We start from the raw sequence: 54,759 nt of genomic DNA on the forward strand, positions 1-54,759 counted from the left end.
TGGCTGACCTTCAGCCGCCGGGTCCGATGACCGCGTGCGGCAAGCTGCGCGGCGACCTCCTCGACAACCTCGCCGGTGCCACTGATGACCGTGGCACGGGGCCCGTTGACCGCGGCAACCGAGGCATGCCCCTCGTGCCCGGCCAGCAGCGGCAGGACCTCGTCCTCGGGTGCCTCGACGGCCACCATGGCCCCACCGGACGGCAGTTCCTGCATGAGGCGTCCCCGCGCGGCCACGACAGCGCACGCGTCGGCCAGGCTCCACAGCCCTGCGGCGTGGGCGGCGGCCAGCTCGCCGATGGAGTGCCCGGTGACGGCATCGGGCCGGATGCCCCACGACTCCAGCAGCCGGAACAGAGCGACTTCAAGCGCGAACAGCGCAGGCTGGGTGTAAGCAGTCCGGTCCAACACCCCATGCTCGTCGGCCTCGGCGAACATCACCTCACGCAGAGGCCGTTCCAGCAGAGGATCGAAGTGCGCGCAGATCTCATCAAGGGCGGCAGCGAACACAGGGAAGGCGGCGTACAGCTCACGCCCCATCCCGGCCCGCTGGCTGCCCTGCCCCGAGAACAGAAACGCCAACCGCCCCTGTGCCACAGCCCCACGGCTCCGTACGACCCGAGACGCAGGCTCTCCCGAGGCCAGCGCGGTAAGCCCGTTCAGCAAGGTCTCCCGGTCCCCGCCGAGGACGACCGCCCGGTTCTCGTGAGAGTCGCGTGATGTCACCAGCGACAGCGCTACCGTGTCCGCGTCCAGCTCGGACCGGTCCGCCACGAACGTCCGCAGCCGCTCGGCCTGCGCGCGCAGGGCGTCCTCTCCGCGGCCGGAGACCAGCCACGGCACTACCGCACCGACCGGCTCTTGCGCACCCCTGCCACCGGACGCGGACCCAGGCTCGGTCGCCGGCATCCCCTGAAGGACCATGTGGCAGTTGGTGCCGCCCATCCCGAACGAGCTGACGCCCGCGAGTGCGGGCCCGGACTCCGGCCAGTCCGCCAGCGACTGTTGGACGCGCAGGTTGAGTTCGTCCAGCGGGATGCGCGGGTTCGGCGTCTCGTAGTGGAGGCTGGCCGGGATCTTGCGCATATGGAGGGACAGGGCGGTCTTGAGGAGGCCGACCATTCCGGCGGCACCCTCCAGGTGCCCCACGTTCGTCTTGGCCGAGCCGACCGTCAGCGGCAGTCGGCGGCCGGTGGCCGTGCCCAGGACGTCGCCCAGGGCGGATGCCTCGATGGGGTCGCCCAGGGCGGTGCCTGTGCCGTGCAGTTCGACGTACTGGACGTCCGCGGGGTCGATGCCAGCCCGCTCGTACGCCAGCCGCAGTACCTCGCTCTGCGCGGCCGCACTCGGCACGGTGAGGCCGTCGGTCGCGCCGTCGTTGTTGAGCGCGCCGCCGCGGATCACGCAGTAGACGCAGTCGCGGTCGGCGAGCGCCCTTGCGAGGGGCTTGAGGAGTACGGCCCCGCCGCCCTCGCCACGGACGTAGCCGTTGGCCCGGGCGTCGAAGGTGTAGCAGCGGCCGTCCGGTGACAGCCCGCCGAACCGGTCGGCGGCTATGGCGCTTTCGGGCACGATGTTGAGGTTGACGCCTCCTGCGACGGCGAGTTCGCAGCTGCCCGAGCGCAGGCTCTCGCAGGCCTGGTGGACGGCGACCAGACCGGAGGACTGCGCGGTGTCCACGGTGAGACTGGGGCCGCGCAGCCCGAGGGTGTACGACACCCGGTTGGCGATGATGGCGCGCTGTGTCCCGGTCAGCGAGTGCTGGGTGACGGCCGACAGCCCCTGACGGTTCAGCAGCACCGAGTAGTCGTTGGCGATCGCGCCGACGAAGACACCCGTGCGGCTGCCCCGCACCTGCCACAGAGGGATGCCGGCGTCTTCGAAGGCCTCCCAGGACAGTTCCAGCATGAGCCGCTGCTGGGGGTCCATCATCGAGGCTTCACGCGGGGATATGCCGAAGAATCCGGGGTCGAACTCGTCCACCCGGTCGAGAAATGCTCCGTGCCGTGCGGCGGGGGGAAGTTCTTCGGAATTCCAGCGGTCTTCGGGAACTTCGCTGATTGCATGCCGTGCGTCTCTCAGCAGTTTCCAGAACGCGCTTTTGTCGGCGGCCTCAGGGAGCCGGCAGGACAGCCCCACGATGGCGATTGCGTCGTCCGGTATCCCGACCTCGGTGAAGCCGTCGCGGAATTGAGGCATGCGACCGTTATCCCCCATTAAGTGAAATACATGAGACAGCACCCTGCGGCACATGCAAAGGCAGTTGCCGACTTTAATCAAATGATGGTCGGCCCCTACACCCCTATCGATCCCCTAGTGGTCGCTGAAAGGCGCGGGGAGCAGGGGCGGAAGCGCCGAGGGGTACGGGTCTCTGCGCGGGAAACCCGTACCCCTCGGCGTCACTTCAGGCGGATGGAGCTTGCACGGAGAGTGAGTGCCGGAACACGTTCCGCGGGTCCCAGCGCGCCTTGACCGCCTGCAGCCGCGGATAGGCGTCCTTGTAGTACAGCTCGGACCACGGCACCCCGGAAGTGTTCCACTCCGCGTCCGCGAGGTCGGCGTCCGGGTAGTTGACGTACGCGCCATCGGCCGACCCGCCGGGCACCGGTACGCCGCCGGTGTCCGCGTACACGTCCCGGTACAGCTCGCGGAGCCACCGCTCATGGACCGGGTCCTGCGCGGGGTCCTCCCAGGTCGTCACGTACACGATCTTGAGGACGGAGTCCCGCTGCGCCACCGCGGTCCGGTCCGCAGGAGCGGCGTTGACCTTGCCGCCGTAGGCGATCAGCGCGACAACCCCCGCCGGATTGTCGTAGTCCGTGCCGGTCAGGTGTGCGTACAGGGTGCCGATCTGCCGGTCGTCGAAGCTCCGGCGCGCGTACGCCGCCTTGATCTTGGCCCTGCCGGTCATGTCGCCGTCCCCGGCGATCCCGGGCCAGCGGGTCGAGTGCAGCCACGGCAGCCGCCGGGTGTCGCCGTACGGCTGCACGCCCACGCCCTCGGACACGGCAGCCAGGTACGTCTGCAGCCTCTTCTCTGCGTCCGGGCCGGTCGCGTCGAGCTGCGTGGTCATCGCGAGGGCGTCGGACTGGCTGTGGGTCAGGGCCAGCACACTGTAGAGGTCGCACCAGGGGGAGTCGGGGCCGCTGTTCTGCTCGAACCACCTGCCGTGATTGCGGACCAACCGCGCGAAGTCCGCCCCGTCCAGCCCCTCCCACGGCCACGCCGTGGTGTTCAGGAGCACCTCGGACGGCGGCTGCGGCAACAGTCGGCCGGGCTCCGGCGGTACGTCCGCGTCGGCGGTGCGCAGCCAGTACCTGACGACCACGCCGAAGTTGCCGCCGCCGCCCCCGGTGTGTGCCCACCACAGATCATGGTGGGGATCGTCGGGCTCGCGCGTCGCGATCACGGTCCGCGCGTCGCCCGACTCGTCGACCACGACGACCTCGACCGCGTGCAGATAGTCGACGATCGAGCCGTGCATCCGCGACAGCGGGCCGTAGCCCCCGCCGAGGATGTGCCCGCCCGCACCCACATCGGGGCACGCCCCGCCGGGCAGCGTCACGCCCCACACCCGGAACAGCGTCTTGTAGACCGCGCCCAGCGTGGCACCGGCCTCGACGACGAACGCGCCGCGCTCTTCGTCGAATCCGACCGCCGACAGCCGCGACATGTCGATCACTACACGCACATCGGGATGCGCCACGAAGTCCTCGTAGCAGTGCCCTCCACTGCGCACCGCGACTCGCTTCCCCGCCCGTACGGCCCGGGAAAGGACCCGCTCTATTTCAGCGGCCGAACCCACCAGATGTATCTCGTCCGGCTCGCCGACGAAGCGCAGGTTCTCACCCCGTCGTAAGTCCTCGTACCTGATATCGCCGGGGGTCACGGGATTGATGTGCTTCACCGTGCTTCTCCTGCCTTCCGAAACGGACGTCAAACCGTCCTGTTGCGGTCGGATACTAATCCACCGGTCCTGCAGGGTAATTGGTGAGATCCGGGGAGAAGGGAAGTGGCGCGATGTGCGCGACGGCGGTGATGGCCGGGCCCAGGCCCGGTGCCGGTGGTGGCGCGGGCGGCGTCGGCCCGGATGAAGCGGTCGAAGGCGGTCGGGAGGAAGCCGGCCGGGAAGCCGGGACCGTGGTCGCGGACCTCGATGCGGATCTGTCCGTTGTCGTGGAGGCCGGCCACGGCTATGGGGCCGTGGCCGTGCTGCTGGGCGCTGTGGATCAGGTTCGTGACGGCTCTCTCCAGCCGGTCCTCGGGGAGTGCGGCGGCACGGCCGGCGGGGCAGTCGACGTGGGTGTTCTGCCTGGGCTCGAGCCGGTGCAGGACGTTCACCGTCTTCCGAAGGCGCCGCATGGGCGAACCGGACCGCCCGACCTGCTGTTCCCAGAGGCGTGGGGCGGTGTGGTGCGGACCGACTCCGATCACCCCGAGCCGGGCTTCGTCGTCACGCTTGCCCTGACAGGGCCTGTTCGTGCGCCGGAGCAGCAGGCGGTCCAGCTCTGGAGCCTGTTCCGCCACCAGAGCGCGGTCATGGGCGGTGGCCTCCAAAGCCAGGGTGATCAGGTGTCCAGGTGAGTCGGCGCCGAAGTCGGTGATGTCCCTGGTCTCGACGTGCCGGCCAGCGCCTCGACGGCGCTTTTCCAGTTCCGTCCGGTAGACCGGGAAGTCACCCTCGCCCGAGTCGGGGGTGGCCCGAGGACCAGGCGGCTCGGACACGGTGGTTGCGTTGAGCCCGTGATCGGCCACCAACAAGACGGCAAGAGCGACTGCCTCCATGCGGTTTGGGAAGAGGCGTTCCCAGGTGGCTGCGGTGTTGCCGGCGCCCGTCGCTCGGAGGCAGCGCGAAACGATCCTGGTGCGGCTTCCGTCGGATCCGACTGGATCCCCGAGGGTTCCGGCAGTGTCGGCGGTGTCGCGCCGCGAGGGTCAAGAGCCGCCGGGTTGCCCCGGCCGTGTGAGATCTCGTGATACGTGAGAGGGTCTGGTGGGTGAGCGAGACACCACCGAACACCCTGCAATACCGCTTTGACGGGCCAGAAGACGCTCTGGTCCTGATCCTGGGCCCTTCCCTCGGCACCACCTGGCCCAGGTTGTAGAGACCGTCCAGGGGCGTCTGCGCCAGTCCACTGCGGGCATGAAATTGCAGGTCGGAGCCTCTTGGTCCGAGAGCATCCGCCCAGTTGGTGATGGCTGTGTGATACGCGGGTGATATGGCGAGGCCCCGCCGAGGTCCGTCCTGGCGGGGTCTCTGCGCGGATCCGTGAGACGGAGAAGCCGCACCGGAGCGCTCCGGTGCGGCTTCTCCGTGAGGTTGAACGCGCTGGCGCGCACGATGCGGTCGGTGCCGCTAAGGAGTCCGAGTGCCTGTATCCCTCTCGGGTGCCTGATTTGCGATCGCACCCGCTTATCCGTCCGTACTGGGGTGCATTTCCCTCCCAGCGCGACCGGGACGCGTGAGTGCGGGAGCGGTTAAGGGCAAGTAGAGTGCCGAGGGGTACGTTGCATCGCGTCAACAACCGTCCCTGGTCATGGACGTGGCTGCTTTGCACCGGCTGATCGGCCGTTACCGCGAACTGCTGGGCATTCGGATGACCGATCCGTCACCGGCTACGACGAGGCAGGCCGACTGCTCGGACTGCCTCGCGGGCCGTTCACCCGCTGCGGCGGCGCGCCCTGTGCCGGCTGCGGGGGCTGCTCTCCCGGCCCGTCCGGTGAGTGAGTCCGCTGCGTCCTTATCACCACCAACGCGATCTGTCACCGAATATGAGGAGAAGCACTTCCCCAATGAACACCGTTTCGGAGATGAAGAAGATTCTCAGCATCAAGGGCTCAGTGGAGGTCGGGCAGGCAGGCAAGGTCCTCGACGACAACATGACGGACGTCTTCGGGTTGGGCTCCCCGGGCTTCGTCGAGCTGCGCAGTCGGGGCGAGGCCGTGTTCGGCATCGCCGTCCGTGGCGGCGAATCCACCATGAGCAGGACGATCGTCTGCACCGGCGCACGACAGGAGCCGTCGCATGCGGTCACCGGCTGAGTCGAGCGCATTCGTGATCGGCAGCGCCATCGTGCTGCCACCCGCGGTGGAGTCCGTCGCCGAGGCTGTGCGTTCGGGGAGGATCACCGAGGAGGAGCGTGAGCGGCTGGGGGTGACGAGCGTGCACGTCGGCGCGGAGCCGGCGCCGGTGCTTGCTGCGGCCGCGGCTCGTGCCGCTGCCGACGAGGCGGGGATCGAGCCCGAACAGGTTGGTCACCTGCTGCACGGACACACCTATTACCAGGGGCACGACTTCTGGTCACCCGCGCATTTCATCGCGCACGAAGCCGGCTTCGATCAGTGCGTTCCGATGTCCGTTGGGCAGATGTGCAACAGTGGCGCCGCGGCGCTGGGTATCGGCGTCGAGCGTGTTCGGCACACGGCCTCCGGCGAGCCGGTCCTGAGTGTGGTGACCACGGCGGACACGTTCGGCGGCAACGGCTTCGACCGGTGGGGCAGCGACTACGACACCGTGTACGGCGACGGCGCCACCTGCGTGATCCTGTCCCCGGAGGCCGGTGTCACGAGTGCGCCCGCCCTGCGTGTCGTCGCGCTGGACTCGCGTGCTCGGCCGCAGTTCGAGGCCATGTTCCGCGAGGGCGACACATTCGGCACCGTCCCTCACGAGTTGCGGGCGACCATCGACGTGAAGTCCACCAAACGCGCCTTCTTCGAACGTTCCGCCGGGACCTCCGAATTCCGCGACGCCGCGGTCAAGACGGTCGGCGAACTCGTCGACGGGGTGCTCGACACGGCCGGTGTGGATGTCGCCGACGTGGCGGCGACGATGCTCCCCCGGCTCAGCCCCAAGGTGCTCGAACTCATGTATGCCGAGGCGATCGATCCTCGGCTGGCGTCGACGCTGCACAGTGAGCGCGACGTGACCGGGCATCTGGGTGCGGGCGACTTCCTCGCGAACCTGGATCACCTGCGGCGCACCGACCTCGTCGCCGACGGGCAGTACGCGCTCCTCATAGGTGCCGGCGGCGGGTTCACTTGGTCGGTCGCGCTCGTGCAGAAGGTGTGCCCCGCGATCCCGCGCACCTGATCGCTCACCCGCGTGTTCCGCAACGCACCCACACCCTGAAGTGCCCGACGACATCTGGATTGGCAAGCGGAAACGGGGCTTTGGCCCGGAACCGGGCGTGGGCCAGGATGCCCCCACGAGCTGCCCCGAGTTTCGTAGAGTCCGATCTTGATTGGTTCAGGCGGACTGCGGGGTTTGTTCCTGGCTGCGCCAGAGGGCTTCCTCGTACTCGGCCGGCGGCACGTAGCCGAGCGCGGAGTGAAGGCGTTCTTCGTTGTACCAGGTGATCCACTGGAAGATCGCCCGCTCGACCTGGTCGACGCTCTTCCAGGGACCCTGCATCTCGATCAGCTCGGCCTTGAAGGTCCCGTTCAGCGCCTCGGCCATCGCGTTGTCATACGAGTCCGCGACGGAGCCGACGGAGGCGGAGGCGCCGATGTCGGCGAGCCGGTCGGTATACCGAATTGATACGTATTGCGACCCGCGATCGCTGTGGTGTATCAGTCCGGAGTCCTTCTTGATCCGGCGCCGTCAGAGCGCCATCTCCAGGGCGTCCAGGGGGAGTTCGGTCCGCATGTGGTTCGCGACCTGCCAGCCGACGATCATCCGCGAGTACACGTCCAGGACGAACGCCACATACGCCCATCCCGACCAGGTGCGGACATACGTCATGTCCGCGACCCACAGCTGATCGGGCCGGGAGGCGGTGAAGTCGCGGTCGACCAGGTCCGGCGGACGCGGCGCCGACGGTTCCGGAATCGTGGTCCGACGCCGCCGGCCACGGATGACGCCCTCCAGGCCCAGCTCGGCCATCAGCCTCTCGACGGTGCAGCGGGCCACCCCGTGGCCCTTGCGCCGAAGCGCGCGGGTGATCCGGCGGGCGCCATAGGCGCCGCCCGACTCCGCGTGGACCTCCTCGAGCAGCGGCATGAGCTGCTCGTCCCGGAGCCGACGGGCCGACTTCGGCCGCTTCTTGCGGGCGAAGTACGTCGACGGTGACAGCTCCAGCACCCGGCAGACGGGATCGACCCCAAGGCCCCTCTCGCGCAGGTGGTCGATCACCTGCTCGGCCGCGTCCGGGGACGGTCGATCTCCTGGGCAAAAAACACCGAGGCGGCTTTCAGGATCTCGTTCGCCCGCCGCAACTCCGCTACTTCTTTGCGGAGTTGCTTGAGCTCGTCCAGCTCGGCGGTGGTGAGCCGGTCGTCCCGCTCGCCGCGGTCGGCCTCGGCCTGGCGGACCCAGCCTCGCAGGGCCTCCTTGTGGATGCCCAGGTCCTTCGCGACGTGCGCGATCGGGCGGCCGGTGGTGCGGACCTCGCGAATCGCGCGCTCGCGCAGTTCGTCCGGACATTTACGGGGTGCTGCCATGGTGCTGGAGGATCTCCTTCGCCAGGACCGTAACCCTGGCATCAGGGACTCCACAAATCTCAGTACAGCTCAACTGCGGCTGTACCTGGTGTGCACACCGACGGGCATGCCGATCTTGTGGGCCCTGGCGAACCCGAAGCTGGACGAGCGCGAGGTGCTCACGGCGATGCTGGACCGCGAGCCCGATGCGGTCACCGACCGGCCCGGCCTGCTGCTGATCGCGGACAAGGGCTTCGCCTCCAAGGAGTTCGAGGCCGATCCGGCCTTGCGCGGGGCGGAGCTGCTGCGGCCGTCGTTCAAGCGGGAGAAACGCCGCAAGGGCGAGGCCCTGCTGAAGTCGGTGCGGCAGTTGATCGAGTCGGTGAACGACACCCTCAAGGGCCAGCTCGACCTGGAACAGCACGGCGGCCGGACCTTCGAGGGCGTCGCCGTCCGCGTCGCCCAACGCGTCCTCGCGCTGGCCGCGGCGATCTGGCACAACCACAAGACCGGACAGCCGGTCATGCGATCCCTGATCGCCTACGACCACTGATCACATCGGAATGACTCGTCTAGTGCCGCATCAGGCAACGTTCGCCCCGTCGCGACGCCCGGCACGCCCTCTCGCCGCACCGGCCGAAATCCCAAGTACATCCAGTACGAGGGCTTCCGGCCGGCACACCGAGAGCACGTACCGGACGCGCTCCTTGACGGGCAAACGTTGCCTGCCGCGGCACTAGCCCTCGGCGAGGCTTACTCGGACTCCGGCTACGTCGTGGTGCACGAGACCGGGGAGGCTTTCACGATCAAGCAGCTCCGCAGGCGCGCGTACAGGCTCATGGAGGTCCTTGGCCTGCGCAGAGTGCGTCTCTACGATGCTCGTGCCTCCTGCCTCACCTTCCTTGCTAACAACGGTGTGTCGGATCACATCCTCGCCCGGTGGGCCGGGCACACGAACGTGAAGACCACGAAGAAGTGGTATGTGAAGCCGGATGTGGAAGACCTCCGCGAAGCCGCCAGCACATGGGATGGCCTGCACGGTGAGCTGAACGGTCGCGCGTGAGGCCGGCGACGTATCCCAAGGGGTGGTTATCAGGTGCTGATCGGAGTGGCCCGAACGGTTTCCCGCCTCGTCGTCCCGGCCTCCGGGACGGCGCCACACGCTTTGCTGCAAACTGGGAACAGCCGGCAGCTGTGCTGATGAAGGAAGCAGCGTGTCGACGTGTGGACCAGGCGCGAGCGCGGCCAGCAGGACACGCTGCGTCAAGGGCGCCCGTGCACCCTGAGAGGCTCAGACTCGATCGATGAGGCTGTTGGCAGTGCTCGACGGGCCGAGCCGCGGATGCATCGGGCCAGCCGGTTTCCCCCGGCTGTGTGAGATTTTGTGAGACGTGAGAGGGTGCGGGGCGTGAGTGAGACACCGTCGAACACCCTGCAATACCGCTTTGACGGGCCAGAAGAGGCCCCGGTCCTGATCCTCGGTCCCTCACTGGGCACCACATGGCACATGTGGGACCGGCAGATACCGGAGCTCACCCAGCGCTGGCGGGTCCTCCGCTTCGACCTGCCCGGCCACGGCGGCGCCCCCGCCCGCCCGGCTGCCGCCGTCACCGAACTCTCCGACCGGCTGCTCGCCACCCTCGACGCACTGGGCGTGCGGCGCTTCGGGTACGCGGGCTGCTCCATCAGCGGAGCGATCGGCGCCGACCTCGCGCTGCGGCATCCGCACCGGATCGCCTCGCTCGCCCTGGTCGCCGCCTCGGCCCGGTTCGGCAGCGCCGACGAGTTCCGCCAGCGCGGGGTGGTCGTCCGCACCAACGGGCTGGAGCCGATGGCCCGCACTGCGCCCGAGCGCTGGTTCACCCCCGCGTTCGCCGCCGCGCAGCCGGCCATCGTCGAGTGGGCCGTCCAGATGGTCCGCACCACCGACCCCGGCTGCTACATCGCCGCCTGCGAGGCCCTGGCCGCCTTCGACATCCGCGCCGGACTCGACCGCATCACCGTCCCGACCCTCGCCCTGGTCGGCGCCGAGGACCGGGTCACCGGGCCGGGCGACGCCCGCACCCTGGTCGCGGGCATACCGGACGCCCGGCTCGCCCTCGTCCCCGGAGCCGCCCACCTCGCCCCGGTCGAACAGCCCGCGGCCGTCACCGATCTGCTCCTCACCCACTTCTCCACGGCCTGGCAGGACACCCTCGCCGGCATCCCCATGCCCGCCGACACCCCGCGGCTCTCGGCCCCCGTGCTGCCCGTCGCGGAGATCACCGCCGCCGAGCGGCCCGAGCCCCCGGCCACCGGGCGGCCCGACCCCTACGACCACGGTCTGCAAGTGCGCCGCGAGGTGCTCGGCAACGCCCATGTGGACCAGGTCACGGGCGAGGCCGACGAGTTCACGGGCGACTTCCAGGAACTCGTCACGCGGTACGCCTGGGGCGAGGTGTGGACCCGGGAGGGCCTGGACCGCCGCACCCGCAGTTGCGTCACGATCGCCGCGCTGGTGGCCGGAGGGCAGCTGGACAGCCTCGCCGCCCATGTCCGGGGCGCCCTGCGCAACGGCGTCGCACCGACGGAGATCAGGGAGGTGCTGATGCAGACCGCCGTGTACTGCGGCGTCCCGGCCGCAAGCGCCGCGTTCTCGGTCGCCCGGACCGTGATCCGGGAAGAAACCACGCCCCGGCCGTAGCAGGATGGGCCCCATGAACGCTGTGAACCCCGCGCACCTCACGCTGACCAAGAAGAAGCACTCCTGTGTCCGGCTGGAGAAGGAGGGGCGGACGCTGGTCGTCGACCCGGGCGGCTTCTCCGAGGAGGACGCCGCCGTCGGCGCCGACGCGATCCTGGTGACGCACGAGCACCCCGACCACTTCGACGAGCGGCGGCTGCGCGCCGCCCTGGAGGCCGACCCCGCCGTCGGGATCTGGACGCTCCGCAGCGTCGCCGACCGGCTCTCGGCGGCCTTCCCCGGCCGAGTCCACACGGTCGGTCACGGCGACACGTTCACCGCGGCGGGCTTCGACGTGCAGGTGCACGGCGAGCTGCACGCGGTGATCCACCCCGACATCCCGAGGATCACCAACGTCGGCTTCCTGGTGGACGGCTCGGTCTTCCACCCGGGCGACGCGCTCACCGTCCCCGACCACCCGGTCGACACGCTGATGCTCCCCGTGATGGCCCCCTGGAACAAGATCTCCGAGGTCATCGACTACGTGCGCGAGGTCGCGCCGCGCCGCGCCATCGACATCCACGACGCCCTGCTCACCGATCTCGCCCGGCCGATCTACGACAGCCAGATCGGTGCGCTCGGCGGCGCCGACCACGGCCGACTGGCCCCGGGGGACTCCACCGGCCTGTGACCTCCCGACGGCCCGCGCCCGTCGGAGCGAAGGGCGCTAGGTTTACGTACATGCGCATCGCCACCTGGAACGTCAATTCGATCACCGCCCGGCTCCCGAGGCTGCTGGCCTGGCTGGAGAGCACCGGCACGGACGTGCTGTGCATCCAGGAGACCAAGTGCACCGCCGAACAGTTCCCCACCGAGCAGCTCCGCGAGCTGGGCTACGAATCGGCGGTCAACGCCACCGGCCGGTGGAACGGGGTCGCACTGGTCTCCAGGGCCGGTCTGTCCGACGTCGTGACGGGCCTGCCCGACGGCCCCGAGTACGAGGGCGTGCAGGAGCCGCGGGCGATCTCCGCGACCTGCGGCCCGGTCCGGGTCTGGTCGGTGTACGTGCCCAACGGCCGCGAGATCGAGCACGCGCACTACGCGTACAAGCTGCGCTGGTTCGAGGCCCTGCAGAAGGCGGTCGCCGCGGACGCGGCGGGCTCGCAGCCGTTCGCGGTCCTCGGCGACTTCAACGTGGCCCCGACCGACGAGGACGTCTGGGACCCGGCCCTCTTCGAGGGCGCCACGCACGTCACCCCCGCAGAACGCGCCGCCCTCGCCGCGCTGCGCCAGGAGGGCCTGTCCGACGTCGTGCCCCGCCCCCTCAAGTACGACCGCCCGTACACCTTCTGGGACTACCGCGAGCTGCGCTTCCCGAAGAACAAGGGCATGCGGATCGACCTCGTCTACGGCAACACGCCCTTCGTCGCGGCGGTCCAGGACAGCTACGTCGACCGGGAGGAGCGCAAGGGCAAGGGCGCGTCCGACCACGCCCCGGTGGTCGTGGACCTCGGCCTCTGACGCCACGGACCGGTGCCCCGCCGTCGCCGCACGGCCGTTGTCAGTGGCCGCCGTTACGGTGGTTGCCGTCCTTATCCCGCTTGCTGGCTGCTTGCTGAGACCAGGACAGCCCCGCCCGTTCAGCGCCGGGCGGGGCCTCGGTCGTCCTCGGACCGGGCGGCCGCCTACCGGACGGCGGGCACGCCGTCCCGGCTCCGCCCGGTGCTCCGGCGCGTCCCGAGCACGGTCCAGCCGGTGCCCAGCGCCAGGACCATCAACAGCGCGCTCACCCAGAGCGGCGACCGGAAGCCGAACCCTGCGTCGATCGCGAGCCCGCCGAGCCACGGCCCGAGCGCGGCGCCCACATTGAACGCGGACGTCGCGAACGAGCCGGACAGCGTCGGCGCGTCGGCCGCCAGCCGGAACACCCACGACATCAGCGCAGTCCCCGTGCCGAAGGCGAGCATCCCCTGGACGAGGACGAGGAGCACCGTCGCGACCGGGCTGCCGGCGGTCAGCGCGAAAACGGCCCAGCCGACGGCGAGCAGGGCCAGCCCGCCCGCGGTGAGCGCGACCGGCCGCGCGTCCACGACCCGCCCGGTGATGGTGACCCCGATGAACGAGCCCAGGCCGAACAGGGCGAGCAGCACCGGCACCCAGCCCTGGCCGAGCCCGGTGACGCGGGTGGCGAGCGGTTCGACGTAGGAGAACGCGCAGAACGTCGCTCCCTGCACGAGGGCGCTGGTCAGCAGCGTCAGCAGCAGCCGCGGACCGGTCAGGGCCCGCAGTTCGGTCCCGGCGGACGCCGGGGCGGACCGTCGGCCCCCGGGGATCGTCCTGGCGATCACGACGGCGGCCGGGACGCAGACCAGCGCCACCGCCCAGAACGCCGACCGCCAGCCCAGGTGCCCGCCCAGCACCGCCCCGGCGGGCACCCCCGCCACGCAGGCGACGGTGACGCCCCCGACCACCACGGCCGTGGCGCGCGCCCGGGCCCCGGGGCCGACCAGGGACACCGCGGTCACCAGCGCCACGGCCCAGAATCCGGCGTTCGCGAGCGCCCCGACGACACGTGTCGCCAGGAGCACCCCGTAGTGCGGGGTGAGCGCCCCCACGACGTGGACGGCGCCGAAGACGCAGAGGAAGAACAACAGGGCGCGGCGGTGCGGCCAGCTCCGGCTGAAGAGGGCCATGAGCGGCGCCCCGGCGATCATCCCGACCGCGAAGGCCGAGGTGAGCAACCCGGCGGCGGGAATGGACACCTGGAGGTCGGCGGCGATGTCCGAGACCAGACCGGACAGCATGAACTCTGACGTGCCCTGGGCGAAGACGGCGAGCCCGAGCGCGTATACGGCGAATGGCATGAAGGAACCCCATGAACGGCTGACGGATGGACCGGGTGGAGGGGGGCGGGCCGCGCCCGGACGTCGTGACGGGACGACGGTCGGCGACGCGGAGGACGTCCGGGTGTCCGGGACGGAACCGGCCGGGCGGTGAACGCCGGGACGGGGAACCCGCGCACGAGCGCGGACGGGAAACGCGCGGCCCACACGAGGAGGGTCCGCGGCGGCAGCCGGGCAGGAGCGGCACTCCCGGCGGCTACGGCCGTGGGGGAGCGCACTCGATTCTGACATGGCCACCGGGGGACCGGTGGCTAGCCTCTGTTCGCCTCGGGGCTGGACATGGCCGCGAAGCTACCAGCCGACGCGGGTGCGACGCCACCCCGTTCCCGGTCCATGGCCCGGTGCGGGGCCCGTTCCCGGTCCCGTACCCGGACGCAGGCCCGCGCGCCCTGTGGTGCGTATTCCGGATGGGATGCGACCCTGACTGGTATGAACATCCCTTTCCTGGACAACTGGCGTAAGCGGAACGACGGTACGCGAGGACCGGGGCTCGCCTCGGCCGTGGCGGCCGATCCCGAGGGCGTGGCGGAGCTGCTCGCCGAGTGCGAACTGCTGCGTGTCCGGGCGGAGCAGCGTGGCCTCGAACTGGACGACAGTCCGGCCTCGTTGGCGGCCCTCGACCAGTTGCCGCCGCGCTGGCGCGACGATCCCGAGGAGCTGCCCTGGCTGGGCAACGACGCGGGGCTGTACCTCGGCACGGTCCTGGTGCGCAATGTCCCCGGCGCGGTGTGGAGCATCTGGCCGAGCGGGCGCCCCGTGGTGCGGCTCGCCTCGGGGCGGGAGATCGACGTGGTCGAGGCGGGGCTGGACTGGGCGATGGCCGGAAGCCCCGAGCTCTCGCAGGTGTACGCGGAGTCGGCCGAGGGATAGGGCTCTCCGTAAAATCGAAAAAGAATCCTTATATCCTGTTTATGCGTGTCGTCGGTGAAGTCCCTTTTTTCGCTGGATAGTTTGCGCTGACCTCGACAAAGCGAAGAGTGGGTGGGGCAGCGCATGGCCGTCGATCCGTTGATCGAACTGCGGGACGTCAACAAGTACTACGGACGGTTGCACGTACTGCGGGACATCGATCTCACCGTCGGACGCGGCGAGGTGGTGGTGATCATCGGCCCCTCCGGCTCCGGCAAGTCGACGCTCTGCCGGACCATCAACCGGCTGGAGACCATCGAGTCGGGCCGTATCGTGATCGACGGCAGGCCCCTTCCCGACGAGGGGAAGGCACTCGCCGGGCTCCGCGCCGAAGTGGGCATGGTCTTCCAGTCGTTCAACCTCTTCGCGCACCGGACCGTGCTGGCCAATGTCTCGCTCGCCCAGCTCAAGGTCCGCAAGCGGAAGAAGGACGAGGCCGACCGGCGCTCCCGGGAACTGCTGGAGCGGGTGGGACTCGCCACGCACGCCGACAAGTTCCCCGCCCAGCTCTCCGGCGGTCAGCAGCAGCGGGTGGCCATCGCCCGCGCCCTCGCCATGGATCCCAAGGCCCTTCTCTTCGACGAACCCACCTCGGCCCTCGACCCCGAGATGATCAACGAGGTCCTCGAAGTCATGCGGCAGCTCGCCCGGGACGGCATGACCATGGTCGTCGTCACGCACGAGATGGGCTTCGCCCGCTCCGCCGCGAACCGCGTGGTCTTCATGGCCGACGGCCGGATCGTCGAGGACCGCACTCCCGAGGCGTTCTTCACCGCCCCGGAGAGCGACCGCGCCAAGGACTTCCTGTCCAAGATCCTCAAGCACTGACGGGGGCTGCCTGTTGCGTACGAGAAGAGTTCTGGCCGCCTGCGCCGGTCTCCTGCTGGCCGTGCTGGCCGCCGGATGCGGGAAGGAGGGCAGCCCGCCGGTGAAGGGGCCGAGGCCCGACCAGCTGCCCGTCTACCGGGTCGACACCGCCTTCCGGCTTCCCCAGTCGCCGACCTGGACCGCGGCGAGGAAGCGCGGCTTTCTGCGGGTCGGGGCCAAGGAGGACCAGCCGTACCTCGGCGAGAAGGACCCGGCCACCGGAACCTACTCCGGATTCGACATCGAGATCGCCCGGATGACGGCCGCCTCGCTCGGCTTCGACCCGAAGACCATCCGCTTCCGGACCATCGCCTCCGCCAACCGCGAGACTGCGCTGCAGAACGGCCAGATCGACTTCTACGTCGGCACCTACACCATCAACGACCTGCGCAAGAAGCTCGTCGGCTTCGCCGGGCCCTACTACATGGCCGGCCAGTCGCTGCTCGTGCGCACCGACGAGCACGACATCCACGGTCCCCAGGACCTGGCCGGAAGGACGGTCTGCTCGGCGGCGGGATCGACCCCGTACCAGCGCATCGCCGCCGAATACCCGAAGGCGGTCCTGGTCTCCTACGACACGTACTCGATCTGCGTCGACAACCTGCTCACCTACCAGGTCGACGCCGTCACCACCGACGACGCGATCCTGCTCGGCTTCGCGGCCAAGGCGCCCGACGAGCTGAAGGTGGTCGGCAAGCCGTTCTCGAGGGAGCCGTACGGCATCGGCGTCCCGCGGAGCGACAACGCGCTGCGGTTCGCCATCGACGGCGCCCTGGCGGCCAACGAGCGCAACGGCAACTGGAAGAAGGCGTTCGAGGCCACGCTCGGTCTGTCCGGAACGCCCGCGCCGACCCCGCCGCCCATCGACCGCTACCCGGCCGGCTGAGAGGACGGGACACGACATGGACGTACTCACGCACAACTTCTCGCTGTACGGCAAGGGCTTCCTCGGTACCGTCGAGCTGACCGTCTACTCCTCCGCCCTGGCCCTGCTGCTCGGCTTCGTCATGGCCTCCTGCCGGGTGGCGCCCGTCGGCTCGCTGCGGGTGCTCGGCACGGCATGGGTGACGGTGCTGCGCAACACCCCGCTGACCCTGCTCTTCTTCGCCGTCCTGCTCGGGCTGCCGCGTTTCGGCCTGGTGCTCCCCTTCAAGGTCTTCGCGGTCCTCGCGCTCGGCTGCTACACCTCCGCCTTCATCTGCGAGGTGCTGCGCTCCGGCATCAACACCGTGCCCAAGGGACAGGGGGAGGCGGCCCGCAGCCTCGGCATGACCTTCGGCCAGACGCTCAACCACATCGTGCTGCCGCAGGCGTTCCGCTCGGTGATCCCGCCGATCGGCTCGACGCTCATCGCCCTTGCCAAGAACTCCGCGATCGCCGGGGCGTTCAGCGTCATCGAGCTTCTCGGCACCTACAAGACCCTCAACGAGCTCGGATACAGCATCATCTGGAGCTTCGTCTGGATCGCCGTCGGCTACCTGATCATCACCCTGTCCATCAGTGCGCTCTTCAACGCGATGGAGAAGCGCTGGGGAGTCGCCCGATGACCACCCGCACCGCGCCGGCCTCGACCGCCCTCTACGACGTTCCGGGACCCGCCGCCCGCAGGCGCCACCGCACGTACGGGATCGTCTCGACGGCCCTGATCCTCGCCGCCGCCGGCTGGATCGTCTTCCTGCTCCTCGAAACCGGACAGTTCAGCGGGGCCAAGTGGACGCCCTTCGCGTACAAGGGAATTCAGGAACTCCTGCTGCGCGGCCTGGGCAACACCCTCAAGGCGTTCGCGTACGCCGCGGTGCTCTCCCTCGTGCTCGGGGCGGTGCTCGCCGTCGGCAGGCTCTCCGACCACCGGGCCGTGCGCTGGGTTTCGACGCTGCTCGTCGAGTTCTTCCGGGCCATGCCCGTGCTGGTGATGATCTTCTTCGTCTTCGTGGCGCTGAAGGCGCAGCCGCTGACCGCGCTGGTCACCGGGCTGGCGCTGTACAACGGCTCGGTGCTCGCCGAGGTGTTCCGTACCGGGATCAACTCCGTGGACCGCGGCCAGCGCGAGGCGGCGTACGCACTCGGGATGCGCAAGACCCAGGTCACCACGTACGTGCTGGCCCCGCAGGCGGTGCGCGCCATGCTGCCCACGATCATCAGCCAGCTGGTGGTGGCGCTGAAGGACACCTCGCTCGGCTTTCTGATCACCTATGAGGAGTTCCTCCACGCGGGCAAGCTCATCGCGTCCAATCTCGACTACGATCTTCCCTTCATCCCCGTGGTGATGGTGATCTCGCCGATCTACATCGGGATGTGCATGCTGCTCTCCTGGTTCGCGACCTGGGTGGCCAGGCAGGAGCGGCGCAGCCCGAAGACAAAGGCGGTGGAGGTGGCCCCGGCCGAACCGGGAACGGTGCTGCCGGGAGTGCGGTAGCCGGGAACCGCCGCGAGGCGGCTCCCGAGGAGCGGTACCCGTCCGGCGGCAGCCGGTGATCACTCCTCGCGCACGGGACGGACCCGTACGCACGCGCGCATGTGCGCGTGTTGCGTCGGGTCCGCCGCGGCCGAGGAGAAGGTCAGCTGCGAGCCGGCCGGGCCGCTCCCCGCGCACGGCGGTGCCGAACTCGTGCGACGGGGCGGCGCGGCGCCGGCGCCCGGCTCACCTCAGCGCGCTCCTGGCACGCCAGTCGGCCCAGGACACGTTCCAGTTCCCGTACCCGTTGCCCTCGGCGACCGTGCCCTTGGCGTCCGCGCCGGTGATCTCGAAGGGGTCGCCGACGCGCACCTGCCGGTACAGCTCGGCGGCGTTCGCGTCGCTCATCCCGACGCAGCCCGAACTGCGGTTGGCCACCCCGAAGTGGGCGGCGTTCCACGGGGCGGCGTGGGCGTACATCCCCGACCAGGTCAGCCGCATCGACGAGTCGACCATCTTGTCGTAGGCGTCGCCCAGCCCGACCGTCTCCGAGCGCATGTTGATCGTGCCCTCCTTGGACATCAGCACGGCCGTTCCGCGCCACGAGGCCTTCACGCCGCCCGGGGTACCGGCCGACATGGGCACGTCCAGCACGGTCTTCCCGTCCCGCTTCAGCGCCAGCCGGTGCCGGTCGAGGTCGACCTTGACCACCTGGTGGGCGCCGATGCTGAACGTGGTGCGGTAGTCGCGCACGAACCAGCCGCCGGAAGGGCCCGAGTCGACACCGTTGAGAGCGGCGTCGAGCGTGACCTTCGTGCCGGACTTCCAGTACTCCTTGGGGCGCCAGTCGACACGGTCGCGGCCGGAGTAGTCCCGCAGCCAGCCCCAGGAGCCCTCGGTGTTGTTCGAGGTGGTGACCTTCAGCGCCTTCTCGACCGCGGCCCGGTTCTTCACCGGGTTGTCGAAGACGATCGACAGTGGCTGGGCGATGCCGACCGTGGTGTTCTTGCCGGGGACCAGGGTGAGCTTGTTGACCTTGTCCGCCGCGGCGGTGGTGAACCGGGCCTCGGCGCTGCCGCCCCCGGTGTCCCGCGCCTCGACCCGGTACGCGGTGCCGGGTGCGGCCGGCCGGTCCGACGTCCAGGTCCGCCCGTTCGCCGATATCCGGCCGGTGAGCGCGTCGCCCCCGTCCGCGCGCACCGTGACCGCCTTCAGCTTCCCCGCGTCCACGGTCACCTTCACCGGCTGTCCGGGGGCGGCGCCGGAGCCTCGGAGGTTCACCGAGATCCTGGTTTCGTGCGCGGGCGCGTTCCCGGTGCCCTTCCCCGAGTCCGTCCCGGAGTCCGACGCGGACGCGCCGTTGCAGGCGGTGAGGGAGAGGCCCAGCACCGTGGCCCCGGCGATCAGGGTGAGCCGGGCGGGGCGGGCGAGCGGTGACGTGCGGCGGGTGCGCCGGCGTGCGGACGACAAGGGAGGACCTCCAGGGCAGTGCTTCTCGATGAGGGAAGAGGTGCGCCTCCGACGATAGGTTCCGCAAACCGGTTGAAAACCCGGAAATCCCCTGTGTGACATCGGTCGCAGCGCAACGGTCATCGTCCGGTCACATACGCCGCTCGGCACGGTCACGGACCGCTGTGAGCATCCTTCTCGCCCCGCGGAGCCGACGAGCGGGGCGGAACAGGGAGGGCCACGAAACATGTCAGCGCTGCTCGCCACCGAGGACCGCGGCCGTGACCGGGAATCGCGGATACGCGTCCTGACCGCCGACGAACACCGGGCCTTCCTGGCCACCCGCACCGACGCGAGCTTCCTGCAGCACCCGTCCTGGGCCGAGGTGAAGGACCAATGGGCCGCCGAGACGATCGGCTGGCACGACGACTCCGGCGAGCCAGCCGGGGCCGCACTGGTCCTGTACCGCCAACTCCCCGGAACCCGGAAGTACTTCGCCTACCTACCCGAGGGGCCGGTGGCCGACTGGGCCGACCCCGGCATCGACCGCTGGCTGGACCCGCTCATGACGCACCTGCGAAGGGCCGGCGCCTTCGCCGTCAGGATCGGTCCCTCGCCCGCGTACCGCCGCTGGGACGCCGCCCGCCTCAAGGCGGCCACCGGCCCGGGCCGCAAGATCGGTGACGTGCTGGCCACCGAGGTCGATCCGCTCGGCACCGCCGTCGCCGAACGTCTCCGGGCCCGGGGCTGGCGCCGCTGCGGAGGCGACACGGGCGGGGACGCCGACGCGCAGCCCCGCTACGTCTTCCGGGTGCCGCTCACCGGACGGACCCCCGGTGACCTGTGGTCCGGGCTCAACCAGGAATGGCGCCGCAACGTCCGCAAGGCCGAGAAGGCCGGGGTGCGCGTCGTCGTCGGCACCGCGGCCGAACTCCCCGAATTCCACCGGCTGCTGCGGATCACCGAGGAACGCGACGGCTTCCGCCTCGGTCGTTCCCTCGCCTACTACCAGCGGCAGTACGCCGTGCTCAACGCCGAACACCCCGGCCGCATGAGGCTCTACCTCGCCGTCCACCAGGGCGAGATCCTGGCCGCCCACACCATGATCAACACCGGCCGGCGGGTCTGGTACCAGACCGGCGCCTCCGCCGACCACCGCCGCGAGGTTCGTCCCAGCAACGCGCTCCAGTGGAAGATGATGCTGGACGCCCACGCCCTCGGCGCCGATGTGCACGACATGCGCGGGGTACCCTCCACCCTTGACCCCGACGACCGCCCCTTCGGACTGCTGCGCTGGAAGCTCGGCACCGGCGGGCAGGTCGTCGAGACCCTCGGAGAGTGGGAGGCATCGGTGGGCGGAGCCACCAACAACGCCCTGTACCGGGCGTTCCAGAGCTACATGGCCCGCCGATGACGGCCGCCGCCACCACGCACCCCGCGAAGACCCCGGAGCGCGGCTCTGGCTCGGTGCTGCGCAGCGGCGCCCTCATGGCGTCCGGTTCCCTCGTGTCCCGGGCCACCGGCTTCGTCCGCTCCGCCGTCGTCGTCGCCGCGCTCGGCACCGGACTCCAGGCCGACGGATACACCGTCGCCAACACCGTGCCGAACATCCTCTACATGCTGCTCATCGGCGGCGCGCTCAATGCCGTGTTCGTCCCCGAACTGGTGCGTGCCGCCAAGAACCACGCCGACGGCGGAGCCGCGTACACCGACCGGCTGCTCACCGTCTGCACGACCGGGCTGCTCGTCCTCACCGCGCTCACCGTCGTCGGCGCACCCTGGATCGTCTCGCTCTACGCCCCCGGCTACCACGGCGAACAGGCCGAGCTGACCATCGCCCTGACCCGCTACTGCCTGCCGCAGATCCTCTTCTACGGCCTGTTCACACTCCTGGGCCAAGTCCTCAACGCCCGCGACCGGTTCGGCGCGATGATGTGGACCCCGGTCCTCAACAACCTCGTGATCATCGCGGTGTTCGGGATCTACCTGGCCGTCGCGGCGGGCTCCGACGGCACGTTGAGTGCCACGCAGGCCCGCTGGCTCGGCTGGGGTACGACCGCCGGGATCGTCGTGCAGACGCTCGCCCTGCTGCCCTCGCTGCGCGCCGCGAGGTTCCGCTGGCGGCCGCGGTTCGACTGGCGGGGCAGCGGGCTGACGCGCCCGCTGCGCGCGGCGGGCTGGCTCGTCCTGCTCGTGCTCACCAACCAGATCGCCTACTGGGTGGTCACGCGGCTGTCCACCGCCACCGGCCAGCACGCCGTGGAACAGCATGTGGCGGGCGGGCCCGGCTACACGGCGTACAGCTACGCCTACCAGTTGTGGGTCGTGCCGCACGGCATCGTGACCGTCTCGCTGGTCACCGCCCTCATGCCCCGGATGAGCCGGGCCGCGGCCGAGGGCGACCTGGCGGGGGTGCGCAGCGACGTCTCGTACGCCCTGCGGACCTCGGCCGCGGTCGTGGTGCCCGCGGTGACCGTGCTGTTCGCTCTGGCGCCATGGGTGATGGGCGCCGTGTACGGGTACGGGCGCACCAGCGACGCCGACATCGTGGTCATGGCGGGCATGATGGCGGCGTTCGCACCCGGTCTGATCGCCTACTCCGGTCAGTACGTGCTCTCGCGCGCGTTCTACGCGATGAGCGACACCCGTACCCCCTTCCTCCTCAATCTGGTGATCGCCGCCCTCAACGCCGGGCTGTCCGTCGCCGCGTACCTGCTGCTGCCGGTCCGCTGGGCCGTGACGGGCATGGCCGGGGCGTACACGGTGGCCCTGTTCGCGGGCTTCGGCGTCACCGCGTACGTGCTGCACCGCAGGATCTCCGCGCCCCGCACCGGGGGAGTCCCGGGTGCCGGGGCCGTCCCGGGCAAGGGTCTCGACACGGCCTCGCTGCTGCGGTCGCCGGGACTGTGGGCGCAGGTACGCCTGGTGGTCGCGGGGGTGCCGGCCGGGCTGCTGGGCCACGTGACCGCCCGCGCCTGCGACGGGCTCGGCGACTTCGCCGCGGTGGGGGCGGGGACCGTCGTGCTCCTGCTCACGTTCGTGCTGCTGGCCCGGCCGCTGCGGCTGCGGGAGATCGGCACCGCCCTCGCGGCGGCCCGGGGCCGGCTCCGACGCACCTGAAGCCCGCGCGGGCCGCACCGGGCCCGGGCCGACTCCGATGTGCACGGCGACCGTGTGAAGCGTTCGTCGGTTCGAATCCACTCCTTGATCGCTGGGATACTGCTGCCATGCCTCGCGTGCTCCTGATCGAAGACGACCCCTCCGTACGGGAAGGGGTCGAGCTGGGGCTGCGGCGGCGCGGTCATGAGCTGAGGGGCGTCGAGACCGGCGAGGAGGGGCTGGCGGCCCTGGCGGAGTTCCGGCCCGAGCTGGTCCTGCTCGACCTGATGCTGCCCGGGATGAACGGGGTCCAGGTCTGCCACCGGATACGGGAGACCAGCCAGCTGCCGATCATCATGCTCACGGCGCGCGGGGACGACTTCGACGTGGTCGTCGGCCTGGAGGCCGGGGCCGACGACTACATCGTCAAGCCCGCCCGCACCGAGGTGATCGAGGCGCGGATCCGCGCCGTACTGCGCAGGCTCGCCGAACCCGCGGGCCGCGACGGCATCGAGTTCCACGGCGAGCTCGCCATCGACCGCGCCGGGCTGTCCGTCGCCAAGGCCGGGCAGCGGCTCCTGCTCGCCCCCTCCGAACTGAAGCTGCTCCTGCACCTCTCCGCCTCGCCCGAGCAGGTCTTCAGCAGGCAACAGCTCCTCGAATACGTCTGGGAGCACAGCTACCACGGGGACGCCCGGCTGGTCGACGCCTGCGTACGACGGCTGAGGCAGAAGATCGAGGACGTGGCGGGCAGCCCCCGCTACATCCAGACCGTCCGCGGCTTCGGTTACCGTTTCGGGCCGCTCGCATGAGACTGCGCCCCGTTCTTCGACCCACCCGGTCCGGGCTGCGGACCCGGCTCGTCGCGGCCTTCCTCCTGGTCGCCGCGATCAGCGCCGTCACCACCGCGACCCTGACCTACCGTGAGGCCCGCTCCGCCATCCTCCAGCAGGCCCAGGACACCGCCGTGGACCAGTTCCGCGACCGGATCGGCACCCTGGCCATGACTCTGCCCGTGGAGCGCGAGCACCTGCGCCGGGCCTGCCAGTCCCTGGCCAGGGAGGGCAAGCCGCACACCTGGCGGGTCTTCGCCGAGTACGGGGACATCAAGGTCTCCTCGACGGACCGGCCCACTTCCGACGTGATCACACCCGCTCTGCGCGAGGCCGCCCGGGGCAGCACGCACGGCTCGTTCCAGCGCGTCGTCAAGGACGGGGATCCCTGGTTGACCGTGGGCATGCCCGCGCTCTTCGACCGGGGCGACGGTCGGCAGCCCACCGGCCTGGTCCTGTACGCCGTGATGCCGCTCACCACGGAGGAGGCCAATGTCGCCGCCATGGTCACCGCGGCCCGTGACGGCGCCCTGCCCGCACTGGCGATCGCGGTGATCCCCGCCCTGCTCGCCGCCCGCAGTGTGCTGCGCCCGGTGCGCGACCTGGAACGGGCCGCGGCCGGCATCGGCAGGGGGGAGCTCGACACCCGCATCGAGGTCAAGGGATCGGACGAACTCGCCGAACTCGCCCGCACGTTCAACGAGTCGTCGACGAAACTCCAGGAGTCGGTGGCGGAACTCCAGCGGGCGGAGGCGCGGGCCAGACGCTTCGCCTCCGACGTGTCGCACGAACTGCGCACCCCGCTCGCCGGGATGCTCGCGGTCACCGAGGTGCTCGACGAGGACGCCGCGCAGCTGAACGCCGACACCGCCGCGGCCGTGCGGCTGATCAGCGTCGAGACCGGGAAGCTCGCCACCCTCGTCGAGGACCTGATGGAGATCTCCCGGTTCGACGCGAAGGCCGCCGACCTCCATCTCGACGAGGTGGACGTCGCCGAGACCATCCGCAAGACCCTGCAGAACCGGCACTGGCAGGACCGGGTCGACACCGAACTCGCCGACGGCGTACGGGCGATGCTCGATCCGCGCCGCTTCGACATCGTCGTCGCCAACCTGGTCGGCAACGCGCTGCGGCACGGCTCGTCGCCCGTCACCGTACGGCTGCGGACGGAGCGGCGGGGTGCGGAGCGGTGGCTGGTGACCGAGGTCGCGGACAGCGGGCCGGGCATCGACCCCGCGGTCCTGCCGCACATCTTCGACCGGTTCTACAAGGCCGACGCGGCCCGCACCCGGTCGGCTGGCAGCGGACTCGGGCTGGCGATCACCCAGGAGAACGTTCGGCTGCACGGCGGTACCGTGCGCGCGGCCAACGGACCCGGGGGAGGGGCCGTCCTCACCGTGGAACTGCCGTTGGAGGGGACGTGAGGCGCGTACGACTGCCTGCCCTGCTGCTGCCCCTCGTGGTGGTGGCCACGGGCGGGTGCGGCATACAGGAGACCGAGATCGTCGAGGTCGGTGATCCGGCGACCGTGGCGGTGGCCCCGGGACGCGAACAGGGCACCCTGCTCTACTTCGTGTCACCGCCGCCCGCGAAGCGCCTGATGCCCGTCGTGCGGCCGGTCGACCTGACGGTCCATGACCGGCCCGACGGCACGGGGGCGGTGCGTGCGTGGCGCGGCTCCGACAAGGCGATCGCCATGCTCTTCGACGGCCCCGACGAGGCCGAGACCGCCGCGGGCCTGCGCACCGAACTGCCGCACGCCGACGCCATGTCGACCCCGAGCCTGACCCTGGGGCCGGACGGGGTGCTGGTCCGGCTGAGCACACCGGTCGGGGAGCTGTCCGGCATCGCCCGGCAGCAGCTGATCTGCACGGCCGCGCAGGCACTCACCTCGGGCCGCGCGGTGGCGGTACGGGTGTCCGGCACCGACGGGACCATCGGGCCGGACCACTGCACCCTGTGAGGACGGCACCCGCCTCCCCGGCCGGCCGCCCGGTGCTCGGCCGGTGGTCCGGTCCTCGGCGGGTGGCCCGGTGCTCAGCCGGTCGCCCGGTGCGAGGTGCGCGGCGCGGGGACGGGCGACTGCGCGGCCCTGGTGACATCGGCGACCAGCTCCACCACGTCGGGGCCGTACGCATGGGAGTTGACCACCTTCCGCAGCAGGCAGAACGTACTGTTCCCGTACTTGCGGGCCAGCTTCTCGTGATTGCGGGCCAGGTAGCGGGAGGCCGCCTGATTGGTGACGGCCTGCTGGCCGCAGAACAGAAAGACCGGGCGGGCGCCCTGACTGGCCGTCAGCCTGGCTGGCAGCACGTGCTCGGCGACGCCCTTCTCCGCCCGGTGGCGTTCCGTGCCTATCTGGAACGCGCTCCGGTCCGGGCCGGGTTGGGATCGGTGTTGATCCGTACACCGGGCAGCAGCGAATGCGGATGGGCGGCCGCGGCATGGTAGCGGTCGCGTGCGACCGGGCCTACGGCGCTCCTGACGGCGTGGGCGGTGCGGCGCTACCCTGCGGCGGACAATCCTTCACCGGAGGTGCGCATGCGACGATCCCTCGCTCGGAAAGTGTCGTTGACGGCGGTGCTCGCCGCCGTCGCCACGATCGGGGCGGCCGCCCCGTCGTCCTCTTCGGCACCGCCCCACGCGCCGACCCCCAAGTCGCCGGTGGCGGTGGGCTACGGAGGGGCGGTCGCCAGCGTCGACGCGGACGCCTCGGCCGCCGGGATCGAGGTGCTCCGCAGGGGCGGCAACGCGGTGGACGCCGCGGTGGCGACGGCCGCCGCGCTGGGCGTGAGCGAACCGTACTCGTCCGGGCTCGGGGGCGGCGGCTACTTCGTCCACTACGACGCCAGGAAACACACCGTGGAGACGATCGACGGCCGGGAGACCGCCCCGCGCAGCGCCGACTCCTCGCTGTTCCTGGAGAACGGCAAACCGATCGCCTTCGACGACGCCGTCACCAGCGGGCTGAGCGTGGGCACCCCCGGCACCCCCGCCACCTGGGCCGCCGCACTCGACGCCTGGGGCAGCAAGTCGCTGCGGGAGGTGCTGAAACCGGCCGTACGGCTCGCCAGGGACGGCTTCGTCGTCGACGGCACCTTCCGCTCGCAGACCGAGGCGAACCAGGCCAGGTTCGCGGACTTCCCGGCGACCCGGAAGCTCTTCCTGCCGGGCGGCCGGCTGCCGGTGGTCGGTTCCGTCCTCAAGAACCCGGACCTGGCGCGCACCTACGAGCTGGTGGGCCGCGAGGGGGTCGGCGAGCTGTACCGGGGCGAGGTGGCCGACGACATCGTACGCACCGTGCGCAGGCCGCCGGTGGATCCGGGAGCCTCCAGGGCCGTGCGCCCGGGCGACCTCACCGCCGAGGACCTGCGTTCGTACCGTGTGCTGCGCCAGGCCCCGACGAAGGTCCGCTACCGGGGCCTGGACGTGTACGGCATGGCGCCCTCCTCGTCCGGTGGCACGACCGTCGGCGAGGCACTCAACATCCTTGAGGGCACGGACCTTTCGAGGGCGACCGAGACGCAGTACCTGCACCGCTTCATCGAGGCGAGCCGGATCGCGTTCGCCGACCGGGGCCGGTGGGTCGGCGACCCGGCGTTCGAGGACGTACCGACGCGGGAACTGCTGCGGCAGCGCTTCGCGGACTCGCGGGCCTGCCTGATCAAGGACGACGCGGTGCTGACCAGCCCGCTCGCCCCGGGGGACCCGAGGCATCCGTCGTCCGGCTGCCGGAGCGGGGGACCGGCCGCCCCGACGACGTACGAGGGCGAGAACACCACGCACCTGACGACGGCCGACAAGTGGGGCAACGTCGTCGCCTACACCCTCACGATCGAGCAGACGGGCGGCAGCGGCATCACCGTCCCCGGGCGTGGCTTCCTGCTCAACAACGAACTGACGGACTTCTCGTTCGCCCCGGCCTCCCCGGCCGTCCACGACCCCAACCTGCCCGGTCCGGGCAAGCGGCCCAGGTCCTCCATCTCCCCGACGATCGTGCTCAAGGACGGCCGACCGGTGCTGGCCCTGGGCTCTCCGGGCGGTGCCACGATCATCACGACCGTGCTGCAGTCGCTCATCGGCACCGTCGATCGCGGACTGCCGCTCGTCGAGGCCATCGCGGCGCCGCGCGCCAGCCAGCGCAACGCGGCGGCCACGGAACTCGAACCGGGGCTCTGGAACAGTCCGGTGCGGGCACGCCTGGAGGCCCTGGGACACGTCTTCAAGCCCAACCCGGAGATCGGGGCGGCGACGGGCGTGCAACGCCTCCCGGACGGCCGGTGGCTGGCGGCGGCGGAGAAGGCGCGCAGGGGAGGCGGGTCGGCGATGGTCGTCCGGCCCGCCGGAAGCCCCTGAGTAGCTGATGTCCCGTCAATAGCATTTATTACGGGGCCGTTTGGTCGCATCCGTCGGGTGGCGAAACGGCCCCGCAGTCTTGACGAGGGCATGGCCTCGGGTCCATCTTTGCGGCGTCGGTAAGGAAAGTTTCCTAATAGAAGGGCCACCCCCTGTGCGTACTCGAACGCTCGCCCTCTCCGCAGCTTCCGTCGTAACCCTGTTCGCGACCGCCGCGCTGTCGTCGGCCGCCGAGGCCCGCCCCGCGCCGGACGCCGCGGCCGCCCCCACCGCCTCCCGCGCGGGCTCCGCCGCCGCGGCGACCGGCGCGGGGGTCGAGGAGGGCTCCGTCAGCGCGGCCGACCTGCTGGCCAAGGTCACCTCGTGCTCGCAGATATCAAACGGCAAGTACCGTACGGACGAAGAGAGTTCGGCGACCGTGCCGGTCTGCGGCAAGAACGGTGCCGTGTTCTGGAAGGCCGACATGGACATCGACTGCGACGGCCAGATCACCGCCGCGTGCAACGAGGACACCGACCCGTGGTTCCAGCCCGACACGGCATTCCACACCTCCGACGACAAGCCGTTGAACGCCGAGAAGCTGCCGTACGTGGTCGTACCGAGCAGCAGCAGCATCTGGAACTACAGCAACGCGGGGATCAAGGGCGGTGGCATCGTCGCCGTCATCTACAACAACAAGGTCGAGTACGCCGTCGTCGGCGACACCGGCCCCAGCAAGATCATCGGCGAGGCCTCGTACGCCACCGCCAAGGCGCTCGGCATCGATCCCGATCCGGAGACCGGCGGCGCCGAGTCGGGCGTCACCTACATCCTGTTCAAGAACTCCAAGGCGTCCCCGATCGAGAGCCACAGCGCCGCCGTCACGGCGGGCGAGGCGCTCGCCAAGCAGTTCATTCAGAACAACTAGTGCCGTGACCGGCAAGGTTTGCCCGGAAGGAGCGTCGTCCGGTGCTTCCCCAAGCTCTCAGCCTTGTTCGAGCAGGGGAGACCCCCATTGATCGCAGGCGGCCGAAAGCCCTCGTAGCGGGGCTACGTGGGCTCTCGGCCAACGCCGAAGGGGGTCCCCCTGGCCCTTAAGGCCTTGGGGAGTGCGTGCCGGACGGTGCGACGGGGCAAACGTTGCCGGGAGCGGCACCAGTGCTGTGGCCAGGAGAGTTGCCGGGAAGCTCGCGGCGTCCGGTGCGGTGCGTCGCGAGGCGGAGGATCGCCCTCGTACGGGACGTGCTCGGGTGAGGGCGACAGCGCGGCGAGGTGCCGTGCCGTGCCTCGCGAGCCGGTGAACCCTTCCGGTCGCGGCACTGGCGCTTCCCGCGGTGCGGGCACGCGCCGGGGCCGGGGGCGGGAACGGGCGCGGGGTCACAATGCGGTCAGGATGCGCGGACCGTCGTCGGTGATGGCCACGGTGTGCTCGGCGTGCGCCGCGCGGGAGCCGTCCGTGGTGCGCAGCGTCCAGCCGTCCCGGTCCTCGCGGAAGGTGTCCACGCCGCCGCCGATCAGCATCGGCTCGATGGCCAGGACCATTCCATGCCGCAACGGCATGCCGCGACCCGGCCGCCCCTCGTTGGGGACGGCCGGGTCCTCGTGCATGGACCGCCCCACGCCATGGCCGCCGAACCCCTCCGGAATGCCGTAACCGGCCTTGCGGCACACCGTGCCGATCGCGTGCGCGATGTCCCCGATCCGGTTGCCGACGACCGCCGCCGCGATCCCCGCGTCCAGCGCCGCGAACGCGGTGTCGATCAGCCGGGTGTCCTCGGACCGGGCGCGCCCGACGGTGAAACTGATCGCGGAGTCGCTCGCCCAGCCGTCGAGCGTCGCGCCCGCGTCGATGCTCACCAGATCGCCGTCCCGCAGTCGCTGGTCGGTCGGGATGCCGTGCACGATCGCGTCGTTGACCGATGCGCAGATCACGGCGGGGAACGGGGTGGGAGCGAAATGCGGCCGGTAGTTCAGGAAGGGCGATCCGGCGCCCGCCTCGCGGAGCACCCCCCGGGCCACCTCGTCCAGCTCCCGCAACGAGACGCCGACCGCCGCCGCCGCCCGTACGTCCGTCAGCAGCCGGGCCGCGACCCGGCCGCTCTCGCGCATGGCCTGGATGGATGTGTCTGTCTTCAGCTTCACCATGCCAATTACTATACCGGTTCGAGCGGTATTAGAATGACGGCATGGTACGAACGCCCCTGACCCCGGAGGAACGCCGCCGCGGCGAACGCCTCGGAGCACTGCTCCGTGAGGCGCGCGGCGGACGCAGCATGGTCGAGATCGCGGCGGGCGCCGGTATCTCCGCCGAGACGCTGCGCAAGATCGAGACGGGCCGCGCCCCGACCCCCGCCTTCTTCACCGTCGCGGCCCTGGCCGGCGCCCTCGGACTCTCTCTGGACGACCTCCTCGCCCGCTGCGCCCCGGAACCGGACGCGGTGCCGCTGGCCGGGTAGGCGGTCCCTCCTGACTCCTCCGGCCGACGGCTCTCCGGGGCCGCGGCCGGTCCCGTCCGGTGGGCGCCGCATGCCGCTGGGCGGCGGCATGCCGAGAGGAGTCCTTGGACGCTGGGGAGCGGCATCGACCAAGGGCTGTCCCGTGATCCATGACGGATCGGCGCGCGGCGTCGGGTGTGGTGCATCGCACGGCGGAGGGCCGCCCGTATGCGGGACGTACGCGGGCGTTCCGACAATGCGGCGAGGCGTCGCAGCTGTCGTCGGGCGCCCGCCAGGGTTTACGGGACAGCCCCTGGGTAGGTCGCGGCTGCGATCGAAGGGGGCGAGGGCGCGGAGCCGCGCCTCACTTCGCCCGATAGCAGGCCGACTCGACAGTGACCTCCAGGAGGTCGGGAGCATTCCCGGCCTTGCTCGCTCTGTGCAGCCGCACGTCGAGTGAGAAGTCGCGCTCCTTGGATTCGGCAACGATCTGCGGGCTCTTGGCCGCGCTGCCGTCCACGCCGTCCTTCACGATCCGCCAGCCGAGGGCGGGGTTGCGGAACCGCCTTGCGGACGCGTGGCGTCATGGGGGAGCCCTCAGGCCGGCTGCGACGCTGCGTCCTCGGCCGGTGGTGGGTAGAACCGGCGGGCCCAGCGGCGGAACGGGCCGATGGGGCCGTCGCCGGGGGCGAGGCGGGGTGGTTGCCGGTACTGCTTGTGGTGCCAGATCGGGAAGTCGGCGGCGGTGAACTCGCAACTGGACCGGAAGATGGCGCGGTCCAGAAGCCGGGCGGCGGCACGGCTCACCGTGCGGGCCAGCGGCGCCGGGAGCCGGGCCGGCTCCGAGAAGGCGACGCGGTTCTGCTGCCGGAACTGCATGCGGTTGGGGGCGATGGCCGTCGGCATCACCATCGTGCACATCCGCAGCCCGATGCGGGGCGTGTGCACATCGGCGTGCAGACAGCCGAGGCCGTAGCCGTCGACCTCGATTTCGACCTCGAAGTCCCCGAGCACCGGGGCGGATTCGTGGGCCCGCATCGACACGTGGAACCGGGCGTCGTCGTACACGACGGGACCGCCCATCTCGGCCTTCTTCCAGCCGTGCAGGGTGGCGAAGTGCCCGAGGTCCACCGAGTTCTCGATGACCTCCTGGGCGTGCCCGGCCAGCTCCCAGGCGGCGGTACGGGCGGGACCGTGCCCGATCCGGTGCCATGGGGGGACGAACCAGTCCGGGGCGCGGCCGTCGTGGTGCCGCCACACGAAGACGGCACCGTTGACCTCGTGGACCGGCAGCTGCATCAGGGGTGATCTCGGTGGGCTGGTGTCGTACCCCGTCCGAACGCACCTGCCGTCCGGGCCGAACGCGAAGAAATGGAACGGGCACACCAGATCGTCGCCGTCGACCGTCGCCAGGCCGAGATGGGCGCCGAGGTGCGGGCAGTACGGCTGGACGGCCCGCAGCGCTCCCGTACCGAGCCGGTAGAGGACCACGTCCTGACCCGCGAGCGGCCGGGTGAGTACGGTACCCGGCCGCAACTCGCCGGAGAAGGCGAGCGCGGACCAGCCGCTCGGGTAGGGCAGGGAGGGTGTGCCCGCGGCATCGGAAGGTGTCGGTCCTTCGCTGAAGCCGCGTCCGAACTCGCGTGACAGTCCCACGACGTCCCCCTTTCAAGGCTGATCGCTCGGAGCCTGCCCAGACCGTTCCGAGATCCTCGCCGCGCCGACCACATCACCCGAACGGGAACGGTGCAACGGGGAGGAGAACACGGGGCGGTTGACGACAACCACCAGGGGACGGCGGCCGGGACGCCCGTGGTGTCGCCCGGTGAGCGCGGGGAGGTCCGGCCCTCGACGCCCGGCGGGGGATCAGCCCGGGGCCAGGCGGCTGAGGTGTTCCCAGGCCCGGTCCTGCTCGGCTCGGGCCTGCTTCATCTCCTGGACGAGATCGAACGACCGGCTGCCGAGGATCAACCGTCGCGGTGGCTCCGGCAGTCCGGCCAGCTCCATGAGCGCGGGCGCCGCCGTGCGCGGATCCGGCCCCGCGTCGTCGCCCCATGTCTCCGCCATCCCGGCGCGCAGCGTGTCGTAGGCCGGATCGGGTGCGGTCGTCGTGGTGCCCGTGGTGAACAGTTCGGTGTCGTACCCACCCATCTGCACGGAGGTGACCTTGATGCCGAATTGTTCCACCTCCATCGCCAGCGCCTCGCTGAGCGAATCGAGCGCGGCCTTGCCCGCCCCGTAGAAGCCGACGGTGGCCATGCCGCCACCGGCACCCATGGATGTGATCTGGAGGAGGCGTCCCGAGCCCTGCGCGCGCAGATGGGGGACGACGGCCTGGGCCACCCACACCGCGCCGAAGAAGTTCACGTCGAGATGGGCACGGATCTGTTCCTCCGTGGCCTCCTCCACCATGCCGTAGAGCAGGCCGCCCGCGTTGTTCACCACGACGTCGAGTCGGCCGAAGGACGCCACCGCCCGGTCCACCGCCGCGAACACGGCCCGTCGGTCCGAGACGTCCAGCGCGAGTCGGACGAGATCGTCCGGGTACTTCCCGGCCAGGTCCGCGAGCGGGTCGATGTCGCGGGCCGCCGCCACCACGCGCTCCCCGGCGGACAGTGCGGCCTCGGTGAACGCGCGCCCCAGGCCGCGGGATGCGCCGGTGATGAACCAGGTTCTCGTGTCCGGCACAGGATCCTCCTTGCTCGCGATGCCGACCGTCCGGCCGCGGCCCGCCGTGTCCGCCGGGTCCGTCAGGGCTGTGGTGTCCGCCAGGTCTGCGGAGTCCGTCAGGTCTGCCGTCTCCACCAGGTCCGCCGGACCTCCCGGGGCCGTCCGATCTCTCGGATCTCTCGGGTCCACGAACTCCCTCCTCGCGTTCATGGGGACCGCCGCGCTCCGCGGATGCTGCCGGTCCGGCAGCCCCGGATGTCCAGGCAGCTCCGGGTGTCCCCGGCGTTCCCCGTAGGTCTGTAGAGAGACGAAACGATCCGTCTCGTTGGGCACGTGGGAGACGTTAACCGAGGCCGCGCCCCCGGGCCAGTGGATTACGTCTCGCGGACGCGAAGGAGACCCGATGAAACGGGAACGGTGGCCACCCGCACCGGGATCGTGCGAGGTGACCACCGTTCCGTTCCGGGCCGGGGTGCGGCCCGCGCGTGCCTACCGGGCCCGCTGCTCGTACCCCACGAGACGTACGCAGACGGCGAGTCCGGCGATCGCCTGCTCCAGTTCCGCGAGGCCCGGGTAGCTGGGCGCGATGCGGATCACCGCGTCACGCGGGTCGTCGCCGTACGGGTGCGTCGCGCCGGCCGGGGTCAGCACGATGCCCGCCTCGGCGGCCCGGCGCACGACCTGCTTCGCGCAGCCGTCCGGCACCTCCAGGGTCACGAAGTAGCCGCCCTTGGGGGACGTCCAGGTCGCGAGGCCGGTACCGCCCAGCTCGGCGTCCAGGATCCGCGCCACCGCCTCGAACTTCGGCTGCAGCAGGGCCCGCTGGCGCTCCATGTGGGCACGCACGCCGTCGGCGTCCCGTAGGAACAGGACGTGCCGCAGCTGGTTGATCTTGTCGGGGCCGATGGACCGCTTGGCGTTGTTGCCGAGCAGCCACTGCACGTTCGCGGGAGACGAACCGAAGAAGGCGACTCCGGCACCCGCCGCGGTGATCTTCGACGTGGAGCCGAAGACGAACGCCCGGTCCGGGTTGCCAGCCTCGGCGCAGGCGGCGAGCAGATCGGCGATCTCGACCGGCTCGTCGGTGAGGTGGTGGGCGGCGTAGGCGTTGTCCCAGAAGATCCGGAAGTCGGGTGCCGCGGTGCTCATGGCGGCCAGCCGGGCCACGGTCGCGTCGCTGTAGCAGACACCGTCCGGGTTGCTGTACTTCGGCACGCACCAGATGCCCTTGACGGTCGGATCGTCGGCGACGAGCCGCTCCACGGTCTCCATGTCCGGGCCGTCGGCGGTCATCGGAACCGGGATCATGTCGATGCCGAACCGCTCGCAGAGTGCGAAGTGCCGGTCGTAACCGGGCACCGGGCACAGGAAGGCGATCCGCTCCCGGTCCACCCAGCGCGATTCGGCGCCGGGTATCACGCTCAGCAGGGCGTGCACCAGGCAGTCGTGCATCAGCTCCAGGCTGGAGTTGCCGGCCGCGAGCAGCTGCGCGACCGGCACCTGGAGCACCTTGGCGAAGATCTCGCGGAGTTCGGGCAGGCCCTGCAGGCCGCCGTAGTTGCGCACGTCCGTGCCGTCGGCGGACGTGTGCTGTCCGCCCGGCAGGCTGAGCAGGGGATCGGAGAGGTCGAGCTGCTCCGGCGCGGGCTTGCCCCGGGTGAGATCGAGCGCGAGTCCGAGTCCCGCCAGGGCCTGATAGTCCTGGCGGGCCTGATCGAGAAGTCCGGGCAGGGTGTCGGGGCTCGGCTCGGTGGTCATGGTGTTTCCTCTCGCAGATGCCGCGTGGAAGGGGATCCCCGCCGAGAATACAAACTGCTCATCGGCTTCCCGTCGGCGCGCTCCGGTTAGGGGAGCGATACGGCCGACGCGCTCCGGTTGGGGGGAGGGCAGCCCCGAGGGGGAGCGGGAGGAGGGCCTCTGGAGACGCCACCGGTGGATTCCCTGGGACGAGGGCGACGGCGACTCCCAGGTGATGGACATGAGGAAGGGGCCGTACCCGGGTCGCCCGGGGATGAGCTGTCACGGCGAGGGCGGGCTGTTCGACGAGGGACGGCCGTCCCCGGCCGTCCGTCTCGAAGAGGTCGCGGACGTGCTGGAGCGCGGCGGCGCGGTCGACGGATACGGGGCGCTCCGTCCGACCGAGGCCGACGGACTGTGGTGGGACGCGGTCGGCAGCGTGAGGCGAACGGCGATCCGCCCGCACCCGCCCCGGCTCCCTCGGCCCAGGGCGACCCGGCTTCCCCGCCCCCGCGGCGCATCCCGAGCGTTCCCGGCGGGACGGTTGACCACGGGGGCACCTGGGCCGTGCGGGTGTGCGGCGGGTACGGAACTGGACCGCACGGGTGCGAATCATGATCGACTCCGCTGGTTCACGGCGATGGTCTTGCCCCGCTGTGTGGCGGGGCTTACGTTCTCCTCTACGCCCGTGTCTACGGGCGTAGAAAACGCGTTGAGGCTCTCTGACGCCGCGTCGAAGGAGCAGCTCATGTCCCACGTCGTACGCGCCGCACTCGTCCAGGCGACCTGGACCGGCGACACCGAATCCATGATCGCCAAGCATGAGGAGCACGCGCGCGAGGCCGCCAGCCGGGGCGCGCGGATCATCGGTTTCCAGGAGGTGTTCAACGCCCCCTACTTCTGCCAGGTGCAGGAGCCCGAGCACTACCGCTGGGCCGAACCGGTTCCCGACGGTCCGACCGTCCGGCGGATGCGCGAACTCGCCCGGGAGACCGGCATGGTGATCGTCGTGCCGGTCTTCGAGGTCGAGCAGTCCGGCTTCTACTACAACACCGCCGCGGTCATCGACGCCGACGGCTCGTATCTCGGCAAGTACCGCAAGCACCACATCCCGCAGGTCAAGGGATTCTGGGAGAAGTACTACTTCAAGCCGGGGAACGCCGGCTGGCCGGTCTTCGACACGGCCGTCGGCAAGGTCGGCGTCTACATCTGCTACGACCGGCACTTCCCCGAGGGATGGCGGCAACTCGGGCTCAACGGAGCCCAGTTGGTCTACAATCCCTCCGCCACCTCGCGCGGCCTCTCCGCCTACCTCTGGCAGTTGGAGCAGCCCGCCGCCGCTGTCGCCAACGAGTACTTCATCGCCGCGATCAACCGCGTCGGACAGGAGGAGTACGGCGACAACGACTTCTACGGCAGCAGTTACTTCGTCGATCCGCGCGGACAGTTCGTCGGTGACGTCGCCTCCGACAAGGAGGAGGAACTCGTTGTGCGCGACCTCGACTTCGGTCTGCTCGACGAGGTCCGGCAGCAGTGGGCGTTCTACCGGGACCGCCGTCCCGACGCGTACGAGGGACTGGTCGAGCCGTGAGCAGCCTGCACGAACGGCATCTCGCCGTCAGTCCCGGCTGGCTGACGCTCTACTACAAGAACCCGCTGGAGATCACCCACGGCGAGGGCCGGCACGTCTGGGACGCCGACGGCAGGCGCTATCTCGACTTCTTCGGCGGCATCCTCACCACCATGACCGCCCATGCCCTGCCCGAGGTGACCAAGGCGGTCGGCGAGCAGGCCGGGCGGATCATCCACTCCTCCACGCTCTACCTCAACCGTCCGATGGTCGAGTTGGCCGAGCGGGTCGCCACGCTCTCCGGCATCCCGGACGCCCGGGTCTTCTTCACCACTTCCGGAACCGAGGCGAACGACACGGCCCTGCTGCTCGCCACCGCGTACCGCCGGTCGAACCAGGTCCTCGCGATGCGCAACAGCTACCACGGCAGATCGTTCTCCGCGGTCGCCGTCACCGGCAACAGCGCCTGGTCGCCCACGAATCTGTCCCCGCTGCAGACGCTGTACGTGCACGGCGGAGTCCGCAGCCGGGGGCCGTACGCGCACCTGGGCGACGCCGAGTTCATCGCGGCCTGCGTCGCCGATCTGGAGGACCTGCTCGGCCACACCCGCCCGCCCGCCGCGCTGATCGCCGAACCGATCCAGGGCGTCGGCGGTTTCACCTCGCCGCCGGACGGCCTGTACGCGGCGTTCCGCCGGGTTCTCGACCGGCACGGAATCCTGTGGATCTCCGACGAGGTGCAGACCGGCTGGGGCCGCACCGGCGAGCACTTCTGGGGCTGGCAGGCGCACGGCCGGAACGGGCCGCCGGACATCCTCACGTTCGCCAAGGGCATCGGCAACGGCATGTCGATCGGCGGGGTGGTGGCCCGCGCCGAGGTCATGAACTGCCTCGACGCGAACTCGATCTCGACGTTCGGCGGGTCCCCGGTCACGATGGCGGCCGGACTCGCCAATCTCTCGTATCTCCTGGAACACGATCTGCAGGGCAACGCCCGCCGCGTCGGCGGACTGCTGATCGAACGGCTGCGCGCGGTCGGTGCCGCTTCCGATTGCGTACGGGAGGTGCGCGGCCGGGGACTGATGATCGGGATCGAGCTGGTGAAGCCGGGCACGGACCAGGCGAACCCGGAGGCGGCCACCGCCGTGCTCGAGGCGGCCCGGGAGGGCGGCCTGCTCATCGGCAAGGGCGGCGGCCACGACACGAGTGTGCTGAGGATCGCGCCGCCGCTCTCGCTGACCATCCCGGAGGCGGAGGAGGGCGCCGAGATCCTGGGCAGCGCCCTTCGCACGGTGGGATGAGTGGCGCGGTGCCGGGGGAGCGGTCCGGCCGGGGGCCCGCGTGTCCCGCGTGCGCGCCCCGGCCGGACCCTGCCGGTCCTCGGGGGTGGTCCCGGGCCTCGGGCACCGAGGTCCGGGTGCCTCCGGGGCCCGGCCGGACGGTCAGCCCCGGTGGCCGGTGGGCCGGTCGAGGTCCAGGGTGCGGACCGGGTCGAGCTCGCCGTGGTACGCGAGGCCCTGGTGGCGCACGTCCGTCACGGTGAGCGCGGCCTCGGCGACGCCCCGGGGGACGGTGACCTTGAACGTCACCGAGCCGTCCTTCTTCGTCGTGCCGGTCAGTTCGCGCACCGTGCCGTCGACGGTCAGCTCGGCCGCCACCTTCGCGCCCTTCACCGGCTCGCCCTGCGCGGTCCGCACCACGGCGTGCGCGGTGACCTTCCAGGGGGAGCCGGAGCCGGGCCTGCCGAGCAGATTCGTCTCCGCGCGCAGCGAGTCGACGGCGAGCTGCGACGGCGGGGCGGGCTGGGCGAAGGAGACCTGGTCCACGGTCCAGAACGCGCTGTTCGTACCGGTGTAACGGAAGCTCAGACGGGCCGTCCCGGCGCCCGCCGGAACGGTGAGCTCCAGCCGCTCCACGGTGTTCACGTCGCTCCGGTACGACTTCACGAGCTGCGGCGCGGCGCCGTCGTAGGACACGTACACGTCGCCGCTCTGGGGACCGTCGACGCGGTAGTTCGTGGCGTACGAGACGGTCGCCTTCTCCGCCCCGTTGAGCCGGTACTCCGGGCTGATCAGGGTGGAGTCGAACTGCCCGGCGGCGTGCGCCTTGTCGTCCCACTCGTCGGAGTCGGCGACCGCGAACACGTCGCGGGCCCGCACGTTGGTCTCGCGGCCCTGTCCGTGCTCGGCGTCGGTCCAGAACTCGTCGGTGGCGAAGGCCCAGCCGCGCCACTCGGTGACGCCGCCGCCGGGCATCTTCGAGTTGTCGATGGACCAGCCCTCGGGTGCCGTGTTCGTCCACCCCTTGGCGTCGGCCGGGAGCCTGGTCTCGTCGACGGGGCCCCGCAGCGAGCCGCGCAGCGCGTCGAAGGCGTCCGGCTTCAGTTCGTCGAGCGCGGCGCCGTCGAGGTTCCACGCGGGGTCGGTGGCGACGCCCTCGTGGCGCAGGACGGTCGGTGCGATGTCGGTGATCTTGACGTCGTCGCGTACCGAACCGGGCCGGATGCCCTTGCCCTGGGCGATCACGTACGTGCCGCGCTCCAGTGGGGTGTTGCCGCCGTGGCCGCCGGTGGGGGTGTGCCCGTGGTCGGCGGTGACGACGACGAGCCAGTCCTCGTCGGCGTACGTCGGCCGGGAGGTGACGGCGTCGAGCAGCCGGCCCACCTGGGCGTCGGCGGTGTGCAGGGCCTTGATGTACGCGGGGCCGGCGGACCCGGTGCCGTGACCGGCGCCGTCGACCTCGTCGAGGTGGACGAAGGTGGAGTCGGGGTTGCCGTTGGCGAGGTAGTCCGCCGCCTTGGCGGTCGTGCCCTCGTCGTCGCCGCCCGCGATCCGCAGATCGGTCTTCGCGCCGAAGATCTTCTGCGGTACGGGGCCCCAGGTGCCGACGACCAGCGTGGAGACGGCCGGGCCGGCGGTCTCCAGCCGGGTCGCGTAGTCGGGGTACTGGCCGTAGTTCGGGTTCGTGAAGTTGTTGTCCTTCACGTTGTGCTTGTCGGGCCAGACGCCCGTGGCGATGGACGACCAGCCGGCGCCGGAGACGGTCGGGGCCATCGGGGAGGCGTAGAGGTTGCTGCGCGCGGTCAGCCCCTTGGCCATGAGCTGCCTGAGGTTCGGGACGTCGGCGCGCGAGAAGGCGTCGAAGGTGGCGCCGTCGATACCGATGACGAGCGTCTTCGCCAGCTTGGTACCGGACGGCAGCCCTGCGTACGCGGCGGCGGTCGGCGTGCCGGAATCCCGGGCGTGGGCGACCGTGGTGGCGAGCGGCAGTGCGACGGCGGCGACGGCCAGCACCGTACGCGCGGAGCGCGACAGGGACAGGTGATCCTCCGGGGATCGGTCGGTGGGCACCGGACAGGGCGGAAGGGGGCGCCCGGCGGTGTGTCCGAGGTTCGCGGTCGGTGGTGAGCGGACCACACCTCGTACGGGACGAGCACATGAACCGTACCCAACATCTGGACCAGACCCGTCATCAATTCGTTATCGACGGGGCGGTGATGCGGGTGCCGCCGCCCGTCGCGCGCTGTACGCCGGTGGAGTGCCGGGCGGCGGAAACGGAAACGTCTTCAGCCGTTGATCGCAGCGGTATTGCCACAGTGGGTGACCCGCTTCTACGTTCTTCACCACGCACCTGTCTACGTGCGTAGACCCGTTCCGCCAGAGTGAGGAGGGGTACATGAGCCGCACCGTCATCCACGGCGGTCTCGTCATCACCGCGTCCGACGAGATCCACGCCGACGTGCTCATCGAGGACGGCCGCATCGCCGCGCTCGCGACACCCGACAGCGAGGCCGCCGGGAGCTGGAGCGCCGACCGGAGCATCGACGCCACCGGCAAATACGTCATCCCCGGCGGCGTCGACGCGCACACCCACATGGAGATGCCCTTCGGTGGCACCTACGCCTCGGACACCTTCGAGACCGGCACCCGGGCGGCCGCCTGGGGCGGCACCACCACGATCGTCGACTTCGCCGTCCAGACCGTGGGGCACGCGGTCCGTGAAGGGCTCGACGCCTGGTACGCGAAGGCCGACGGCAACTGCGCCGTCGACTACGCGTTCCACATGATCCTCTCCGACGTGAACGAGTCCTCGCTCAAGGAGATGGACCTCCTCGTCGCGGAGGGCGTCACCTCCTTCAAGCTCTTCATGGCGTACCCCGGCGTCTTCTACAGCGACGACGGACAGATCCTGCGCGCCATGCAACGGGCCTCCCACAACGGCGGCCTGATCATGATGCACGCGGAGAACGGCATCGCCATCGACGTCCTCGTCGAACAGGCCCTGGCCGCCGGCCGCACCGATCCGCGCCACCACGGGGACGTCCGCAAGGTGGCGCTGGAGGCCGAGGCCACCCACCGCGCCATCCAGCTCGCCCGTGTCGCCGGAGCCCCGCTGTACGTCGTCCACGTCTCCGCCGACGAGTCCGTCGCCGAGCTCGCCGCCGCCCGCCGCAAGGGGCTGCCGGTCTTCGGCGAGACCTGCCCGCAGTACCTCTACCTGTCCACCGACAACCTCGCGGAGCCGGACTTCGAGGGCGCCAAGTACGTCTGCTCCACCCCACTGCGCCCCAGGGAGCACCAGGAAGCCCTCTGGCGGGGCCTCAGGAACGACGAACTCCAGGTGGTCTCCACCGACCACTGCCCCTTCTGTTTCACCGGCCAGAAGGAACTGGGGCGCGGGGACTTCTCGAAGATCCCCAACGGGATGCCCGGCGTGGAGAACCGGATGGACCTTCTCCATCAAGCGGTCGTGGACGGACACATCTCACGCCGCCGCTGGATCGAGATCGCCTGCGCCTCCCCGGCCCGGATGTTCGGCCTCTACCCGAAGAAGGGCACCATCGCCCCGGGGGCCGACGCCGACGTCGTCATCTACGACCCGGCGGCCGAACACACCATCTCCGCCGAGACCCACCACATGAACGTCGACTACTCGGCCTACGAGGGCAAGCGCATCACCGGCCGGGTGGAAACGGTCCTCTCGCGCGGCGAACTCGTCATCGACGGGCGGAAGTTCACCGGCCGGGCCGGTCACGGCACGTACACCCCGCGCGCCACCTGCCAGTACCTGGACTAGGAGCACCCGCATGGACTTCGGACTCGTCCTCCAGACCGACCCGCCCGCCTCCTCGGTCGTCGACCTGATGCGCCGCGCCGAACACAACGGCTTCAGCCACGGCTGGACCTTCGACTCCGCGGTGCTCTGGCAGGAACCGTTCGTCATCTACAGCCGGATCCTCGAACACACCGACCGCCTCGTCGTCGGCCCCATGGTCACCAACCCCGGCACCCGCACCTGGGAGGTCACCGCCTCCACCTTCGCCACCCTCAACGACATGTACGGCAACCGCACCGTCTGCGGCATCGGCAGGGGCGACTCCGCGATGCGGGTCGCGGGGCGCAAGCCCAACACCCTGGCCCGTCTGGGCGAGGCCATCGGCGTCATCCGCGACCTCGCCGAGGGGCGGGAGGCCGTCGTCGACGGGCAGTCGCTCAGGATCCCCTGGGTGAAGGACGGCAGGCTGCCGGTGTGGATGGCCGCCTACGGTCCCAAGGCGCTCGCCCTCGCCGGGCAGAAGGCCGACGGCTTCATCCTCCAGCTCGCCGACCCGTTCCTGACCGAATGGATGGTCAAGGCGGTGCGGGACGCGGCGCAGCGGGCCGGCCGCGACCCGCGCTCCGTGACCATCTGCGTCGCCGCACCCGCGTACGTCACCGCCGACGACTCGCCAGGGGCCCTGGCCCACGCCCGAGAGCAGTGCCGCTGGTTCGGCGGCATGGTCGGCAACCACGTCGCGGACCTCGTCGCCAAGTACGGCGAGCACTCCGGCATGGTCCCGGACGAACTCACCGCGTACATCAAGGACCGGCACGGCTACGACTACAGCCACCACGGCCGCACCGGAAACCCCGACACCGCGTTCGTGCCGGACGAGATCGTCGACCGGTTCTGCGTCCTGGGACCCGCCGAGGCGCACATCGAGAAGCTGCGCGCCCTGCGCGACCTGGGTGTCGACCAGTTCGCCGTCTACGCGATGCACGACGCGCGCGAGGAGACGATCGACGCCTACGGCTCCCGGATCATCCCCGCCCTGACCTCCTGACACCCGCCACCGCGCGCCACGGCCCGGTCCGTTCGACGACCCGGAGGCCCATCCCGTTCGCCCGTCCCGCCGATCACGACGGTGGTGGGCCCGCCACCACCGTCGTACGCCCCACGGCCGTAAGTCCCCCACGTACACGCACGGCACAGCCCCGCACCGCACGGCACCGCTCCCGAGCGAAGGGTCCAGCCGCCATGACCTCGACCGTCCCACCGACCCCGCCCACACCGCCTCTCCCACCGGCATCGCCGCACGGCCGGACGACCGACGGCACGGACCGCGTCGAACTCGCCCCGGGCGACGTCCCCGCCGACAGTCGTTTCGCCAACGAGGACCTGCTGCCCGTTCCGCTGGAACGGCGCCGCTGGACGACGTACAACTTCACCGCGCTCTGGGTCGGCATGGCCCACAACATCCCGTCCTGGTTGCTCGCCTCCGGCCTGGTGGCCCTCGGCATGGACTGGAAGCAGGCCGTTCTCACCATCGCGCTCGCCAACGTCATCGTGCTCGGACCGATGCTGCTCACCGGACACGCCGGGCCCAAGTACGGCATCCCGTTCCCCGTTCTGGCCCGGGCCTCCTTCGGGCTGCGCGGTGCGAATCTGCCCGCCCTGATCCGGGCGGCGGTGGCCTGCGCCTGGTTCGGCATCCAGACGTGGATCGGCGGCGTCGGCATCTTCACGCTGCTCGGGAAGATCTTCGGCGGCTGGGCCACCGCCTCCGTCGTCGCCGGGCAGCCGTGGACGCTCTGGCTGTGCTTCCTGTTCTTCTGGGCGCTCGAACTCGCCATCATCTACCGGGGGATGGACGCCCTGCGCCGGTTCGAGAACTGGGCGGCACCGTTCGTCATCGTCGGCGCCGCGGTGCTGCTGATCTGGATCGCCGTACGGGCGGGCGGCTTCGGTCCGCTGCTGGACCAGCCCTCGCGGCTCGGCTGGGGCAAGGAGTTCTGGCCCGTCTTCTTCCCTTCCCTGATGGGCATGATCGCCTTCTGGGCCACGCTCTCCCTGAACATCCCCGACTTCACCCGCTTCGGGGCCGGTCAGCGCGCCCAGATCCGGGGCCAGGCGCTCGGACTGCCGACCACCATGACGCTCTTCGCGCTGCTGTCGGTCCTGGTCACCTCCGGTTCGCAGGCCGTCTACGGGGAGGCGATCTGGGACCCGGTCCAGCTCGTCGCCAGGACCGACAACGTCTTCGGTCTGCTCTTCGGCCTGGTGACGGTGCTGGTCGCGACGGTGTCCGTGAACATCGCGGCGAACGTCGTGTCACCCGCGTACGACCTGGCGAACGCCGCCCCGCGCTTCATCGGCTTCCGCACGGGCGCCCTGATCACGGGCGTCGTCGGCGTGCTGATCATGCCGTGGAAGCTCACCGGCACGCCCGAGCTGTACATCTTCACCTGGCTCGGACTGGTCGGCGGGCTGCTCGGCACGGTCGCGGGCATCCTGATCGCCGACTACTGGATCGTCCGGCGCACCGTGCTCGACCTCCCGGACCTCTACCGTCCCGGCGGCCGGTACTGGTACGCGAACGGCTGGAACCCGCGGGCCGTCGTCGCGTTCGCGGTGGGCGGCGTCCTCGCGATCGGCGGCTCCCACTCCGCTCCCGGCACCGGCCCCTTCCCGGCCGACGGCCTGATCCCGTTCCTCAAGCCGCTCGCGGACTACGGATGGGCGGTCGGGCTCGTCTCGTCGCTGCTGCTGTACGTGGTGCTCAGCGGCCGGTCCGCGCTCACAGGGGCGCCGTCGTACGGCCCGGCAGAGCGTTGATGTCGTACGTCTCGTCCGGCGGCGGGGTGGTCGCGGGCACCGGCGTGTCGAACGCCGAGAGGTCCGCGACCGCGTGCGCCCCGCCGCCCTCCACCGTGATCCTCAGTGGGTAGGGCCGGCCGGTGGCGGCGACGTACATCGTCAGCGTCCGGCCGTCCCTGATCCGGGTCAGCGGTACCACCGGGGCTCCGTCGAGCGTGGTGCGCCTGCCCTTGTTCAGCGTGCCCCGGTCGTTCTCCGCGTTGTCGACGACCAGTCGGCGGAGATGGTCCAGATCGCATCCGGCCGTCACACCGTGCAGCCTCGGATCGTCGGCCGGAGCCCTCAGGTACCGCCCGTCGAGGATCGCGGCGAACGCCGGGCCGCCGACCGGCACCTGGTTCTTCCAGAAGTCCGCGTCGGGCTTGAGCCACACGTCGTCGGCGCGCTTCACGATCCGGACCGAACCCCGGCCGCCGCCGAGGTCCACCGAACCGTCGCAGTTGCCGTCCCGGTCCATGGTGAGCGTCAGCTCCGCCGACGGGTTGCGGCCGCTGAGGTCGCCCCGCGAGCCGAGGTGCAGGGAACGGACGCCGAGCAGCGCGTCGCGCGAGCGGTCGGCGATCTGCTGGGCGGAGAGCGTGTCGATGCCGTTGTCCGCCCGGGCCGTACCGCCCCCGAGGACGCCGCCGCTCACGAGCCCCGCCACCGCCCACAGGGCTGCGGCCAGGGCGATCCGGCGTGCGCCGGTGCGTCGGGTGGTGGTGATCACGGCGCCTCCCTCCACGAGCCCGTAGGGGCCGGTCCAGGCGTGCGGTCCGATCCATCCGAGCGTACGACGCAGCGGGATGCCGTGCGCGACGGCGCACGCCGGGGCGGGCGGGCCGCGTTGCGCCGTCGCCAGTGCCGGGAGCGGCAAGGTTTGCCCGGAAGGAGCGTCGTCCGGTGCGTGCGATCGCAGGGCGGAGGACCGCCCTCGTACGGGACGTACTCGGGTGAGGCGACAACGTGGCGAGGTGCCGTGCCGGGCGTCGCGAGCCGGTGAACCTTCCGGCCGCGGCACAGGGAAGACCGCTTCGGGCCCAACGGTTGAGCGGACCGTCCCGAACTGGTTACCCTCCGGTAAGGGCCTGCGGTCATACGGGTGCGGGCGCGGCGCGCACCCGCCGACACGAGGAAGGCGGGCAACCCATGTCCTCAACGGAAGCCGTGGCGGCCACCGGACCGGCCCACCCGACCGGACTGGCCGACAGCGCACGGGAGCTGGCCGAGGGCCGCACCACCTCGGAGAGGCTGGTGTCCGAGGCCCTGGCCCGTATCGAGGCGTGCCACGACACCCTCAACGCGTTCCGTCATCTGCGTGCCGATGCCGCGCTCGCCGAGGCGGCCGAGGCCGACCGTCGGCTCGCGGCGGGGGAGCGGCTGCCGCTGCTCGGGGTGCCCGTCGCCGTCAAGGACGACACCGATGTCACCGGGATGCCGACCTACTTCGGCTGCGGCGGCGATCTGCCCTCGGCCGCCGCCGACAGCGAGGCCGTGCGACGGCTGCGGGCCGCCGGTGCCGTGATCGTCGGCAAGACCAACTCCTGCGAACTCGGCCAGTGGCCGTTCACCGAGGGCCCCGCCTTCGGCGCCACCCGCAACCCGTGGCACACCGGGCACACCCCCGGCGGCTCGTCCGGCGGATCCGCCGCGGCCGTCGCCGCCGGACTGGTGCCCGCGGCCCTCGGGTCGGACGGCGCCGGCTCCGTCAGGATCCCCGCGGCCTGGACCCACCTCGTCGGCATCAAACCGCAGCGCGGCCGGATCTCCGTCCACCCCCACAGCGACGCCTTCCAGGGACTCACCGTCAACGGACCGCTGGCCAGGACCGTCGCCGACGCGGCCCTGCTGCTCGACGCGGTCGCCGGGCCCCACCCGGACGATCCGCACCGCCCGCCCGCCGTCGAGGCATCGGCCGCCGCCCGCCGCGAACCGGGCCGGTTGCGCATCGCCCTGGCCTGGCGCCCCCCGCTCACCCTCACCCGTGCCGAGCCCCACCCCGACGTGCGCCGGGCCGTCACCGCCCTGGCCGAGACGCTCGCCCTCCTCGGCCACGACGTCGAGGAGGCCCGGCCCCGCTACGGGCTGATCGGGCTCGGTTTCGTCCCCCGCGCCACCGCGGGGATCGCCGAACTCGCCGCCCGCCATCCGGACCCCGCGCTCCTCGACCCCCGCACCCGCAGCGCGCTGCGCACCGGAACCCGGCTCGGTGGCCGGGTGGTGCGCGCGGCCAGGGCGCGGGAAGTGAGCCAGCACCGCCGGATCGGCGCGTTCTTCCGCGCGCCCGGCGCGGCCACCGGCTACGACGTGCTGCTCACTCCGACGACCGCCCTGCCGCCGCCCCCGATCGGCAGGTTCGACGGGCTGAGTGCCTGGCGCACCGACGTGGCGATGGCCGAGGCGTGCCCGTACGCCTGGCCCTGGAACGTGCTGGGCTGGCCGGGCGTCAATGTTCCGGCCGGGTTCACCTCCGAGGGGCTGCCCGTCGGCGCCCAACTGCTCGGCCCTTCCCGCAGCGAGGAACGGCTGATCTCGCTCGCCGCTCAGCTGGAGGCGGAACGCCGTTGGTACGAGTTCCGGCCGCCCGCCGCCCGTCCCGCCCCGGCCACGGGCGGGCGGTGACCTTACGGCCTCGCCCACGATTGCCAGCGGCGTCGTAGCGTCCGGGACCTCCGCCTCCGGCGTTGTCGTCAGTCCCCGACGCTCCTTCCCCGAGCTCTCAGCTGCTTTCGAGCAGGGGAGACCCCATCCGACTCCCTCCTCCGCCTTGGATTCGAAGGCCCCAGACGCCGCTCCTTCCTCCACTGCCCATCGTGGGCGAGGTCGTTACCGTTCCGTCCCCTCGTGGTCGCGTCGGCGGTCGGCCTCCGGTCGGACGACGGCGGTTCGAAGACGGGCCCCGGCCGGTCGGCCCGTCGCCGGACCACCCGAGCGGCCCACCGGACCCGTGACGAGCGATCGCGCCCGCCGGCCATGCCCGGCGGATGCCGGCTCCCCGCCGACGGCATGTGCCGCATGCCCCCGACGACTCCCCGCGCGCACCGTTGTCCGCACGGCGGGGCGCCGCCGACGTTCGCACCGGAGCGCCGCAGGCAGGACCATGGAGTGGAGTGGAGTGGAGTGGAGTGGATGGGTGGTGAGCAGTATGGCGTCCGCAGGCCCGCAGTCCGCGCCCGGCGCCGAACCGCCGCAGCCCAGTTTCCTCAGCAACCTCCACACCGCCTTCGACACGGCGAACGACGCGACGGCGGTGCTCTCCGGAAGCGGAACGGTCATCGGATGGACGCAGAGCGCACAGGACCTCCTCGGGTACCGCTCCGCCGAGGTCGTCGGGCGCCCCGCCGCGTTCCTGCTCGCGACGGCCGGGGACCCGGTCCGCGTGGCGGGAATCGCCGAACGGTGCCGTGCCGGCGCCGGGTGGACCGGGGTCGGCGAGGTGCGGCGGCGCGACGGCCGGCGGACCGAGGTGGATCTGCGGGTCTCCGCCTCCTTCCAGCTGGACGGCCGGGAGGCGTTCCTGGTCTCCGCCCGGGAACGGAGGGCGGAATGGGTGGTGGGGCAGTCCGTGCTGGACGCATTCCTGACCAGTTCGCCGATCGGCATGGCCGTGATGGACCCGCAGCTGTGCTACCTCTGGGTGAACGACACCCTGGAGCGGATCGGCGGCGTCCCGCGCGAGCAGCGCATCGGCCGCCGCATGAGCGACGTGCTCCCGGGGCTGGAGGCCGACGCCATCGAGACGCTGATGCGCAGGGTGCTGGACACGGGCGTCCCCGTCATCGACTACGAGTACCGGGGCTGGAGCTGGGCGGATCCGCACCGACAGCGTGCGTATTCCACCTCGTTCTTCCCGCTGACCGACGGCGAGGGCGCCGTCAGCGGCATCTGCTACATGGTCACCGACGTCACCGACCGGTGGAAGGCCCAGCAGCGCCTGGCCCTGGTCAACGACGCCGGAGCCAGTATCGGCAGCACCCTGGACGTCATGCGCACCGCCCAGGAACTGGCCGACTTCGCGGTGCCCCGCTTCGCCGACCTCGTCCTCGTCGACCTGCTGGAACCGGTGGCCCGCCCCGAGGAACCGGGGCTGTGGCCGGGCGACCCGGGACACGCGCCCCCGGGGGGCCTTGCCACGCCGCTCTCCGGGAGGGGCGCCGTGCGTACGAATGCCGCCTCGTCCCGGCCCAGGATGCGCCGCGCCGCCATGAGCTCGGTGCGGGAGGGCGTCCCGGAGGCGGTCTGCCGGATCGGGGACCTGGTGGACTTCGTGCCGCCGCCGTACGACGCGCGGTTCCTCGTCGAGGGCGAACCCGTCCTGATCCCGGTCCTCGAATCCCTCAGCCGTCTGCTGAGCGTCGAGCAGCCGGCGCGCGCGGAACGCATCCACGAATTCGGGCTGCACTCCCTCATCGCGGTCCCCATGCGGGCCCGGGACACGGTCCTCGGGCTGACCACCTTCGTGCGCTCGGTGAACCTGGTCCCGTTCGAACCGGACGACGTGCTGCCCGCCCGCGAGCTGGTGGCCCGCGCGGCGATGAGCGTGGACAACGCCCGCCGCTACACCCGCGAGCACGCCGCGGCGCTCACCCTGCAACGCAGTTTGCTCCCGCACACCCTGCCCGGAGGGATGGCCCTGGACGTGGCGTCCTCGTACCTCCCGGCGGACGCCAAGGACGGGGTCGGGGGAGACTGGTTCGACGTGATCCCGCTCTCCGGAGCCCGGGTCGCCCTGGTCGTCGGCGACGTCGTCGGACACGGCATCAGCGCCGCCGCCACCATGGGCAGGCTCCGCACCGCCGTCCACACCCTCGCCGACATGGACCTCCCGCCCGACGAACTCCTGGCCCACCTCGACGACCTCGTGCTGCGTCTGAGCGAGGAGGAACCCGAGGGTGGGGCGAGCGGCATGACCGTGCTCGGCGCCACTTGCCTGTACGCGATCTACGACCCGGTCACCCAGCGCTGCACCATGGCCCGCGCGGGCCACCCGCCGCCCGCCGTCGTCTCCCCGGACGGGCGCGTCAGCTTTCCCGAATTGCCCCCGGGACCACCGCTCGGGCTGGGCGGAATGCCCTTCGAGACAGCGGAGATCGACCTCCCGGAAGGCAGCCTGATCGCCCTCTACACCAATGGCCTCATCGAGGGCCGGGACCGGGATCCCGAACTCGGCATGTCCCGCCTCGGCGGCGCCCTGGCCCAGTGCGGACTGCCCCTGGACGCGCTCTGCGACTCGGTCGTCGAGCAGCTGCTCCCGGCCCCGCAGCCCGACGACGTGGCCCTGCTGCTGGCCCGTACCCACGAGCTGAGCGCCGAGCACGTCGTCTCGTGGGAGGTGCCCTCCGACCCGGCGGCCGTCGCGGGCGTGCGGTCGCGCACCGCACGTCTGCTGCGCAGCTGGGGCCTGGAGGAGCTGGAGATGACGACCGAGCTGATCGTCAGCGAACTGGTCACCAACGCAGTGAGATACGCGACGGGACCGATCCGGCTGCGGCTGCTGCGTCAGTCCGTCCTGATCTGCGAGGTCTCCGACACCAGCAGCACCTCACCGCGGCTGCGGCACGCCAGGACCACGGACGAGGGCGGTCGTGGCCTCTTCCTGGTCGCCCAGCTCACACGCCGCTGGGGCACCCGCTACACACCCGAGGGAAAGGTCATCTGGACCGAACAGGATCTTCCGCGGACCGGCGGCTGAGTCTCCCGCGGAGCGGCGACGGAATCTCCTGCGGAGCGGCGGCCGGGAGGGGTTCACCGACCGTGTTCCGTCCGCGCCGCACGCGGCGGCCCCCGTCGCGTGATCATGTGCGCACGCGACCATATGATCTATGACCGGTGAGTATAGTCCCGTGCATGATCTCCGCCTTCCCCCCATGTGATCAGTCCGTACGCGGGGTGCGCCCATGCGCGCACCGTGTGGTGGTGCCCGGTCCCCGAATATCCGACCGGGGCTGGTGACGGATGTCGACAGCGATTCGGAAGCAGGAACCGGGAGCCGGATCCGGGCCCGCGAGCGGTACGTCGACCCGGAAGCGGCGCTGGGACTGGCCGGTGCTGCTGGTGTGCGCGGTCTCGGCGCTGGCGGTGGGGCTGTCCTCGCCCTCGGGCACGGCGCAGGAGGCCTGGGGCCTGGCCGCCGCGGTCGGTTACGGCTGCGCGGCCGTGGTCGCGCTGAGTTCAGCCACGCCGTGGTCCCGGGTTCCCGCCGTCGTCGCGACCGCCGGATCGGTGGTGGCCCCCCTGCTCTACCTCACCGTCGTCGGCAAGGCGCAGATGGAGGTCGGGGTCGTCGAACGGTCGGCCGACCTGCTGTTCTCCTCCGGCACCGTGTACAACGACGCTCCGCACGTGGTGCCGGACTTCAACCCGTACCTGCCCGGAATGGCGCTGTTCGGCATTCCCCATGTGCTGTTCGGCGACACCCCGTTCACCAGCGCCCGGCTGTGGTTCGCGCTCGGTTTCCTGGCCGCGGTGATCGGTACCGTACGGGTGCTGACCAAGGGGCGGGACACCGAGGGCGGTGCGGGCGGCGCCTTTGTCCCCTCGGCCGTGACGGGCGTGTTCTGGCTGGTCGCCTGCCCCGTCGTCGCGCTGCCGCTGACCATCGGGGGCGTCGACCCGCCGGTCGTCGGACTCGTCTGCCTGGCCCTGGCCTTCGCGGACCGGCGCAACGACCTGGGGGCGGGGCTGGCCCTCGGCGCCGCCGCCGCGCTCAAGTGGACCGCCTGGCCGGCCATCCCGGTGATCGTCGCCCTGTTCGCGGTGTGCCTCGGCAGGCGTGCCGCCGTCAGGAGCGCGGTGCTCGCCGTCGGGATCGCGGTGCTGTGCACCGTGCCCGTGGCGCTGGTGGACATGGACGCGTTCTACCAGAACGTGGTCCTCTACCCGTCGGGACTGGCCGAGGCGGCGTCGACCGCGGCGAGTCCGCTGCTCGGGCATCTGATCGTCACCCTGGTCCCGCACGGGCAGACGGTCACCATGGTGCTCATCGGGCTGAGCGCCCTGGGCGTGGGCGTGTCCCTGCTGGTGCGTCCGCCGCGGACCCCCGTCGCGGCAGCGGACCGGCTCGCGCTGGGGCTGCTCTTCGCGATCGTGCTGTCCCCGGCGACCCGCATCGGCTATGCCATCTTCCCCGTCGTCCTCTTCGTCTGGCCCCGGTTCGCGGCCCGTCTGACGGCGGGGCAGGCCACGGAGCCCGGGAACGAGGCGGGGGAGGCCGGGACCTCGCGGGCCCGGACCGCTGTGCCGCGGCAGCAGGAAACCGGGCGGAGCCTGACCGGTACCGCCGACCTGTAGACGCCGGCTCCCTCGGGGCCGCCCGCTCGTGCGGACGCGGTCCCGAAGCCGCCCCCCACAGCGGCACACCGACATCGAAACCGACACCGCCCCGCCGCTCGCACGCGGTGTGCGACCGGCGGGGCGATGTCGTGGCGGGTCACGGACCCCCCGCAAATCACGGACCCCCGCAGATCACGGGACCAGGGCGGTCACGGCACCCGGGCGGTCCATTCGGCGGTGGTGAACTTGGTGCGTACGAGCTCCTCGGCCCTGGCCATCTCCTCCGGGGTGACCTTGCCCGGGGTGAGGCCGTGGCGCCTGCGGAAGGACTCGATCATGTTGTCGATGACGGTCTCGCGAGGGAGACCGGTCTGCCGACGGAGGGGGTCGACGCGCTTCTTGGCGCTCTTCGTCCCCTTGTCGGACATCTTCTCCTTGCCGATGCGCAGGACGTCGAGCATCTTGTCGGCGTCGATGTCGTAGGACATGGTCACGTGGTGCAGCACGGCACCGGGACCGCCGCCGGCGCCCACGATGCGCTTCTGGGCCGCACCGGCGATCTTCCCGATCTCGGTCGCGATGTCGTTCAGCGGCTGGTACCAGGCCTTGATGCCCATGTCGCCGAGCGCCCCGAGCACCCAGTCGTCGAGATAGGCGTAACTGTCGGCGAACGACAGGCCGGAGACCAGGGCGTCCGGGACGGACAGCGAGTACGTGATGGTGTTGCCGGGCTCCACGAACATGGCACCGCCACCGGACACCCGCCGGACCACCGTGACGCCGTGCCGTTCGGCACCGGCCGGATCGACCTCGTTGCGCAGGGACTGGAAGCTCCCGATGATCACGGCGGGGGAGGCCCACTCCCAGACCCGCAGCGTCGGCGGGCGACGGCCCGCGGCCACCTCGGCGGTGATGACCTCGTCGAGCGCCATGTGGAGGGCGGGGGACTGCGGGCCCTCGTGGATGAGCTGCCAGTCGTAGTCGCTCCACTCGGTGGCCTGTGCGAGGGCCCGGCGCACGGCGACGGCGATTCCCTCGGTGGTGAGGCCCAGCATCACCGTCGAGTCCGGGAGGACCGCGTCGATCCGGGCGGCGAGCCCGGCGGTGTCCGTGTTGGCCGGAGCGCCCTCCAGCGCCGCGTCGATCGCCAGGATCGCCTCGTCGGGTTCCAGGAAGAAGTCCCCGGCCACCCGTACGTTCCGCAGCGCCCCGCCCTCGACGTCCAGATCGACGACGACGAGCTTGCCGCCGGGGACCTTGTACTCACCGTGCACAGCCATGCCTCCAGACCCGACGGCCTCTTGTGTACTCGGGCGCCGATCCGTGCGTGACGACGCCCACTGCCGTGGAGTCTAATCCGTACGATTTGCGCACCGGGCGGGCCGGCCGAGCCGAAGACGCGCGGGTCCCGACGCGGTTCCCAGCGGCCCTGACGGCCCTGACGGCCCTGACAGGGCTGACAGGGCTGACGGTCCCTCTGGGACCGCAGAGTTCCGGCGGGGTGCTAAGGGCTGTCCTGTAATCCGTGGCGGATCGGCGCGCGGCGTCAGATGTGGTGCATCGCAAGGCGGAGGGGTGCCCGCATACGGGACGTATGTGGGCGTTCCGACAACGCGGCGAGGTACCACGGCTGTCGTCGGGCGCCCGTCAGGGATTACGGGACAGCCCTTAGGCGGGCAGTGGAGCGCGGGTCTGTTCGACGAGCAGGGCGGTGACATCGCTGATCCGGCCTTCGCGGGCGTGAGCGGCCCGCTGACGATGTGCTCCGCTGCCGCAGCGGAGCAGCCGGTCGACGAGGCCGGTGACGACGGTGGTGTCGCCACAGGCGTCCAGACCGGGCAGCGCGGCCTTCATCATGCGGTCGAGCAGGGCGCGGGCGGGTGTCAGGGTGCCGGTCGTGGTGTCCACGCCGTTCCCCTCCAGGCCGTCGTGCGCGGCCCGCCACAGGGCGAGACGGAGAACCCGGTCGGGTACCTCGGCGGCGGGGCGGCCGTCCGCGACGGCCTGGAGCGCCGCGGTGGCCAGTCCCCGGACGAGAAGGGCGAGCAGCAGTGCCTCCTCGGCGGTGGCGGCCACGTCGGCGACGCGTATCTCCAGGGTGGGCAGGCGTGGGGCGGGCCGGATGAACCAGTACACCATTCCCGGATCGAGGGCGGCACCGCCGTCGAGCAACGCGTCGACGGCGCGGTGGTAGTCGTCGGGCGTGCGGTACAGCGGCGGGGGGCCGGAGGAGGGGAGCCGGGACCAGAGGATGTTGCGCCAGCTGGCGTGGCCGGTGTCCCGCCCCTGGTAGAAGGGCGAGTTGGCGCTCAGCGCGAGCAGGGTGGGCAGATGGGGCCGCAGATGGTTGGAGACGGCGAGGGCGGTGGGCAGATCGGGCATGCCGATGTGGACGTGGCAGCCGCACACGGTGTGGGACTCCACCAGATCGCCGAACCGGTCACTGATGTGCCGGTAGCGGGGCTTGTCGGCCAGCGGGAGCGGTACGGGGGTGCCGAACGGGGCACAGCCGGCGGCGACGAGACCGAGGCCGTGCCGCTGAGCCGCCTCGGCCAGCGCGCGCCGGGCCGCCGCGAGATGGTGGTGGGCCTGGTCGGCGAAGCGACAGACCGGAGTGGCGGCCTCCAACTGGAACCGCGTGATCTCCTCGGTCAGCATGCCGGCCGCGGGGGCGGCGGGAGCGGCGGCCCGCAGGACGAGGGGCGCCTGTGCCGCCGGACGGCTCGTCTCCGGGTGCAGCAGGAGGAACTCCTCCTCGATGCCGAAGGTGAGCGGGGCGTCGTCGTGGTGCGCGTTCGGCGGGTTGGTGCGACCGTGTGCCATATGCGACTCCGTTCCTGCGGGGCGGAGGTGCTTCCCCGCATCAGAAAGCTGGTGTCGACGTGACCGGTCGGGCAGAGGAACCGCCCCGCGGCCCGGGTCACGTGGGTGAGGGCGCGTGCTGACGGTGCGTCGGGGAACGTGGGGCCGGGTCAGGGTTGCATGTTCGGGCCGGGCTGACCAGGCCGCCCCCCGAACGGGTAACGACCTCGCCCACGTTGGCGGTGGGAGAAGGAGCGGTGTCTGGGGCCTTCGAATCCAAGGCGGAGGAGGGAGTCGACGCGGAGCGTCGGGGACTGACGACAACGCCGGAGGCGGAGGTCCCGGACGCTGCGACGCCGCTGACAATCGTGGGCGAGGTCGTAAGCGCCCCGGGACACCACCGCGCAGAAAGCGGTCCGGGGCCGTGTGGTGGGAAGTCACCACACGGCCCCGGACCGGGACAACGGCAGGGAAGCCCGCGTTGTCAGCCCTTGCGGGCCTTGATCTC

General features: G+C 71.1%; 41 protein-coding genes and 3 pseudogenes. 28 read left to right on the plus strand and 16 right to left on the minus strand.

Annotation, left to right across the window (positions count from 1 at the left end):
• From ACFYY6_RS34125 to ACFYY6_RS34135, 3 genes are all read right to left on the minus strand, one after another.
• Nucleotides 1-2,198, minus strand: a 2,198-nt coding sequence (locus tag ACFYY6_RS34125) for a type I polyketide synthase (protein WP_389197202.1), incomplete at its 3' end; no start/stop codon positions are given.
• A 205-nt stretch (nt 2,199-2,403) separates the two neighbouring features.
• Entirely contained in the window at nt 2,404-3,906 is a 1,503-nt protein-coding gene (locus ACFYY6_RS34130; RefSeq protein ID WP_389197204.1) for an FAD-binding oxidoreductase, read from the minus strand.
• Between the two features lie 29 nt (nt 3,907-3,935).
• Nucleotides 3,936-4,784 carry a sensor histidine kinase gene (locus ACFYY6_RS34135; RefSeq protein WP_389197206.1) on the minus strand — a complete coding sequence of 283 codons (849 nt, stop codon included), beginning with the start codon at nt 4,782-4,784 and terminating at the stop codon, nt 3,936-3,938.
• Between the two features lie 1,008 nt (nt 4,785-5,792).
• Between ACFYY6_RS34135 and ACFYY6_RS34140 the strand changes: the two genes are divergently transcribed.
• Both ACFYY6_RS34140 and ACFYY6_RS34145 read left to right on the plus strand, forming a co-directional pair.
• Nucleotides 5,793-6,041 carry a hypothetical protein gene (locus ACFYY6_RS34140; protein WP_389197208.1) on the plus strand — a complete coding sequence of 83 codons (249 nt, stop codon included), beginning with the start codon at nt 5,793-5,795 and terminating at the stop codon, nt 6,039-6,041.
• On the plus strand, nt 6,025-7,089 hold the full coding sequence (locus ACFYY6_RS34145) for a 3-oxoacyl-[acyl-carrier-protein] synthase III C-terminal domain-containing protein (protein ID WP_351525731.1): 1,065 nt from the start codon (nt 6,025-6,027) through the stop codon (nt 7,087-7,089). Before ACFYY6_RS34140 ends, ACFYY6_RS34145 begins: the two co-directional genes overlap by 17 nt.
• A 156-nt stretch (nt 7,090-7,245) precedes the next feature.
• On the opposite strand, the pseudogene ACFYY6_RS34150 reads toward ACFYY6_RS34145, so the two are convergent.
• Nucleotides 7,246-8,438: pseudogene (locus ACFYY6_RS34150) on the minus strand (IS3 family transposase).
• A gap of 76 nt (nt 8,439-8,514) precedes the next feature.
• Between ACFYY6_RS34150 and ACFYY6_RS34155 the strand changes: the two are divergent.
• The 5 genes and pseudogenes from ACFYY6_RS34155 to ACFYY6_RS34175 all read left to right on the plus strand — a co-directional run.
• Nucleotides 8,515-8,970 (plus strand): annotated as a pseudogene (locus tag ACFYY6_RS34155) (transposase); the annotation flags it as partial.
• A 168-nt stretch (nt 8,971-9,138) separates the two neighbouring features.
• Nucleotides 9,139-9,480 (plus strand): tyrosine-type recombinase/integrase, encoded by a 342-nt coding sequence (locus ACFYY6_RS34160; RefSeq protein WP_389197210.1) that lies wholly within the window; start codon nt 9,139-9,141, stop codon nt 9,478-9,480.
• A 345-nt stretch (nt 9,481-9,825) separates the two neighbouring features.
• Nucleotides 9,826-11,100 carry an alpha/beta fold hydrolase gene (locus ACFYY6_RS34165; RefSeq protein WP_351522222.1) on the plus strand — a complete coding sequence of 425 codons (1,275 nt, stop codon included), beginning with the start codon at nt 9,826-9,828 and terminating at the stop codon, nt 11,098-11,100.
• A 13-nt stretch (nt 11,101-11,113) separates the two neighbouring features.
• Nucleotides 11,114-11,770 (plus strand): MBL fold metallo-hydrolase, encoded by a 657-nt coding sequence (locus ACFYY6_RS34170; RefSeq protein ID WP_351633507.1) that lies wholly within the window; start codon nt 11,114-11,116, stop codon nt 11,768-11,770.
• A gap of 50 nt (nt 11,771-11,820) precedes the next feature.
• Nucleotides 11,821-12,600, plus strand: a complete 780-nt coding sequence (locus ACFYY6_RS34175; RefSeq protein WP_351522218.1) for an exodeoxyribonuclease III — start codon at nt 11,821-11,823, stop codon at nt 12,598-12,600.
• A gap of 164 nt (nt 12,601-12,764) precedes the next feature.
• Here ACFYY6_RS34175 and ACFYY6_RS34180 read toward each other — a convergent pair whose 3' ends face one another.
• On the minus strand, nt 12,765-13,943 hold the full coding sequence (locus ACFYY6_RS34180) for a Cmx/CmrA family chloramphenicol efflux MFS transporter (protein ID WP_351522216.1): 1,179 nt from the start codon (nt 13,941-13,943) through the stop codon (nt 12,765-12,767).
• A gap of 468 nt (nt 13,944-14,411) precedes the next feature.
• On the opposite strand from ACFYY6_RS34180, the gene ACFYY6_RS34185 reads away from it, so the two are divergent.
• From ACFYY6_RS34185 to ACFYY6_RS34205, 5 genes are all read left to right on the plus strand, one after another.
• Nucleotides 14,412-14,852: a DUF6278 family protein gene (locus ACFYY6_RS34185; protein ID WP_351522214.1), complete on the plus strand. Its 441-nt coding sequence runs from the start codon at nt 14,412-14,414 to the stop codon at nt 14,850-14,852.
• Nucleotides 14,853-14,975: 123 nt separating this feature from the next.
• On the plus strand, nt 14,976-15,719 hold the full coding sequence (locus ACFYY6_RS34190) for an amino acid ABC transporter ATP-binding protein (RefSeq protein ID WP_351522212.1): 744 nt from the start codon (nt 14,976-14,978) through the stop codon (nt 15,717-15,719).
• Nucleotides 15,720-15,732: 13 nt separating this feature from the next.
• Nucleotides 15,733-16,644, plus strand: a complete 912-nt coding sequence (locus ACFYY6_RS34195; protein ID WP_389197213.1) for a glutamate ABC transporter substrate-binding protein — start codon at nt 15,733-15,735, stop codon at nt 16,642-16,644.
• A gap of 16 nt (nt 16,645-16,660) precedes the next feature.
• Complete coding sequence (locus ACFYY6_RS34200) at nt 16,661-17,305, plus strand: amino acid ABC transporter permease (RefSeq protein WP_389197215.1); 645 nt, start codon at nt 16,661-16,663, stop codon at nt 17,303-17,305.
• Entirely contained in the window at nt 17,302-18,174 is an 873-nt protein-coding gene (locus tag ACFYY6_RS34205) for an amino acid ABC transporter permease (protein WP_386609667.1), read from the plus strand. Before ACFYY6_RS34200 ends, ACFYY6_RS34205 begins: the two co-directional genes overlap by 4 nt.
• Before the next feature lie 225 nt (nt 18,175-18,399).
• Here the strand turns inward: ACFYY6_RS34205 and ACFYY6_RS34210 are convergent, their stop codons facing one another.
• The gene (locus ACFYY6_RS34210) at nt 18,400-19,623 is read right to left on the minus strand and encodes an Ig-like domain-containing protein (RefSeq protein ID WP_351633523.1); all 1,224 of its coding nucleotides are present in this window, start codon (nt 19,621-19,623) and stop codon (nt 18,400-18,402) included.
• A 226-nt stretch (nt 19,624-19,849) separates the two neighbouring features.
• Here ACFYY6_RS34210 and ACFYY6_RS34215 point away from each other — a divergent pair, with 226 nt between their 5' ends.
• The 5 genes from ACFYY6_RS34215 to ACFYY6_RS34235 all read left to right on the plus strand — a co-directional run bounded on the left by ACFYY6_RS34215 (nt 19,850) and on the right by ACFYY6_RS34235 (nt 25,497).
• Entirely contained in the window at nt 19,850-21,016 is a 1,167-nt protein-coding gene (locus ACFYY6_RS34215; protein ID WP_389197217.1) for a lipid II:glycine glycyltransferase FemX, read from the plus strand.
• On the plus strand, nt 21,013-22,722 hold the full coding sequence (gene murJ / locus ACFYY6_RS34220; RefSeq protein WP_351522200.1) for a murein biosynthesis integral membrane protein MurJ: 1,710 nt from the start codon (nt 21,013-21,015) through the stop codon (nt 22,720-22,722). The genes ACFYY6_RS34215 and murJ overlap by 4 nt, the downstream gene beginning before the upstream one ends.
• Nucleotides 22,723-22,829: 107 nt before the next feature.
• Nucleotides 22,830-23,513 (plus strand): response regulator transcription factor, encoded by a 684-nt coding sequence (locus tag ACFYY6_RS34225; RefSeq protein WP_351522198.1) that lies wholly within the window; start codon nt 22,830-22,832, stop codon nt 23,511-23,513.
• Complete coding sequence (locus ACFYY6_RS34230; RefSeq protein ID WP_389197219.1) at nt 23,510-24,958, plus strand: ATP-binding protein; 1,449 nt, start codon at nt 23,510-23,512, stop codon at nt 24,956-24,958. The genes ACFYY6_RS34225 and ACFYY6_RS34230 overlap by 4 nt, the downstream gene beginning before the upstream one ends.
• On the plus strand, nt 24,955-25,497 hold the full coding sequence (locus tag ACFYY6_RS34235; protein ID WP_389197221.1) for a hypothetical protein: 543 nt from the start codon (nt 24,955-24,957) through the stop codon (nt 25,495-25,497). The genes ACFYY6_RS34230 and ACFYY6_RS34235 overlap by 4 nt, the downstream gene beginning before the upstream one ends.
• 74 nt (nt 25,498-25,571) lie before the next feature.
• Here ACFYY6_RS34235 and ACFYY6_RS34240 read toward each other — a convergent pair.
• Nucleotides 25,572-26,005 (minus strand): annotated as a pseudogene (locus tag ACFYY6_RS34240) (hypothetical protein); the annotation flags it as partial.
• 70 nt (nt 26,006-26,075) lie between these two features.
• Between ACFYY6_RS34240 and ggt the strand changes: the two are divergent.
• Entirely contained in the window at nt 26,076-27,890 is a 1,815-nt protein-coding gene (gene ggt / locus ACFYY6_RS34245; protein ID WP_389197223.1) for a gamma-glutamyltransferase, read from the plus strand.
• Between the two features lie 154 nt (nt 27,891-28,044).
• Complete coding sequence (locus tag ACFYY6_RS34250) at nt 28,045-28,797, plus strand: glycoside hydrolase family 75 protein (protein WP_386609661.1); 753 nt, start codon at nt 28,045-28,047, stop codon at nt 28,795-28,797.
• A gap of 449 nt (nt 28,798-29,246) precedes the next feature.
• Here ACFYY6_RS34250 and map read toward each other — a convergent pair whose 3' ends face one another.
• Nucleotides 29,247-30,014, minus strand: coding sequence for a type I methionyl aminopeptidase (gene map / locus ACFYY6_RS34255; protein ID WP_351522188.1), 768 nt, complete (start codon nt 30,012-30,014; stop codon nt 29,247-29,249).
• A 41-nt stretch (nt 30,015-30,055) separates the two neighbouring features.
• Here map and ACFYY6_RS34260 point away from each other — a divergent pair, with 41 nt between their 5' ends.
• Nucleotides 30,056-30,325 carry a helix-turn-helix domain-containing protein gene (locus ACFYY6_RS34260; protein ID WP_073782390.1) on the plus strand — a complete coding sequence of 90 codons (270 nt, stop codon included), beginning with the start codon at nt 30,056-30,058 and terminating at the stop codon, nt 30,323-30,325.
• A 343-nt stretch (nt 30,326-30,668) separates the two neighbouring features.
• Here the strand turns inward: ACFYY6_RS34260 and ACFYY6_RS34265 are convergent, their stop codons facing one another.
• From ACFYY6_RS34265 to ACFYY6_RS34280, 4 genes are all read right to left on the minus strand, one after another.
• Nucleotides 30,669-30,836 (minus strand): hypothetical protein, encoded by a 168-nt coding sequence (locus tag ACFYY6_RS34265; RefSeq protein ID WP_388653017.1) that lies wholly within the window; start codon nt 30,834-30,836, stop codon nt 30,669-30,671.
• Nucleotides 30,837-30,901: 65 nt separating this feature from the next.
• The gene (locus ACFYY6_RS34270) at nt 30,902-31,960 is read right to left on the minus strand and encodes a Rieske 2Fe-2S domain-containing protein (protein ID WP_351522184.1); all 1,059 of its coding nucleotides are present in this window, start codon (nt 31,958-31,960) and stop codon (nt 30,902-30,904) included.
• Nucleotides 31,961-32,170: 210 nt separating this feature from the next.
• Complete coding sequence (locus tag ACFYY6_RS34275) at nt 32,171-33,109, minus strand: SDR family NAD(P)-dependent oxidoreductase (RefSeq protein WP_389197225.1); 939 nt, start codon at nt 33,107-33,109, stop codon at nt 32,171-32,173.
• 354 nt (nt 33,110-33,463) lie between these two features.
• A complete protein-coding gene (locus tag ACFYY6_RS34280) occupies nt 33,464-34,732 on the minus strand; it encodes an aminotransferase class I/II-fold pyridoxal phosphate-dependent enzyme (RefSeq protein WP_389197227.1) in 1,269 nt (422 codons plus the stop codon).
• Nucleotides 34,733-35,459: 727 nt separating this feature from the next.
• Between ACFYY6_RS34280 and ACFYY6_RS34285 the strand changes: the two genes are divergently transcribed.
• Together ACFYY6_RS34285 and ACFYY6_RS34290 are read left to right on the plus strand one after the other, a co-directional pair.
• Complete coding sequence (locus ACFYY6_RS34285) at nt 35,460-36,302, plus strand: nitrilase-related carbon-nitrogen hydrolase (protein ID WP_351522176.1); 843 nt, start codon at nt 35,460-35,462, stop codon at nt 36,300-36,302.
• Nucleotides 36,299-37,582, plus strand: coding sequence for an aspartate aminotransferase family protein (locus ACFYY6_RS34290; RefSeq protein ID WP_351633548.1), 1,284 nt, complete (start codon nt 36,299-36,301; stop codon nt 37,580-37,582). The genes ACFYY6_RS34285 and ACFYY6_RS34290 overlap by 4 nt, the downstream gene beginning before the upstream one ends.
• A 141-nt stretch (nt 37,583-37,723) precedes the next feature.
• On the opposite strand, the gene ACFYY6_RS34295 is transcribed toward ACFYY6_RS34290, so the two are convergent.
• Nucleotides 37,724-39,631, minus strand: coding sequence for an alkaline phosphatase family protein (locus ACFYY6_RS34295; RefSeq protein ID WP_389197230.1), 1,908 nt, complete (start codon nt 39,629-39,631; stop codon nt 37,724-37,726).
• Between the two features lie 325 nt (nt 39,632-39,956).
• Here ACFYY6_RS34295 and hydA point away from each other — a divergent pair, with 325 nt between their 5' ends.
• The 3 genes from hydA to ACFYY6_RS34310 all read left to right on the plus strand — a co-directional run bounded on the left by hydA (nt 39,957) and on the right by ACFYY6_RS34310 (nt 44,156).
• The gene (gene hydA, locus ACFYY6_RS34300) at nt 39,957-41,357 is read left to right on the plus strand and encodes a dihydropyrimidinase (RefSeq protein WP_351633554.1); all 1,401 of its coding nucleotides are present in this window, start codon (nt 39,957-39,959) and stop codon (nt 41,355-41,357) included.
• A gap of 10 nt (nt 41,358-41,367) precedes the next feature.
• Nucleotides 41,368-42,384, plus strand: coding sequence for a TIGR03842 family LLM class F420-dependent oxidoreductase (locus ACFYY6_RS34305; RefSeq protein ID WP_351522168.1), 1,017 nt, complete (start codon nt 41,368-41,370; stop codon nt 42,382-42,384).
• Between the two features lie 194 nt (nt 42,385-42,578).
• The gene (locus ACFYY6_RS34310; protein WP_389197232.1) at nt 42,579-44,156 is read left to right on the plus strand and encodes an NCS1 family nucleobase:cation symporter-1; all 1,578 of its coding nucleotides are present in this window, start codon (nt 42,579-42,581) and stop codon (nt 44,154-44,156) included.
• Here ACFYY6_RS34310 and ACFYY6_RS34315 read toward each other — a convergent pair.
• Complete coding sequence (locus tag ACFYY6_RS34315) at nt 44,119-44,907, minus strand: hypothetical protein (protein WP_389197234.1); 789 nt, start codon at nt 44,905-44,907, stop codon at nt 44,119-44,121. The genes ACFYY6_RS34310 and ACFYY6_RS34315 overlap by 38 nt on opposite strands.
• Nucleotides 44,908-45,326: 419 nt before the next feature.
• Here ACFYY6_RS34315 and ACFYY6_RS34320 point away from each other — a divergent pair, with 419 nt between their 5' ends.
• The 3 genes from ACFYY6_RS34320 (at nt 45,327) to ACFYY6_RS34330 (ending at nt 51,467) form a co-directional block, all read left to right on the plus strand.
• Nucleotides 45,327-46,799: an amidase gene (locus ACFYY6_RS34320; protein ID WP_351522164.1), complete on the plus strand. Its 1,473-nt coding sequence runs from the start codon at nt 45,327-45,329 to the stop codon at nt 46,797-46,799.
• Between the two features lie 523 nt (nt 46,800-47,322).
• Nucleotides 47,323-49,869: a SpoIIE family protein phosphatase gene (locus ACFYY6_RS34325; RefSeq protein ID WP_351525609.1), complete on the plus strand. Its 2,547-nt coding sequence runs from the start codon at nt 47,323-47,325 to the stop codon at nt 49,867-49,869.
• A gap of 263 nt (nt 49,870-50,132) precedes the next feature.
• Nucleotides 50,133-51,467 carry a glycosyltransferase family 87 protein gene (locus ACFYY6_RS34330; protein WP_351525607.1) on the plus strand — a complete coding sequence of 445 codons (1,335 nt, stop codon included), beginning with the start codon at nt 50,133-50,135 and terminating at the stop codon, nt 51,465-51,467.
• Between the two features lie 191 nt (nt 51,468-51,658).
• Here ACFYY6_RS34330 and ACFYY6_RS34335 read toward each other — a convergent pair whose 3' ends face one another.
• Complete coding sequence (locus ACFYY6_RS34335) at nt 51,659-52,723, minus strand: biotin/lipoate A/B protein ligase family protein (protein WP_351525610.1); 1,065 nt, start codon at nt 52,721-52,723, stop codon at nt 51,659-51,661.
• A gap of 394 nt (nt 52,724-53,117) precedes the next feature.
• Nucleotides 53,118-54,272, minus strand: coding sequence for a glutamate--cysteine ligase (locus ACFYY6_RS34340; RefSeq protein ID WP_351525608.1), 1,155 nt, complete (start codon nt 54,270-54,272; stop codon nt 53,118-53,120).
• Between the last annotated feature and the right edge of the window lie 487 nt (nt 54,273-54,759).

This window comes from Streptomyces sp. NPDC001750, assembly GCF_042892615.1.
In the GTDB taxonomy this organism is placed as follows: domain Bacteria; phylum Actinomycetota; class Actinomycetes; order Streptomycetales; family Streptomycetaceae; genus Streptomyces.

Excerpts from the sequence above, each read along its gene's own strand:
- murJ (WP_351522200.1), top strand. The coding sequence starts at position 21,013 with ATGACGGCCGCCGCCACCACGCACCCCGCGAAGACCCCGGAGCGCGGC.
- ACFYY6_RS34280 (WP_389197227.1), bottom strand. The coding sequence starts at position 34,732 with ATGACCACCGAGCCGAGCCCCGACACCCTGCCCGGACTTCTCGATCAG.
- ACFYY6_RS34170 (WP_351633507.1), top strand. The coding sequence starts at position 11,114 with ATGAACGCTGTGAACCCCGCGCACCTCACGCTGACCAAGAAGAAGCAC.
- ACFYY6_RS34320 (WP_351522164.1), top strand. The coding sequence starts at position 45,327 with ATGTCCTCAACGGAAGCCGTGGCGGCCACCGGACCGGCCCACCCGACC.
- ACFYY6_RS34185 (WP_351522214.1), top strand. The coding sequence starts at position 14,412 with ATGAACATCCCTTTCCTGGACAACTGGCGTAAGCGGAACGACGGTACG.
- ACFYY6_RS34175 (WP_351522218.1), top strand. The coding sequence starts at position 11,821 with ATGCGCATCGCCACCTGGAACGTCAATTCGATCACCGCCCGGCTCCCG.
- ACFYY6_RS34230 (WP_389197219.1), top strand. The coding sequence starts at position 23,510 with ATGAGACTGCGCCCCGTTCTTCGACCCACCCGGTCCGGGCTGCGGACC.
- ACFYY6_RS34145 (WP_351525731.1), top strand. The coding sequence starts at position 6,025 with ATGCGGTCACCGGCTGAGTCGAGCGCATTCGTGATCGGCAGCGCCATC.
- ACFYY6_RS34285 (WP_351522176.1), top strand. The coding sequence starts at position 35,460 with ATGTCCCACGTCGTACGCGCCGCACTCGTCCAGGCGACCTGGACCGGC.
- ACFYY6_RS34205 (WP_386609667.1), top strand. The coding sequence starts at position 17,302 with ATGACCACCCGCACCGCGCCGGCCTCGACCGCCCTCTACGACGTTCCG.
- ggt (WP_389197223.1), top strand. The coding sequence starts at position 26,076 with ATGCGACGATCCCTCGCTCGGAAAGTGTCGTTGACGGCGGTGCTCGCC.
- map (WP_351522188.1), bottom strand. The coding sequence starts at position 30,014 with ATGGTGAAGCTGAAGACAGACACATCCATCCAGGCCATGCGCGAGAGC.
- ACFYY6_RS34340 (WP_351525608.1), bottom strand. The coding sequence starts at position 54,272 with ATGGCACACGGTCGCACCAACCCGCCGAACGCGCACCACGACGACGCC.
- ACFYY6_RS34305 (WP_351522168.1), top strand. The coding sequence starts at position 41,368 with ATGGACTTCGGACTCGTCCTCCAGACCGACCCGCCCGCCTCCTCGGTC.
- ACFYY6_RS34330 (WP_351525607.1), top strand. The coding sequence starts at position 50,133 with ATGTCGACAGCGATTCGGAAGCAGGAACCGGGAGCCGGATCCGGGCCC.
- ACFYY6_RS34215 (WP_389197217.1), top strand. The coding sequence starts at position 19,850 with ATGTCAGCGCTGCTCGCCACCGAGGACCGCGGCCGTGACCGGGAATCG.
- ACFYY6_RS34190 (WP_351522212.1), top strand. The coding sequence starts at position 14,976 with ATGGCCGTCGATCCGTTGATCGAACTGCGGGACGTCAACAAGTACTAC.
- ACFYY6_RS34180 (WP_351522216.1), bottom strand. The coding sequence starts at position 13,943 with ATGCCATTCGCCGTATACGCGCTCGGGCTCGCCGTCTTCGCCCAGGGC.
- hydA (WP_351633554.1), top strand. The coding sequence starts at position 39,957 with ATGAGCCGCACCGTCATCCACGGCGGTCTCGTCATCACCGCGTCCGAC.
- ACFYY6_RS34140 (WP_389197208.1), top strand. The coding sequence starts at position 5,793 with ATGAACACCGTTTCGGAGATGAAGAAGATTCTCAGCATCAAGGGCTCA.
- ACFYY6_RS34325 (WP_351525609.1), top strand. The coding sequence starts at position 47,323 with ATGGCGTCCGCAGGCCCGCAGTCCGCGCCCGGCGCCGAACCGCCGCAG.
- ACFYY6_RS34260 (WP_073782390.1), top strand. The coding sequence starts at position 30,056 with ATGGTACGAACGCCCCTGACCCCGGAGGAACGCCGCCGCGGCGAACGC.
- ACFYY6_RS34310 (WP_389197232.1), top strand. The coding sequence starts at position 42,579 with ATGACCTCGACCGTCCCACCGACCCCGCCCACACCGCCTCTCCCACCG.
- ACFYY6_RS34200 (WP_389197215.1), top strand. The coding sequence starts at position 16,661 with ATGGACGTACTCACGCACAACTTCTCGCTGTACGGCAAGGGCTTCCTC.
- ACFYY6_RS34225 (WP_351522198.1), top strand. The coding sequence starts at position 22,830 with ATGCCTCGCGTGCTCCTGATCGAAGACGACCCCTCCGTACGGGAAGGG.
- ACFYY6_RS34135 (WP_389197206.1), bottom strand. The coding sequence starts at position 4,784 with ATGGAGGCAGTCGCTCTTGCCGTCTTGTTGGTGGCCGATCACGGGCTC.